Origin of the sequence: Bradyrhizobium sp. 157 (genome assembly GCF_023073815.1) — a bacterium.
Taxonomy (GTDB): Bacteria; Pseudomonadota; Alphaproteobacteria; order Rhizobiales; family Xanthobacteraceae; genus Bradyrhizobium.
This window is the reverse complement of sequence record NZ_JADPKF010000091.1, coordinates 456493-514163: the sequence shown is the minus strand read 5'-3', so window position 1 is coordinate 514163 and position 57671 is coordinate 456493. Positions and strand designations below refer to the sequence as shown.

Genomic DNA, 57671 nt, shown 5'->3' with positions numbered 1-57671 from the left:
CCATTCGCAACGGCGAATGCGAGGTTTGGGCTCCGTTGCAGTCTCCATTTGGCGCGCGCGACGCATTCGCGAAGCTGCTCGAGTTGCCGATTGAGAAGGTAAAAGTGAACATTACTCTTCTCGGCGGCGGCTTTGGCCGAAAGTGTCAATCGGACTTCGCACAAGAAGCCGTACTGCTCTCGAAGGCACTCGATGGCGCGCCTGTCAAACTCGCCTGGACGCGAGAGGACGACCTCCATCATGGCTTCTATCATACCGTCACCTATTCGCGTTTGGACGCAGGCGTTGACTCGTCGGGAAAGGTGATCGCATGGCGGCATCGTTCGGTCGCGCCGACCTTGTTTGCGAATTTCAAGCCTGATCCAAAGCGCGAGCAAGCTGTTGAACTGGGGTTGGGGCTTGCAGATGTCGCGCTGGACATCCCTAACGTGCGCTTCGAAACTGGCGAAGCGGCGGCCCTGACGAGAATTGGCTGGTTCCGGTCGGTCAACAACATACCTCATGCTTTTGCCGTACAGTCCTTCATTGGAGAGATCGCGCAGATTCTGGGGAAGGACCCCAAGGACTTCTTGCTCGAAGCCATCGGGCCCCCACGAAAGCTTGAGCTTGAGAAACTTGGGCTGACCGATCCGCTCTGGAATTACGGTGATCCGTACTCGACTTACCCGATCGATACCGGACGTCTTGCGAACGTGATCAACTTGGCGGCGTCGCGTGCCAACTGGGGGAGATCACTCCCGAAGGGGAGTGGGTACGGAATTGCAGCACACCGCAGTTTTCTGTCGTACGTGGCGACAGTCGTTGAAGTTGCTGTGGATTCTCAAGGAAAGCTCTTCATACCGCGCGTCGAAACCGCGATCGACTGCGGTTTTGCTGTCAACCCTGAACGGATTCGGTCCCAGATTGAGGGTGCAGCGGTCATGGGTCTCAGCAATTTCATCGGCGAGATTTCGTTCGTGAATGGCCGCGCCGAGCAGAGTAATTTTGACAGCTATCCGGTAGCGCGCATCGACAATGCACCGCTAAATGTGCGTGTTCACATCGTTCCCAACGATTCTGACGTGCCCGCGGGTGGTGTCGGAGAGCCAGGAGTGCCGCCTTTTCTGCCGGCGCTTTGCAACGCGATCTTCGCCGCGACGGGCAAGCGAATCCGTTCGCTTCCAGTAGGCGATCAGATTCGAGTCTAGATGACCAGGCATCAATGCTCGATCGCCTCGAACCGCGATTGAGCTCGAACACAATCACCAAAAAGAATTGGCTACTAGAGGAGTGAAAGGATGAAGGTAAGCAGGACTAAAGTTGGAGTTTGGGAAGCCGTCAGGACGATCGTCGGGATCGGCCTAATGGCAGGGGCTCTTGGGAGTGTGGCAGTTGCTTCTGACGAAACGACCGAAAAGCGTCTTCTCAATGCGACGCAGGAAACGAGCAACTGGCTGCATCATCACCGCGATTACACGGCCCAGCGCTATTCACCGCTGAACCAGATCAATCGCAGCACGGTCAAGGGGCTGCACGTCGCGTGGACGATGGCTCTGGGCGGTATCGAAGGTGGCGGTATTTGGAGTCACGGCGGTCTCGAAGGGACCCCGATTGTCGAGAACGGATTCATGTATGTCACCGACGGGTGGGGATCTGTCTACAAAATCGATCTCCACGGCGGGAACGGAAATCTGGTATGGAAAATGGATCCGAAGACCGACCACGACTGGGCCGGTGCCGTTGCTTGTTGCGGTGTTAACAATCGAGGCGCGGCGCTATGGGACAATTTTGTAATCTCTCATACCCTCGATGGGCGCTTGGTTGCGACCAATAAGAACGATGGCAAAGTCGCTTGGGAGCGCAAGGTGGCCGATCCCGACAAGGGCGAAGTAATCACTGGCGCGCCGTTGATCGTCAAGAACATGGCTATTACCGGAGTGGCGGGTGCCGAGTACGGCATCCGCGGCTGGATTGCTGCCACTGACTTGAAATCTCAAAAGGAAGTTTGGCGAACGTATACGATTCCAGCCAAGGGCGAGCCAGGGAACGAGACCTGGAAGGATGATCACGATGCGTGGAAGACGGGTGGGGGATCTACGTGGGTGACCGGATCGTATGATGCCCAAGCCAACTTGGTCTACTGGGGTGTCGGAAATCCTGGGCCGGATTGGGATACGGAATACCGTCCGGGCGACAACCTTTACACTGATAGTACCGTTGCGTTGGATCCGGACACCGGGAAGATCAAATGGCACTTTCAGCACACACCGAATGATCCATTCGACTATGATAGTGTTGCGGAGAGAGTGCTGGTTGACATCCCGTTCAAGGGAAGGCCACGCAAGGTGGCACTACAAGCTGATCGCAACGGCTTCGGTTACGCGCTCGACCGCACCGATGGCTCTTTCCTTTGGGCAACCCCCTTCGTGAAGAAGGTGACGTGGACCAAGGGCATCAACCCCGAGACCGGAAAGCCGATAGAGTATGATCCCAGCAAGTCGGTACAGACCTATGATCCGCAGGTGACGCCGAATCGGAAGAATACGCATATCACCACTTGTCCTGGAAATATGGGTGGCAAGAACTGGCCGCCTACTGCGTACAATCCAGACCTGAAGACCTGGTACATCCCCGTCATCGAGAGCTGCAACGAGGCGGATGTCAAGGAGACCAAACCTGGCGATTGGAAGGCGCGCGAATTCTTCACAGGCGGCGGTCCAGTCACGAAGCTGCCGATAACAGGAAGCGTAACCGCTATTGACGTTACCACCGGTAAGGTCACCGGCAAGCATGAGACCAGGTACCCGATGCTGGGAGGGCTGCTTGCGACGCCCGAGTTGGTGTTCGCTGGCCACCCATCCGGAGAGCTCTACGCTCTCGATGCTAAGACTCTAAACAAGCTATGGGAGTTCAATACGGGTGGCGGCGTCAACGCTCCCCCCATGACGTTCTCGGTCGATGGAAAGCAATATATTGCGATCCTCGTGGGACTGGGCGGCGCCTGGGACAAGTGGAACCTCGATTCCACAAAAGGCTTGGAGAAGATCCCCCCGGGCTCCATGCTGTACGTTTTCAAGCTGTGATCCGCTGTGCGGCGAAGCGCGGCGAAAGTGTCCTCGCCCCACTTTGCAAAATTAGTCCAAGAGGAAAGAATGGACTTGAAGATCGTGCGCCCGAACAAATGGGCAAACTGCGCGATACGCGTTGGCTTGATCAGCTTGATCGTGGGTGGTGGCTTAGCTCTTCTCGCGACACGAGACTTCGCTCGGGGCGAAGGTGGCACGCCCATACAAGGGCAGGTTATCAAGGGCGCGCACCGCACGCTTAATGAAGGGCAGCGCATCTACGAAAAGGCAAATTGCGTAGGCTGCCACAAATGGCATGGCGATGGGGGAGGCGGCTATGGTGGCGCAGCGCTCTCGTTGCGAACTACGCAGCTCACTCGCGATCAAATCGTTGAGGTTGTCCATTGCGGGCGGCCGGGAACGGGGATGCCGCATTTTAATCGCGACGCTTACAAGGACTACGGATGCTATTCGGGCGTCACGGCTCAGGATCTCGGCAAAGACCTGCCTCTGGATGCGCCTGCATTTCTCCGGCCGAAGGAAATCGAGACCGTCGTTGATTATGTTCTGAAGCACATCAAAGGTAAGGGGCAGACAAGCTATCAGGACTGCGTTGACTACTTTGGAGAGGGCTCAAGAGCCTGTGAAGTCTACAAGAACATCTCCATTCACTCGAAAGCAACCGGAACGGAAGAGAAGCGATGAGTCATCGACGATTGATCTGGGCGCTACCGCTGTTGCTTCTCTTGGTCTCTTGCGCTGATGCGAACGCACGCCAGGCCACCGACTTGCGCGACCTGAGTCTCGGGATGTCGGTCGCTGACATCTCTCCTGAGAAGTATATTAACCTTGCTTGTGCCGACAAGCAGGGGATCAAGCTGGCGGGCTGGAAGGACTTTCGGACATGTCCAGCTGATGAAATGGGTTTGCACGGTATCTCGTTTCGGTTCAATGACGAAGTAAATCCGCTGGCGGCCGTGAACGACAAGTATGAGGGTACGAAGGTCGGCGGCCATCCCGTGCTACTGACGGGACTCGTCGACGGCAGCGGTGCGTTGCAAGGTATTCGGATCGACACGGATCCGAACGCACGTTTCTTCTGGCGTAAGAAGGCCCATCTTTTGGCGCTCATAGTGAAAGCCCGATACGGCGAAACGGGGTGGACGTGCCGTGAGGCGAAGCCCCATGATGGAGAAACTCCGGTGGGCGGTCTCTTTATCAAGGAGCGCTGCGAGAAGCGTTCAGAACGGCGTCGCTTGGTTCTGGATCGAGAGATCTATCGCCGCGCCGGCCAACCACTCTCGGACTTTGTCAATGCCACACACCTCGTCATCGAGCAGACGACTGGCCACTGATCGAGCGATTGCGAAACGACGAGGCTGCATTTGACCTCTGACGCTCTGTGGTGCCTCAGACAAGAACATGTTGCGGTGCAATGGCGAGCGGCGCCGGTATTGATCTTGCTAATAACCCGCTGACCTATCTGGCCGACGTGCTGGAGCGCATCGTGTCCGATCGCGACGGATCCGCTGGCAGACCGGGCTCGTCTGCTTCCTCCCTCGACTTAAGCCGCTGTTGGACAGGTCCAGCAGCGGCCTCTTTTTTTGGCCTCCAGTGCCCTGGCGTGCGACGAACAAGGCTTCAGCTGCACGAACTGCTCGCCTAGAACTGGAAGGCGGCGCACCAGCGCACCGCACCGGCCGCCGCACGAGCCCGCCTCGCCATAAAGTAGCACCGTCAATGACTGCAGACGCGATGCCTCTTAAAGAGCCCGACCCATGACTTCATGCTCGCATCGATCGCGATCCTGCCGCCACCCGCCTCTCAACTCGATGGCTACGTCGCCGCGATTGTAGCCCAACCGGCGTCGATGAGCCCGCTCGACTGGATTTCGACCGCTGCTCGCCGTCGATGCCGATGCTTTCAACCATGGCGGCGCTCTGGAGCCGCGGCGATGTCGCCGTCGCGCTGCGCCATAACGAGATCAGTCAGACGCTTTCGACCACGCCTAACCCGTTCGCGCCGATGCACCAGCGCAAAGCCAGTGTCGACGTCGATGCGCGACCTGGTGCCAAGGTCTCTATGCCGCGACGCTGCTCAGGCTGTCGGCGTGGACGCCGTTGCTGGACGCCAGCAACGTCAATCACGGCCTGCTGCTGCCCATCCTGCTACACTGCCGCAACGAACAGGGCGGCCCAGTACTCCGGGGATCAACGCAACGTTGCAATCGACGCGCGCAAGCGTGCCGGCTGCGAACGCCGCCGACGCAACAGGTGCGTCATCAGCGCAATCGTGTCGCCACTGGAGCGCCACGAGGCGGTCGCCGGACACTTTCTGCGCGCGCGCTACGTAGCGCCTACGCCAATATCCCAGCGGCCGTCTAGGTCTTGCGCCAGTATTGAATGTCGATCCGCTACGCACGCGGCCGCTGATCACCGCGGGCGTGGGGGTCATGCCGGTTGCTGTTGCCCTTTCGGTATGTTGGTGATCAAGGAACCGACGCGCGAGACCGTCATGCGCGATCGCGCGGGGGCGGGCGATGCACTGGTTTCCGGCGTGCTGCACGGTCTGCTCTGCGACAACTTCGCACAGTTGATCATATTCGATCGGAGCGTTCCGCCTCTCCTTTGCGACGGAGCCAATCGTTGGAACCGTCAAATGCTGCTCGAGAGATTCTGCGCGGTGATGGTGAGAAACTGGACAGGGGCGCTGCTCACGTCAACGTCGATTAGCCCGAGACGGTGGAGCACTGTATCAAGCGAGCGGCGCGCATGGGTTTCCTGCGCCCCGTCGATGCAGATGTCCATCAAACCGGACCGGAGACATTTTGCAGTGTTGTGAGTAAGCGCGTGTCCGATCCAGAATACCTTGTCCGGATGAGCCTTCAAGGCCGACGCGACTCCCTCTCTTCCGGCGCCGACAGTGTACAGCCCGATAACGTGATTGTCGTGACGCAACGCTTCCGTCAGCCTCTCTGCTGAAAGCAAATTGTCGTCATGTCCAAAAATGACGAGGCAGAAATTGTGATCGCCATTCGTGTGCTGCGTCAAATAGTCGGAGAAGCCGCGTATGCGCTCCCTATGCGCCCGATAGGCTCCGCTGTGGCACATGGCGAGCAAAGTGCCGCTACGTCCCTGTAGCATACGCGACATATAGTAGGCCGCGGTCCTTCCAGCGGCGTAGTTGTCGATGCCGATATAAGGCACATCCTCGCCGGCGCTTCCCGTAAGCATCTGTACGACTTCCACACCCGACATGCGGGCTTGGCGGATGCTCTCGGTAATCTCCGGATGGTCCGGAGCCAGAACGATGAGACCGGCTCGGCGAAGAGGGGGCTTTGCAATATGTTGAACGACGCCGGCGATATCGTCCTCGCGAACGAACGTCCGGTGCACTAAAATAGTTGGGTCCAAGGAGGCCGAAATCCGCTGGAAAGTAGTGTTGAGTTCGGCATAGAAAACCTCGACCTCCGGCTGAACGAGAAGCACCTCGATCCGAATGATGCCGCGGTGAGGCCTGAATCGTCGGTCGCCATATTTTAGTTTCTTTGCGGCCTTGATGATTCTTTCAGCAAGCCCTGTCCTCACGCCACCGCGGTCGTTGAGAACCCGCTCGACGGTTGCGGTGCCGACATTCGCCTCGCGCGCAATGTCTCTGATCGTGGGCCCCCTCAAATGCCTGCCTCCGGCCAATTTTGATCAACACGGAACGGGACTGTAAGCAGCGGCTTCGATATCTCTATCCATCACGCGCATGCACCGACGTAGCTACAGATCATGGACTGGATTTCGGTTTGCGATACGGAAGATATCGCAAACGAGGACGTCATGCGGTTCGATTACGAAGGCCGGACGCTCGCGACATACCGTAGTCCAGATGATCGCTACTTCGCCGCGGAATAGACTCTGCACCACGAGAAGATTCACCTTGCAGACGGGTTAGCCATGAACGACTCCATTGAATGTTCCACGGCAAAATGGCTTGCTAAACTAACTTAAAGGCGCCCATCGATCTGCCTTTACCTCTGGAATTGCGAAATTCGTTTGGCCAAGCCGAGACGAACCACTTTCTAGGGTTCTCCAACTCTTCGGGCTTTGCTACTGGCAATCCCGGGCTCGCCCGAGGTGAATAGGCGCACTTATTCCCTCGATTTGGTCTTCTGCACGTAAGGACCGTTGCCGTCGAAGGTGTAGGCGGTCTTCACCGTGGTATAGAACTCCTGCGCGTAGCGGCCCTGTTCGCGCGGACCATAGCTGGAGCCTTTGCGGCCGCCGAATGGCACGTGGTAGTCCACGCCGGCTGTCGGCAGGTTCACCATCACCATGCCGGCTTCTGCATTGCGCTTGAAGTGACTGGCGTATTTCAGGCTCGTAGTGCAAATGCCCGATGACAGGCCGAACGGCGTGTCGTTCGCCAGTTCCAGCGCCCCGTCGTAGTCCTTCGCCCGGGTCACGGTGGCTATTGGCCCGAAAATCTCCTCGCGTGCCACGCGCATCCCGTTGCTCACCTCAGTGAGCAGCGCGGGCGCTAGATAGAAGCCGGGAGCCTCACGCTTTAGGAGGTCGCCGCCAGCAACAAGCTTGGCGCCTTCGGCCTGGCCGATGCGGATATACTTCAGGTCCTGGTCGAGTTGGCTCTGGTCGACGACCGGGCCGATATGAGTGCCGGCCTTCAAGGCATCATCAATGACGAGCCCCTGCATCCGCTCCTGCATGGCGGCTACGAATTGGTCGTGGATGCCATCCGTCACAATCAGGCGCGACGAGGCCGTGCAGCGCTGGCCGGTGGAGAAGAAGGCGCTGTTCACGGCGCATTCCACCGCCACCTTCAGGTCGGCATCGTCCAGTACCACCATGGGGTTCTTGCCGCCCATCTCGAGTTGAACCTTCTTCATGGGATCAGCCGTTATGCAGGTCTGGGCGACCTTGCGCCCCGTCGGCACCGAGCCCGTGAAGGAGATGGCGGAAACCTTGGGGCTATTCAGCATCGCCTCGCCCACTATCGAGCCCCGGCCCATTACCAGGTTGAACACGCCCACCGGCACGCCGGCGCGGACGATGATCTCGGAGAGCGCATGAGCCGAACCAGGCACGAGCTCGGCTGGCTTGAATACAACGGTGTTGCCGTAAGCAAGCGCTGGCGCGACCTTCCAGGCCGGAATCGCGATGGGAAAGTTCCAAGGGGTGATAAGTCCAACGACACCAAGCGGCTCACGGGTGATTTCCACATCGATGAGCGGCCGCACCGACGGTACCTTCTCGCCCGCCAGGCGAAGACACTCGCCAGCGAAGAAGTGGAAGATCTGTCCGGCACGCGTTACCTCGCCGATGCCCTCCAGCAAGGTCTTGCCCTCCTCGCGGGAGAGCAGGCGACCGAGTTCGTCCTTGCGGGCGTGAATCTCATCGCCCACGGTCTTGAGAATGTCGTGGCGAGCCTGGATGGTGGAGCGCGACCAATTCGGAAAGGCATCATAAGCAGCGTCAATCGCACGCTCAGTCTCGGCAGCTGAGGCACGGGCATATTCGCCCACGACATCGTTAGTGTTGGACGGGTTGATATTTGGGGACGTCTCCGCGGCAGGAAGCCACTCGCCAGCAATATAGTTATGTGTCATCGATAAGCTCTCAACACTCGGGTTGGATTTAGAAAGCGCATAAACTGTCGGCTCGCGCGCTAGACCGACGAGCAAGTAACTTCGCGTAGAATTATTCAGCGTCCCCAGTAGAGGGCCAAAGGATTGACTCCACGCGCAAGCTCAATCAATCCAGCTCTCGTTTTGGGATGAATTTGATCGAGCGGGTGCCGTACAGCCTCACATTTGATAACGTTGCCTTCCCTCATAACGCTCTTGGCAGCGCGTAGACCACATTGACGGTTCTCGTAATTGATGAGCGGCAGCACCTTTGCATATGCAGCGGCCGCTTGCGTGCTGTGCCCTGCCTTGTGATGATTGATCACTGGGCGCAACAGATCGGGACAGAGCGCGCTCGACATCGTCCCGGTCGCGCCAGCTTCAAGATCTGCCATCATGGTAATGGCTTCCTCTCCGTCAAACGGACCTGCGATGGCGTCGCCCCCTGCCTCGATCAAGTTGCGCAGCTTCGAGGCAGCAAACGGCACCTCAATCTTGAAGTAGCTAACGAGCGGCACCTCTTGGGCCAGGCGCGCGAGAAAGGGTACCGAGAGCGTCACGCCGCTGAGTGGCGCATCCTGAACCATGATCGGAATTCTTGCCGCATCGGCGACACGAGCGAAATGCTCGATCACGCTGGCTTCGTCCACTTTTAGACCTGTGCCGTGGTAAGGCGGCATCAGCATGAGAAGACTTGCGCCTCGCTCGGCCGCGTAGCGTGCGCGCTCCACCGCGATACGAGTGCTGAAATGGCTGCATGTCACCATGACCGGCTTGCGCCCACCCACATGCGATAGACAGAGATCAACTAGCAGCCTGCGTTCCTCGTCCGACAACAGGAACTGTTCGGAATAGTTGGCGAGGATGCAAATCCCGTCGACCTCCTGATCAATCATGCAATCCAAAACACGCCGCTGCCCCTCAGGGTCGAGATCTCCAGAATCGGTAAATGGCGTTGGCGCGACGGGGAACAGGCCGCTGTATGGCGCGCTTTTTTGGACTGGCATGGGTAATGATCCTTTCCCGGGTTTGGCATGAGGCGCAATGTGACGAGTGGTTGTATCGGGCGCCAATCTTTCGAACTCGATCCGGCATTGCGAACATTCAGAAGCTCGAACTGAATGTCAGATCTCGTCTCAGTCTAGGTGGCCAGGCCTGCAGCGGCCGCGAAGATCGACATCGACACAACGAGCCGCGAAGGGCCAATAACGACTATTTTTCGAGCCTTGAGTTTAGTCGTCAGACACTCCGATTGGTGAGGAGGAAATCAACCAGGCAACAACATGCGGACGCGTTATGTGGTCATTGCTGATTTTTCGCAGGGGCAGTTGAGTCTCGAACGATCAACCGCGTTTCGAACTCCACCCTGGAGTGTATGTCCAGCGAGGCTTCATCAGCCAAAAAGTATTTGGCTGCCTGCTCGCCCATCAATCGAGCCGGGACGTCAACCGTCGTAAGCCCAGGAGTGAGATATTCGGCGATATCGAGATTATCGAAACCAATCATCGATACATCTTGCGGTACGCTCAATCCAACATCCTTGCAGCCTCGTAGTGCTCCGACAGCAAGTACGTCGCTCGTGCAAAATATCGCAGTTACATTCCTATTTTGATTGAGAATGATTTTGACTGCCGCTCGGCCGCGACTGAACTCGTAGGGTGATTCGACGACGACTATACTGGAACGGTTTATTCCACGACGTTCAGCCATGGCTAAGAACCCCTCAAGGCGGCCAGACGCGCGGTCGTTGTCGCGCGTTATTCCAGCGATTACGGCAAGATTTTTATGACCGAGGTCTGCAAGATAGGTCGCTGCTAAAGCTCCGCCGTTCCGATTGTCGAAACCCATGCAGGGAATCGAAAGATCTTCCGAGAGGGCGTACGTTACAGCAAACCTTACCTTGCGTTCACGCAGCAGCTTCAGCGTTTCCTTTCGATGGCAAGAGCCCACGAGAACAATGCCGTCAACGCCTTTTTCAATAAGGTTGCGCACTTCCCGAAACTCTCGGTCCAGATCATACCCCGTCGCTGAGTGAACAAGCGACGCGCCTGTCGGCGCGAGTCGGCTGTCCAGACCTTCCAGCATTCGAGTGAAGATCGCGCTGTCCAATGTCGGGACTATCACGCCGATCAGCCGAGAGCGCGAGGATCGTAGCGCGCGCGCCGATCCGTTCGGAACGTAGCCGAGCTCCTCAACAACCTGGAGAATGCGCTCCCTCATATCGACCGCGACGCTCTCCGGTCGATTCAGCACGCGCGAAACTGTGGCGATAGAACATCCAGCGCGCTTAGCTACTTCGATTACAGTCGGAGATTGACTGCCGCGGTCACCGCGAACCATTTTAACTGATGCCATCGGCTGTTTCTGCCACACTGGGCCATGCTGAAAGTGAGAGCGCCATCTGTGAAAACGTTACCACATCGTGCAGGACTAAGAAAGAGCCAACTCAAGCGAGTTGTATAGTATGAAGCTGGACAGGCAGTCCCCGAGCAGCTTCGCGCGGACAACATCCTATGCAAGTGCCCGTTGCCTCGACATAGGACGCATTTCTGGCGAGATATAAGTCTCTGATTTATAAGGTATATGGCCCGCAAGATGCGTCCAAGACTAATTGGCGACGCCCGAAAGCGCGCGTCGGCAATCAAAAGCAAAATCTTTGCTGTTAATGTAAACCATTTCATCATTGAGCAAGAATGTCCTTGCAATACGAACGAATGGCGTGTAAACCTTTTCATAGATCGGCCTCCAACAGAAGGGCCGTGACTGGCGACCTCACTGAGGACCAGAGAAAATTAAAGCGCAGGCCTTCCGCGTCTAACGAAGGTCTCGGCTTTAAAATTAGCTGTCTCAGTCGAAGCCTGCGTTCACGTACAGGAGAACGACGTGCGAGCGAAAATTAAGCGAACTGGCGCGACCCCAATTATCACGGCTAGGGAAGCCGCATCGTTGATATCCAACGGTGATTGCGTCTATTTCGGCGGCTCCAGCGGAGGCCATGCGGTTCCCGAGTCGATCATTAACGCGCTTCGCGACGTCTATTCCGAGCAAGGCGCACCGAAGGACCTGATGGTTGTGGGTACAGTGCCGATTGGCGACTGGGACACGGCTGGGTTCAGTAAGTTGGCGGCCCCTGGCTTGGTCCGTCGAGTTGTGGCGAGCGGCTTGAGCAATTGCCCTGCACTTGGACGGCTGGCGCTGGCCAATAAGATCGAAGCGTACACCATTCCCCAGGGTGTCTTGGCGCAACTCGCTCGCGAAAATGCAGCCGGGCGGCCTGGCGTTATCACGAAGGTTGGACTCCATACATTCGCCGATCCGCGAATCAGCGGCTGCAGGCAGAGCGAGTGCAGCAAAGAGGATATGGTTGCTGTTGTTGACATCGAAGGCGATGAGTATCTGCTTTACAAGACCTTTCCTATCCAGGTTGCGATCCTGCGAGGAAGCGTTGCAGACGAAAAGGGCAATATCTCTCTCGAGGACGAAGCATACGTCGGTGAGAGCATGTCGCTCGCCGTTGCAGCGCGGCGCTCAGGCGGAATAGTCATTGTTCAAGTCAAGCAGGTCGCCGCAGCGAATACGCTCAACCAACGAGAAGTCAGGATACCTGGAGTTCTGGTCGATTACCTCGTCGTCGATCCCGGACAACGGCAGACGTACGCGACGGAATACAGTCCAGCCTATGCTGGAAAAATGCGGGTGCCGGACGGGACGATCGCGCCGTTACCATTCGATGAGAGAAAGATAATCGCGCGACGGGCGGCGCTTGAGTTGATGCCCGGCGCTACCGTCAACATCGGCTATGGTATCTCGAACGGAATTGCCGTCGTGGCTGCCGAAGAAGGAATATATCGGTCAGTCACGCTAACGGCGGAGCAGGGGGTGATCGGCGGCATTCCTGCGCCCGGACAGGATGCGGGCGCCGGTACGAACTACGACATGATAGCACCGCAACCGGATCAGTTCGATTTTTACGACGGCGGCGGGCTGGACATCGCATTCCTTTCTTCTGCCGAAGTGGATCGACACGGCAACGTGAATGTCAGCCGCTTCGGCAGCAAGATCATAGGACCTGGCGGCTTCATAAACATCAGTCAGGGCGCCCAGAAGGTCGTTTTCTCCGGCACGCTCACAGCATCCGGTCTGAAGGCAATGCCGGATGACGGCTCTCTCGTCATTGCTAGCGAGGGAAAGGTCAAAAAATGGGTGAAGGACGTCCACCAAATTACCTTTAGCGGCGCTTTTGCAAAAGAACGCGAGCAAGAGGTCGTCTTCGTTACCGAGCGTGCCGTATTCAAACTTACGCCGAACGGCCTCATGCTGACCGAAATAGCGCCTGGCGTCTCAGTCGAAGAGCATGTGCTGCCGAATATCGAATTCGATGTAATCGTGTCGCCCGACCTAAAGCTGATGGGTGCGAGGATATTCAAGGATGAGCCGATGAACCTGGCGGTGCGGTTTCACGATGGCGTCGGACAGGCGTAAAGGAGGCTGACGTGAAGTTCGTTACTAGAGAGTACTCCGACAAGGTCGAGATCCTGACGATGAATAGGCCGGAGCGACGCAACGCTCTTGGCGGAGACATTCTGAAAGATCTGCTGGAATCGGTGGATAGAGCTGCCAACGATAAAGACGTTAACGTGATACTGCTCGCTGGAAACGGTCCCGGTTTTTCAGCCGGTGCAGATCTCAAGGAATTCTCCGCAGGCGACATCAATGACAACTTCGATCTAAATCGCCGCCTGGGAGCATTTGTGCGCTCCATCGCTCTAATCAGAAAGCCGGTCGTCAGTGCTGTCGATGGGTTTGCCATGGGCGGTGGCTTTATGCTTGCAGCGTCGTGCGACGTCGTGGTGACGGCTCCGGCTACGCGCTGGCACTTGCCGGAGGTTTCGCTGGGTTGGCTGCCGGGCTTCGGACTCGACACAATAGCCGCACGCGTCGGTCCCTTTGCGGCTCGCTTCTTAAGCTGGAGTCCTATCGCTATCGATGGAGTGGAGGCTCATAGGCTGCGGCTGGCGGACATTTTGTCATCTCCAAACGAAACCGCTCGCGAGACCGCCTTCCGCTATGCCAAGGACCTTGCGGCGATGCCGCCTCACGCCGTGTTGACTACTAAACAATTCTTCTCCCCGTCGATCACCGCGGGAGCCGAAGTCATGGATGATTTGGCAAACCGCTACTTCGCTCAGGACGTTCTCCACGAGACGGCGCGAGCGAACATGCAGCGCTTCCTTCCGAAGAAGACCGCCGGCGTCCAGCCTCATCCTGGTCCCGCATGAAACTGAATCTCGCCGGCTGACAAGGCGAAAACATTGGAGGAAATAATGCGAACGTCATTCCTGATCGCCACATGCCTCTCATTTGCGCTCAATTGCTTTGCGGTCTCGAATAGCTGGGCTGCCGAAGTCCCGGCGGCGGGAAAGAGTCCTCGAATCGATGCGATCCGCAAATCGGGCGTACTTCGTGTTGCCGTTCTTCACAACATGCCGTGGCTGGTTGAAAATACGAGCGGCAAGGGCGCGAAATGGAGCGGACCCGCATGGCTGCTTGCGAACGCATTCGCCAAACAGCTTGGTGTTCGCCTTCAGGAGGTTGCGGTCAGTCACGAAACGAAGATACCGGTGCTTGCCGCCAACCAAGTCGATATTGCGATAACGCCTTTGGCCGAGTCCCCCGAGCGGCTTAAGGTCGTCGATTTCGTCCATTATTCGAACACAAGCGTTTGCGTGTTCGGCCTGAAAAGCAACCCCAAGTTCTCCAAGGCAAAGACTGTTGACGATCTCAACAGTGCAGACGTGACCATTGCGTTCTTGCTCGGCGCCGTCGAGGAGACCTGGGTCAAAGGGCGTTTCAACAAAGCTAAACACCGTGGAGTCATCACGTCGTCTGTCATTCCTATTGATGACATCATGTCCGGTCGGGCCGACGCCGCGCCCATCAACCGTGTTCAGTGGCCGGCGTTGCAGGCGAAGCTGTCAGTACTTGCCATCCTGCCTACGGAAAACAACTGCCAGGATAGTAAGGAAAAGTCTCAGCCAATCGGCATGGCTATCGACAAGGGTCAGGACGTCTTTCGCACTTGGCTGGAAGCGACCACGTCTGAGCTGTCGAAAGAAGCGCAAGCTGAAGAGGCGAGGGTAATCAAGGCGTCTGGAACTCCTTGAAAGCAAGCAGATGGAGTGTCGCTGGTGATCTCCTTTAGCCAGCGATGCTCCAGATTGCCCCGCGATGGGACGCGAAGGAGGTTGCGATGGACTTTGACTTGTCTCCCGTTTTGAACAACTGGCGATACCTGCTCGACGGGCTTCTGATAACCGTCTCTCTCTCTGCATTGACGATCATCGCTGCGACCCTGTTGGGAGGAGCTGTCGGGTTGCTGCGCGTATATGGTCCCAGATGGCTCGCGATCGTACTGGCCTTCTATGTAGACAGCGCTCGCTCGATTCCCGCGCTTGCTGTGCTCATCTGGATGTATTTCGCTTTCCCGCTCTTGATCGGCATAACGCTGCCGCCCTTCTGGTCAGCGTTTATTGCACTCAGTGCTTACATCGCCGCATACATTTCCGAAATCGTACGTGGCGGAGTGTTGTCCATTCGGCAAGGTCAATCACGAGCTGCTATGGCACTCGGTATGACGAAAGGTCAGATGATCAGAAAGATCATTTTGCCGCAGACGGTGGTGAGAATTCTTCCCTCATACGGAAACATGTTGTCGATTACGGTGAAGAGCTCCGCCATATGTTCGGTCATTGCTGTGCCAGACTACCTGCTCAAGACCGGCATCGTCGCTGCTCAAACATATCGACCACTTGAGCTCTACACCGTAGCAATACTCGTTTATATCGCGATGATCCTGCCGTTGACGCGTTCAGTCGACTGGATTTATTCGCGGCTAGCCCACCTAGGGCGCTCATGAATCTAGATTGGTCAATAGTCTGGCAATATCGCTGGGACTTTCTCATCGGTGTAGTCAACACGGTGCTGATGACGTTGGTCACCATGTTGATATCCGTCCCAGGGGGATTGCTGATCATGCTTCTTCGCAGCTCGCGCATGCGAGTTGTACGAGGCGCAGCAATTCTTTACGTCGAATTGTTCAGAGCCGTTCCGCTGATCCTGCTCGTATACTGGATCTTTTACGTCATGCCGCGGCTGGGTGCTCAATTGCCGCCGTTCCTGACCGGCGTAGTGGCACTCTCGTTGATCGTTTCTGCATATAATTCGGAGACGTTCCGCGCGGGTGTGAACTCGATACGAAAAGGTCAGACTGATGCTGGCCTGGCGCTTGGAATGTCACGGCTGCAAGTTCTCGCAGGAATCGTGCTCCCGCAAGCGATGCGGCGTGTGTTGCCGGCATTTAGCAATACGTGGGTGTCCTTGTTCAAAGATACATCTCTTGTATCCGTCATCGCGGTAAGTGAGCTGTCTTATGTTTCACTCCAAGCGCGCGCGCAGAGTTTTCGCATCATCGAGATTTTGACGGCCATGGCGGTGATCTATTGGTGCCTTGGTTATCCGCAGTCAAAGCTCGTCGACTGGATCAATAGAAAATACGAAATAAGAGAGTGACGCAAATGGCTCATCAGCGGAATGTCTCGGATAAGCGACCAATGGTGGTCTACGAAGACGTTGTCAAAAAATATGGAGGGTTCACGGCTCTCAACGGAGTATGTGCAAAGGTAAATGCCGGCGAGGTCGTTTGTCTGATCGGTCCCTCCGGCTCGGGAAAATCGACGCTACTGAGATGCACGAATGCGTTGGAGCCGATCGATGGAGGCAATGTAGTCTTTGATGGCTCACCACTTCCGACCGAAGAGCGGAATGTTAGGCTCGTTCGCAGGCGAATGGGGATGGTCTTTCAGGCCTTTGAGTTGTTCCCGCATATGACTGCGTTGCAGAATATTAGTTGCGGACCCATGACGGTACTCGGCACTCCCAAGCGAGACGCGACAGAGTTAGCTCATTCACTTCTCAAAAAAGTGGGGCTTTCCGATAAGGCTATGAGTTATCCATCAATGCTGAGCGGAGGCCAGCAGCAACGGATCGCAATTGCGCGTGCCTTGGCGATGAAGCCCGAGGTGATGCTATTTGATGAGCCAACTTCCGCACTCGACCCAGAAACCGTCGGCGAGGTTCTGAGCGTGATGGCAGATCTGGCAAGAGATGGAATGACGATGATCGTAGTCACACATGAAATGAGTTTCGCTCGACGCGTCAGTGACTGGATTATGGTCTTTGAGAAGGGCAGGATCGTAGAGGAAGGAAAGCCGGATCAGATATTTGAGCAACCCAAAGAAGACAGAACCAAGGAGTTTCTACGGCATGTTGGTGTAAATGTTTAATGCCTCATAGCCTTTCAGCGCTAGAGAGGTCCGAGATCGAGGCGACCATCAAAACGATGAAGTCGACGCGGTCCGCCGCCACGACGTCATGGGGACGAAGAATCCGCCCAGGCCGAGCCGGCGGCTTCGCAAACAATAAGCGACCAGGAGAAACGCTATGGCATTGCCGTATCGCGAGATGAAGACGGATGTGCTGATCGTCGGCAGTGGGGGAGCGGCTTTAAGGGCAGCACTCGCTGCAGTTGCCGAGGGCGCCAACGTTCTTGTCGTCATCAAGGGAGAGTTCCGTCGCAGCGGCGCAACATTCCACAGCGTGGCCGAGGTCGGGGCTTTCAATGTGCCCGATGACGCCGGAGGAACGGGCGACAGCCCTGAGATATTTTTGAATGATATCCTGACGGCTGGGCAAGGCATGTCCGACCCACGTCTCAGCCGGATATTAGCCGAAGAGGCCAAGGACGCGTTGGCCTTTCTGGAGAAGTACGGTGTCAAATTCGAGCGAGATGGCGACAACTATCTCGTCTTTCGTGCCTGCTTTTCTTCGCGGCCGCGCTCGCACGTCATAAAGGACCACTTCAAGCCCATCGTTAAAGCTCTGGGATCTGAGGCGAGCCGGCTTGGCGTGCAAGTGATGGACCGGACCATGGTGGTCAACCTCATCGTCCGCGACGGGGTGTGCTACGGCGTTCACGCACTCGACGGCGAGGGCAATCCTGTGGTCATCAGGGCCAAGGCCGTGGTGATGACCACCGGCGGGGCAAGTCAGCTGTTCGCGACCAACCTATATCCGTCCGACATCACCGGGGACGGCTACGCGATGGCGTGGCGCAGCGGTGCGCATCTGGTAAACATGGAGTTCATGCAGGCTGGCGTCAGCATCGTCTCACCTTTCGTGAATCTGTTTGGCAACTATTTGTGGAACGCGGGTCCTCGCCTGACCGATCGTGACGGCATTCCCTTCCTGAGCGACTATCTGCCGGGAGGGCTAACGGTTCAGGCAGTGATCGACGAGAAGCAGCGCCACTTCCCCTTCTCGTGCTCCGACATTTCGCGCTACGTGGAGATTGGCATCCAGAGTGCCATCAATGAGGGCCGGGCCACGGACGATGGCGGCGTCTACCTCGACTTCATCGACTGCGATTTCGACCGGATTCTGGCAGACCGCACGAGCAGTATCGCACGGATGTGGCCGCTGACGTACGAGTGGTACAAGGAGCGTGGGACCGATCTCTATCGGGATAAGGTCCAGATCGCCTGTTCAGCCCACGCCATCAACGGTGGCTTGCGCATCGACGCAGATGCGCAGTCCAACATCCGCGGTCTGTTCGCTGCCGGGGAGGTCGCGGCCGGCCCGCATGGTGCGGACCGACTGGGCGGCAACATGTCAGTCACGTGCCAAGTGTTCGGCGCACGCGCCGGACGGAAAGCCGCGGAATTGGCGCGTGAGCACGGACACCTTGATATTCCCGATTTGTTTGATGAACAGGCTGAGTTCCTTGCGCGGCTTCCGGAGCAAGGCAACGAGCCCCTGCCAGAACTGCGTCGTTCGCTACAGATGGCCGCGAACCGGCACCTGCTCATCCTGCGCAACGCGAAGGGTTTGGAGGCATTGCGCTCGTCGACTGCGGCTATTCGCGATACCGCCTTGTCCGCCGCACGCATTGAAACGGCACAGGATCGCGTCAACGCGTTCGAACTTCTTAACATGTGCGATGTGGCCGACATCATGGCGAGGGCTGCACTCGAACGGGCCGAAAGCCGTGGCAGTCACTATCGGATGGACCTGCCGGATTCGGATGCCGGCCAGGATTCGAACATCATCATCGATCGAACTGCGCCGCACAGCTTCTTTCGCGCCTGCCTGGGCGAAATTGGGTGACATATGCCGAGGATGTTAGGCATGCGAGCTATGCGGTCGGACGGCTTCGGGGCCGCCGTCGAGGTCGGATGGCAAGTTGGACATTGGCAGCAATCGGTGTGGCGATTTAGCGGGCGGCTTATCGCCCGCCGCCGAGGGGCGGGCAACGGCGTGGTGCCGGGTCTCAGGAGAGTTCGAAAGCTTCCTGCGGCGTCAAACGTCGGCGCCGCTGGAGTTACGATGAGAAGGTTCGCCTGGTCGAGGAAACCGTGCAGGCCGGCGAGACTGTTTGTGGGGTGGCGCGGCGGCATGGTGTGGCACCGAGCCTATTGTTCACATGGCCGGCACGCCAGGGCCGCCCGGGTGGTGATGCCGTGCCAGCTCTTGTTCCTGTCGAGATCACTCCAGCGCCGGGTCGGTATCGATCAGCGCGCCGCAACCGGTGTTTTCACCGCTTGCGCAGCGATACCGGTCGGCCTTGTCACTCAGTTCTACTTCGCACTGCTTGCGTGCATTGCGCAATGCTCGGGTGAAGTTCGTACACGAATGGTGAGAAGGAGGTTTGTAAAATGACAGGTCCGCTCGTCGGAGTAACTTCGTCTGCCTGGACTGGGCGATCGCATGTTATTGAGCGAATCGATGCTCGTCTCCTCGATCTTGTGCAACGCAACAATCGTCTGACCAGTGAGGAGCTCGGCGCGAAGGTCGGCTTATCTGCATCTGGAGTTCAGCGTCGGCTGAAGCGCTTACGATCGGACCGCGTCATAGAAGCAGACGTTTCAATCGTGTCTCCGAAAGCGATCGGACGAAACGTGACCGCCTTGGTTCACATTTCGTTTGAGCGCGATCGGACCGACATCCTTGATCGTTTCAAGCGGTCAATCCGCAAGATGACCGAGGTGATGAGCGCATTCTACGTTACCGGCCAAGTCGACTTCGTGCTGTTAGTGACAGCGAATGATATAGAAGACTACGCCCATTTCACTCAGTGCCTTACACACGAAAATCCAGACATAAAGCGCTTTGAAACTATGGTCGTCTTGGATCGAGTCAAAGCGGGCTTCACTTTGCCAATGGCGTCCATCGCATGTTGGTGAGCAAACTATCCATCGCATGTTGGTGAGCAAACTAGAGGTGACGCTGCGAGCTTATTTTTGAACAGGCATGAGCTTTCCGGGCTGTGCGAGCGGTGGGCGATTAAGCTCGCATCATTGGCGACCACCAGCGGGCGCGGTTCTGGACGAACGAGTGGCAAGGAGGCGGAACCCAGTACATAAGCCGCGGTAGAGTGGTCGTTGACATTAGGGCAAGCAAAAATCTCCGGGTTGCGTGCCGAGATCTCGTCGCGATCTTCCGCCGACCATTTTGGTCGACCATGTCCTCCCCACAAGAGGCACATGCGCCGAGCGATCCTCTCATCCGGTGTAAGAGCAAGAATAGACACGCGCGGCTTCAATTACCCATAATCTTGACTACTATCGGAGTGATCGTAAGCGGCGCGTTGTTCCGCACCTTGTCGGGCGTGAGCTGATCAGCAAGATGTGAGCCGTCATACACAGTTAGGTTCGCATATATAGTTGACCATATTGTTGACGCTTCGAAGCCACGGGCCGGGCGGATATTCTGGTCGGAGCGGGGCGTCGGTGGCGGTGGAGTGACGGAGTGAACGGACGGATCGTGGCGGAGTCGTATGCTCCGGGCGCTGTTGCGCCCGAGGTTGCGCGCCGGCACTGCCTCTCACCGCAACTCCTGTTCGCCTGGGCAAAGCGGCGCGTCAGGTTTGCTGAGCTTGCCGGCGGAGGATGCGCCACTCTTCGTTCCGGTAGCGTCGGAGCTGCGCTCCACTGGGACGGTTGTGGGAGCGGCAACACGGAACTCGATATCGATCAGCATCGAGTTTGGCAGTGCGGTGGTTCGCGCGACGGCCGGGGTTGATCCGGCCTGTCAGCGCGATGTCCTGCGGGCTGTGAGGGCGACCACATGATCGGGACTACGGCGGGTGTGAAGATCATGGTCGCGACGAGGCCGGTCGACTTCCGCAGAGGTGTAGTTCGGCAGTCGGCATAAACCTGCAAGATCAACGGCGTCGATCCTCTCGCCCATCTCACCGACGTCCTGACGAGGATCGTCAATTGACATCCAATCGCGATATCAACCAGCTACTGCCTTGGGCCTACCGCACTCAAGCCCTCAAGGCCGTGGCCTAAGAACGACGCTTATAGATTGGCTACGAGACGTTGCTGATAAAATGGAGATCGATGACGGAGCCATATGGGTCTATGGCGTGGGCGAAGACAGTGTTCAGGCGTTCACCGACTTCGGCATTGAACGCCTCATCGAACTCAGTCCAGATTTACAGGGAAAATGCCGAGTTGCTTAAACGCCGGTCGTCAGAACAATCCAACCGAGCCCGGGGCCTACGCCGGATGCGTACGGATCAGGAGGCCTGGCGCAGCTTAAATCGTCTTGCCCGCTCATGTGAGCGGACTCGTCGCATGCAAGCTTGAGCGCGAAGGCCTCCGTGGGACGATAAGACGACGACCAACAGTCAGAGCTTGGCTCATTTCGTACTAACGCGTCCCGCTTCAGACAACGTGTCGGGAATCCGACGCGAGATCATCAATGGCAGCCAAATGGCTAACTTTTCCGTCGCTCTGGCGGCGCGAGCCGAGGCATCTAAGGACTGGTATGGCGCTTGCTTAAAGAGAGGCGCAACCCCGTCTTCACCTTTGATGGTCCCGGGACATCGGTTCTTTGAAAAGAGGGGCTAATAGCATGTCCGGTGTCGCTGCTGCCTTTCTATGCTCTTCAAGCAATTCACGGGCGACGGTTTATGATCGGCTCAAGCACATGGTTCCGAAACTTGCGCTCCGGGGGCAGGCGGGGGTCAGCATTGCGGCTTTCATGCACAAAGAAGGTACTCGATATGCGAGAGCGCTTCAGTCATCACGCCATTCAGTGCGCATTGAGTACGATGTCCGAGATCCGAGCTTTAGGCCCCATGTTGCAATCGCCCATATCCGTAGCCGATGCCGTGGAATTAGGGATGGGGGCGACCTTCAGCCAATTCACAACAAAGCGGGCACCAGCCGCCATTTGGCAATTTCTCTGGATGGAGCTTTGGTCAATGCCCGTGAACTCAGGGAAGAATTGCTTGCCCAGGGTCATAGGTTAGGCGGCAACACAGATGCTGAGCTCTTGCTCAAGTGGATTGAACGCTCTTGTGAAAGAGACTATTGGCGGCACGGCCTGCCGGTCAATTACGAAAACGTCTTTCGCGACATTGATGACCGTATTGATGGCGCTATTAGCGCGCTTTTCCTGGACGGAGAAGGAAATCTAGTTGCATACCGTAATCGATGTGGTTTGCGACCACTGGAAACGATGCAAACACATGACGGGTTCTTGCTCTTTGCCTCGGAAAATTGTGCCTTTGCTGGTCTAGAGGGTAAGACACAGCAAATTCTTCCAGGCCACATCAAGTATGTAGACGGGAAAATGGGGTGCTGCGTTGATCGTCCAGTGAACAACGGACGATACAAAGGAAAACTCTGCGCTTACGAAACTCTCTACTTAGGAAATCCGAAGACATCGATCGAAGGTCAATCATATTTCGAAATCCGTTACAACATTGGGGTCGCTCTTGGTGGCCTTGTTGCGCGGGGACTGCAAGCAGAACCAGGCTCGACGCCCACAATCGTTTCCTCCATGCCGCATACTGGGGGCCCGTACGCCGATGGTCTGTTTGCATCTCTCGCCGAACACGGCGTGTTCGCCGAGCGTCGGGAAGTAGTCGCAACGCAATTTTCTCAGCGAACTCTCATCGGTACACCCAGCGAGCGAAAGTCTCGCATTGCTCAAAAGTACCGCGTATCGGGAACCAGCCTTGCTAAAGCCACGATAATTATTGTCGACGAGGCCCTCATTCGTGGCGATACCAGTCAGGCTATCACGAATATGCTGCTTGCCGCTGGGGCCAAAGCCGTGCATTGGGCGATCGGTTCGCCGCCTATAGTGGCTCCGAACTACTACGGCATGGGTATCGACACACTAGATGAGTTGGCATTCTGGCAGGCATGGAAACGATTGCCGCCCGAACAGCGCACGCAAATCCTTCGCTTCCACAAGATGGATTCCCAAGTTCTCAAAATCATCGAAACTAATATTGCGGCATCCATCAACGCAGCCACGATAACGTATCTGCCGTTTCCAGTTCTGGTATCGTTGCTGCCCTGCAGGCAAGACGAGTTCGATTTGTCACCGTTTACTTTGGAGATGCCAACCCCTGCGGGGCAGAAGCGCGCGAATAGGAACTTGCGCGAGTTGGTGGCCGATCTTACCTATTCGGAATCAATCCCTGCTTGAGGTCAGATCATGAAACCCGTTCTCGTCTTTGATTGGAATGGAACGCTGCTCGACGATGCGTACGCACTGCTCCAAGCGACCAATGCCATACTAGATCGCTTTGGCCATGCAACGATCGATATGAAAACCTTTCGGGAACATTGCGACGTTCCGCTATCTCTTCTTTATCGCAGTCTCGGAATGTCGCACGAAGAGATTGAGACGGTGGATCGCGATGGGAGTGCAATCTTTCACGACACCTACGAACCTCTTGCGGGTAAAGCCGATCTGCGCGAGGGCGCGCGCAGAGTATTGGAGTTAGCGTACCGAGAAGCAGCTTCGTCCATCATCGTGAGCAACCATATAGTCGACCCTCTGCGCTCGCAATTGAGAAGACTTGGAGTCAATGACTACATCAACGATGTGCTCGCCTTTGAAAGTCGCACCACTCAATACAAATCGATGAGCAAAGGAGAGCGGCTTCGTCTGTACATGCAGAAAAACAATCTGAAGCCAGCGTCAACCTTCATCATCGGCGATATGCCGGTCGAAACGGATATTGCACGCAATCTCGGACTCATAAGCATATCCATTACCGGAGGATTTGTTTCGGATTCGCGCTTGCGAGCGGCGCATCCAGACTACACGATTAGCAACCATCATGAGCTGTTGCCAATCTTACAAAGACACGGTTTTTTCGGAATGCATAAGTCATGATTGGCGAGGAATCGTCGCCCAACGTCGCTCCTAAAACGGCGAAGCAGAGAATAGGCCTTATCGGAGCTGGACGCATGGGAACCGGTATGGGTATCAGCCTGTTGCGTCACCAAATCGAGCTCCATATCAAAGCCAATAAAAATCGCTTCGGTGCGGATCGCTTGACTAATGCAGGTGCCCATGAACACCCCTCGATCGCTGAGTTGGCGCAGCATGTAAGTGCCGTGGTGTTATCCTTGCCTTCAAGCAACGAGGTTGAGGCAGTTTGCCTTGGTCAAGATGGGCTGTTTGTCCATATGCCCCCAGGAGGTTTGATAATTGACTGCTCGACGTCATATCCGACTTCGACGGTCGCACTGGCCGATGAGGCGCAAAGACGCGGCGTAAGCTTTATAGATGCTCCTGTAACACGGAGCCCCGAACAAGCAGAGCTAGGCCTTCTCAACGCGATCGTTGGATCGAATGAGAAGCTTTTTCCTGTGGCTGAAGGCATTCTTGCTGCATTCTGTGAGACGGTTCTTCATGTCGGAGATGTCGGACAAGGTCACAGACTCAAGCTTGTTTACAACAGCATGACAATGGGGATAGCGGCGGTAGTCGCGGAGGTCTGCCAATTCGCGCACGGTCTTGACATCGATCTCGTAACGCTGCGCTCTCTCGTCAGTCGCGGCTCCACTAACAGCGGAATATTTCAAGCCTTCGTGGCCTTTTTGTTGGGCGAGAAACCCGATGTTCTGGCAATCTCAATGGCGAATTCCGCCAAGGATATCGATTGCGCTGTGCGGCTGGCAGACGAGAGCGCGGTTTCGGTGCCGGTCCTAGTTGCCGTCGCGCACAAGTTGAATCTCTCAGTTATGGCGGGCAAAGGCGAACTGACACTACCTAATCTGTCTCGCCCATAAAGCCGTCGGCCTATTGATAGCGATCTAGAATGCGCTCTAACCGCGGAGCGAGTTCAGATCGATCGTGGTCGTGTCCCCATTGCGATGCCATCGAGGCCTGGTGTTGAAGGGTATGGAGGAAAACCTGGCTTCGCCCGGGCTGACCGCCGAGTACGTCCGCGACTATCCGCTACATCGCGATGGTGAAGACCTTTGATAATCAGTGAAATGCAACACAAGCTCGCGACATGGGCCGCAGCCGATCCCGCGGTGGCCAGTTGCACCCAGCTTGACCTCCGGACGTGGCGCCAGCCGCGACCGGATCGAACGGCTGATGCGCCGGCATGGCTTCCGCGCCATCATGGCGCCGTCCCGTCGGGTTCGCACCACCGACAGGCGACATATGAACGAGGGAAGACATGAGCGGTCGCTTGACCGGTGTCGGACAATAACTGCCGTCCAGCAGGGTCACGCGCAACCGATCCCAACGGCTGCGCATGGAACGCCGTGTAGGTGGAGGCGACATTTCAGCTGTCAGCTTCGCCTCGCAACGCTTGCGCGGAGAGACCGAAAATCGAGCAAAGCTGCAACCTTGGGTGAGGAACGCGCTGCGAACTCAGACGTGGATATTGCCCTTAACCCCGACCTTCTCCCGGCCAGGAGCGGGAGAGGGTGGATCACTTCACTGCCTGGGCCACGCCGTGCCCGGCCGCCTCGATCGCAACCGCAACCGACTGCACGATGGCGGCAAAGCGCACCGCGGTCTGGATCGCTGCCGAGCCGACGCCGGCTTCCTGCAGGCCTTCTCATGGGCATCAATGCAGGCACCGCAGCCGTTGATGGCGGAAACCGCCAGCGACCATAGCTCGAAAACGGCCTTGCCAACCCCAGGATTGGCGATCACGTTCATGCGCAGCCGCGCCGGCATGGTCTTGTATTCCGGATTGGAAGCGAGGTGAACGAAACGGTGGCTTCGGAATGCCGATGAACGAATTCATGATGACCCAGACCGTGCCGAACAGGCCGACGAACGGCGCGGTGGCGCCGATGGTCGCGAGCACGCCGGTGCCGCGCGCGATCTGCCTGGACATCGCCGCCTCGACCCGCTCCAGCCGCAGCGCCACCCGTTCCTTGAGGCCGTCGTCGAAATGACCGCCGGAGAGGCTGGCCTCGCGCGCGGCGGACTGGATGATCTGCGCCACGGCATCGTGACCGCCGCGGGTTTCCTGTTCGGCCTTGGCCAGCACGGTATCGATTTCCAGCATGTTGAGCCGGCGCCTGGCAGTCGCGGTTTTGCGACGGACCTCGACGGTTTTTGCCAGCCAGATCGTCCACGTCACCAGCGAGGCGAGGGCCAGCCCGACCATGACCGCCTTAACTACGATGTCCGCATTCACGAACATGTTCCAGGCGACAGGTTGCGCGGCAGCAGCGCAACGTCGGTGGAGGCGCGCGCCGCGCCCGGCAAGGCGGCCATGCCGGCCGCGCCACACAAACGGATCATAATTTCCAGCACTCGATGCTGCATGATCGTCTCCCGGGCTGACAATGCGGATCGGTTACACCGCACGGTCGGACGCGATCCTTTCGGCAAGCGCATGAAAGCGCTGCAACTGGTCGCCGCGCAGCGCCCGCGTCTCGTCGCGGCCGACGAACACCTTTGAACATGATGCCGCCGTCCACATTGATGAACGCGATGAACGCCGACGACTTGCCCATGAAGGGACGCTCGACGAAGGCGAGGCGCCGCAGCGCTCGTGGCGAAGATGGCCGTGCAGCCCCTTCGGCTGCATCAGGTTGAAGTAGCCGCGGCCGACCTCGCCCGCCGGCACGCCGCCGGTGAATTCGACGATCGCATCATCGGTGTGGACGATCAGCGTTACTTCGCCCCATTGCGCGACATCGTTCATCGCGGCGCCGAATTCAGCGCCGGGGCCGAAACGCACCATCGTCTCGGGCAGCTCCTCGAGTACGGCGCGCGGCGTAACCTTCCGCTCCCGCGCCACGTCCTCGATCACCGCGCCCGGATTTTGAGCCATATAGGTCTTGAGGCCGGCAAGGTCCGTGCTCAGCATGGCACCCTCCCTTACGCGGCGGCGCTGGATTTGCGCTCGCTCAGGATCACCTCGAAACCTTCGAACTTGGGATGGCCGAGAAGGCTTTCGCCGGTCTTGTTGTCGGCGCGGGCATGCGCGCGGCGGAACTCTTCCGATTTGGTCCAAGCTTCGAACGCTGCCTTGTCGACCCAGACCGCGTGCGACGAATACAGCGTGTGGTCTTCGAGGACTGGGCCCTTGAGCAGGTGAAACTCGACGAAGCCGGCCATGTTGCTGAGATAGGACTCGCGTGTGCGCCACACGGTCTCGAAGGCGGCTTCGGCGCCAATCTTCACCTGGAACCGGTTCATTGCGATAAACATTTGAAATCTCCTTGGCTTAGTTGCTGGGTGCGCCTGGCGTACCGTTTGAGTTGGTTGGAAACATGGATGCACCGAAGCCGCGCTGGAGCATCAGCGCGGCCCGGTGCAACTTTGTTGGCTTGTCAGCTCGTCGAACTACACTCCGCCAAAGTGAATCTTCAATCCGGCCTTGTAGACCCTGCCCGGTCCGGGGCTCGACCACAACACGTCGTTCTGGTTGGGTGCCATCGGTCGAACTGCCGGGAATGGCGTAAGGCCGGTAGTACTGGTTCAACAGATTGTCGATCGAGGCCGTGAACATGACGTCCTTGGTCGCATGCCAGGTCAGGTACAGATTGACCAGTTCATATCCGGTAGAGGGCAGATAGCCGGCGGGCACATCGTTGTTGGCGCCGAACGAGGAACATTGTGCAGCCAGGATCAGCCTGCGGTCGAGCAGTCGCACGCCGCCGGTCGTGGTGATCTTGCGCGGCGTGATGGTCGCCAACCCGATATTGGTCGCGACGTTCTTGCCGCGGATCAGATGGCCGGCGACACCAAAATACCACAGGCCCGCATCGTACATCGTCTCGGCCTCGAAACCCTCGATACGGGCCTGCGCCATGTTCTGGTACTGATAGAATCTCGGGAACGTGCCGAACGGCGGTACCGCCGTCAGTCCGAACGGAACGAGGTCAATATAATCGCTGACGTCGTTGCGGAACAAATTGAACTTGCCGCGGAAGCTGTCATTGGCGGCAAAGATGCCGTCATACTTCACGTTGAGGCCGAGTTCCTTGTTCTTGCCGACTTCCGGCCGCAGGCCAGCATTGGGCAGGAAGCAGAACAGACCGGCGGTGCCGTCCGGGCAGTTGAAGAACGCCCGGCCACCGCCGGTGGCGTGTGCGCCGGAGATCAGCGTCTCCGTGATCGAGGGCGAGCGGTAGCCTTCGGCATAGCTGACATAGGGCGTAAGGCCCGCCACCGGCGTCACGCCGATGGTCATCTTGGGCGAGAAGCGGTCGCCGCCGCCGGTAGTCGCTACCAACGGCAAATGCAGGTCGTAGCGATCGTAGCGGATCGCGCTGATAACCTCGAGCCAGGTCGAGTAGTTCTGCTTCAACTGCGCAAAACCGCCGGAAACGGTGCGCAAGCCGCTGGGCGTGGTGATGTTGGAATTGCCGCGGCTGTCGAAGGTGCTCACGTCATCCTGAAACGCATCGACTCCGAACGTAACCGCGTTGCGCCAGTCGCCGACATTGAACCTTGTCGTGTTGTTGACGTCGATCCCGAGCGTATTGAGCACGTAGCCGCGCTTGTCGCCGACACAGCCGGAGATTTTGTTTCCGACGTTGCCGGGGCCGCAAAAGGCCGCGCCGCTTGCGCTGTTATGATGTGTCTTGAAGTGGTCGTTGTCGGTACGGTTGCCGTACAGCGACATGCTCCAGTCCCAGAGATTGTCGTCCGGCCTGCTGTATTTCCAGGTCAGTGTACCCATGTAGTTCTTCGCGTCCGACGCGTAGACCGACGAGCCCTGGAACAGCGCGCGTTGCGCCGCCGTCAGCACCGGTCCGCGATTGAACTGGCCGATGCTGTATTGGTAATCCTGGAACACACCGCCGAGCTTGATCTCATGGCCTTCGGCAGGACGCACCGTGACCTTCATCAATCCGGCAGCAAGCTCGTTGCCGCTATTGCCGATCTCGGTGCCGTTGCCGTCCTTGTAGTTGCCTGATGTGCGATAGACCGCGCCACCGAACATGTCGACATTGGGATCGGCGCGCACGCCGCCGAAGACGAGCCGAGGCCGCGAGCATTGTTGGTGCCGCCGGAGCCGGTCATGTCGACGCCCCAGCGCTCGCCCGGGCGCACGACGTCGTTGATGTCCCTGGTGCGGAACGAGACCACGCCCGCCGATCGCGCCTGAGCCGTAAATATTCGCGGTTGGACCACGCACCACGTCGACGCCGCCGACCAGTTCGGGATCGAGGAAGAACGAGCCGTTAGCGTTGTGTCCGGTACGCTGGTAGTTCTGCCGCGCGCCGTCGACGACAACAGCGACTCGGCCGAAATCCTGCAGGCCGCGGATGTTGATGACAGTCGAGGGATCGTCGCCGCATAGACGTTGTTCATCGCCGCCACCGAAGCTGCGGATTTCGCCGCCGAAAGCGCCGCGGGTGACAGCACTCGTCCAATACGCGCAGCGTGTCTTTTGGACTGCGGCCGACATTCAGGTTGGTCGCATAGACATGCTGGATGATATTGTCGGGATCGACGATGATGTATAACGATAGGCGACGCCGTCGGGGGAGCGTACGTCCAGGTCATCGATCAGCGCGCCCTTGGTGTCGGCAAATTGCCAGATCGGCAGATGGTGCAGATCCTTGTGCTCGCGCCGCCAGGCGAGCTTGCAGAACTCGTTGTCGGTCGAGCCACCCAGCACGACCGCATCACGGTCGGCGAAATCCTTGGACAGGCGCGCGAACTCGGCGATCTCGGTCGGACAGACGAAGGTGAAATCTTTGGGGTAAAAGAAAATGATTTTCCATTTTCCGGAGAAGCTGTCTTCAGTCAACGTCTCGAATGCGCTCAGCCCTTCTCTTCCTGCACGTGGAAGCCGGGCTTCACGCCTATGATTTCGAACGACGGCAACTTATTTCCAATTCCAAGCATATTGTCCTCACAAGTTTACTTCGCGCGTGGAGTGACGAGACCCCCATCAGCGAAGCAAGCCATATGCCGTCTCAAGATCTTAAATTGCCGGAACACAAAACAATCGGATGCTTGGCATGCAAGCATCCGAAGGCCATCGTTTCTGCTGATTGCTTCCACTGCTTTCTCTCAATAGATCATGCCGTGCATGCGGCAGGGTTCGCATGTTGAGCGACTAGCCAAGCCGCGTGTTCGGCTAAGTCGACGCCGAAGCAATTTGGGGGACTTCACAAAGTGAACTCATCGCAGGCGGCAGTCAGCCGTCACACGACCAATCATGTGCAGGTGGAGGGGGTACCGGGACTGACGGTATTTCCTCCGATCACCATGAGGCGGTGGACGATCTCGGCTCAAGGTCGGCGATGCCTTCTCGGCCGCGATCAAGCCGTCGGATGTGATGGTCGGTAGATAGCCGTAGCCGCTGCCGCGATGCAACGCGCGCGGACGCCTGCCAGGCGCTCAGCGATGTCGCGCCACCATCCCACCACGACTTTGCGCTCGCACAGCAGCATCGTGCCGACATCCCCGGTGAAAGTCCGTCAATCGGAAAGGCATTTTTCGGGACGGCGGTGAGGAGCGGCACGCCACTGATGATCGCATCAATACATTCGTGACGCAGGCCCTGGCCGAACGCCTCCTGATTGGAGAATTTGTTGATCACGAGGAGATCGACCTCCTCGTTGATCGCGCGGGCGACAACTACGGCGTCGGCAAGCCCATTAGTATCGAGCTTGCAGGACATGGCGCCGATGCCGAGTGGCTGGTATATCGAAATCTCGTGCCCCCTCGCAACGTCGAGCGCGAGCATGGTCCTCTGCCTTTTGCGTCTCTAAAGTGTCGTTGGATGATGCCGCCGACTCGCACGCCTTGCTGCGCGAGATCCTGGGTGAAGTCGGCGAGCAGCGTATCCACATCGCGTTCCGGCCGATAAAGGATTGCTGCGACGCGGTTGGGATCGATCTCGGCGAAGTTGGCGATCATGGCCTTGATCCACTTGTTAAGGTTCAGGGGACCGCGCTTGGCTGTCCGGCATCTCCCGCTTTTGTGGAAGCCACTATGGTCCGCAGTGGCGGTTCAGAGGCCGCGACCAGCGAGACGCCCTCGACCTGAGCGAATACGTCCATTCCATCCTTGAGCCCTAGCGAGTCAAAGGAGAAACGCGTAATGCGCGCCAAAATCTCCGTGCCCGAGCCCCCGAGTGCAAGCACCAGCGTAATCTCACCCGCGCCAAGCGGAAGAGGCCTTTATCCGCCCGGAAAAACATTGACGATGGAGTTTGCGCGCGGCGGCTCGCATGCGACGCTGACGTCGCTGGCTGCGACGCGCAGCCGTTGGCGCACGCCCGGTGGAAGCGGCGCCGCCGGCACCAACACGCGCGCACCTTTGACGCGAAGGATGAGTAGCCCATAGCGTCCGTCATAACGCCTACCACGGCATCAAGACTAACAGCGGCTTCGCGGCTTGCCGCAAGCGGCAGCGCAGGATCGGTCTGCAAGACATGCAACGGCCCGGCCGCGGTCACCGTGCCATGCTCCATGATGACGAGATGATTAGCAAGGCGTTCGATCTCAACCATGACATGGGTTATATAGATCATCGGCAGCGCGACCTTCTCATGCAGGCGCTCGAGGAACGGTAGAATCTCGCTCTTGGCGCAGCGATCAAGCGCCGCGAGCGGCTCGTCCATCACAAGCAATCTGGGCTGGGACAACAGCGCCCGGCCGATGGCGATGCGCTGCCGCTCGCCTCCCGAGAGATGCGCTGGCGAGCGGTCGAGCAGCGGCGCGATGCCCATCAATTCGATAACCTCCTCAAAGGCGTTCGGCGTCGGTTCGGCTTTGCGCGCGCCGTAAAGCAGGTTGCGCTTGACCGACAAATGCGGAAAAAGGCTCGCCTGTTGGAACACATAACCGATGGGGCGCATATGCGGTGGGCGGAACGTGGTCTCATCCTGCCACACCTCGCCATCGATGGCGCAAAAACCGCTCGGCAAGTGCTCGAGGCCGGCGATGCAGCGGGCTACCGCGGCTTTACCGCAGCCTGTCGGCCCGAAGATTGCCGTCACACCTTTGGTCGGTACGCTGAAGTGCGCATCGAGCGGAGAGCTGCCCGGCTGGCCCTTGAAGGCGATTTCGATCCGGCCCGGTGTGGCTGTCCTCACGTGGTCCTCCTTGCGATGTATTTCTCGATCAAGGTTAAGGTGAGGATTGCCGCAAAGGCGAACATCACCATGCCGCCGGCAAGACTGCTCGCTTCGCGCCAGCGCGAGGCTTGGACATAGTCGAGGAGAAAGGCCGATAGCACTTTGGTGCGCCCAGGAACGTTGCCGCCGATCATCAGCACAACGCCGAACGCGCCAGTTGTATGCGCAAAGCCGAGCACGACGGCTGTGAGAAGTCCTGGTCGTGCCAAGGGCAAGGCCAGCGTGAAGAAGGCATATAGCGGAGAGGCGCGCAGAGTGGCTGCTACTTCCAGCGGGCGGTCGCCCATCGTAGCGAAGGCATTGCGGATGGGCTGCACCACTAAAGGCAGCGCGCACAAAACCGATCCAACCACTAGCCCTGCAAAGGTGAAGGCGAGCGTACGCCCGCCCCAGATAGAGGCGAGAAAGCCGCCGGGGCCGTTCGGGCCGAGCATGAACAGCAGATAGAAGCCGAGTACCGTTTGCGGCAGCACCAGCGGCAGCGCGATGATCGTGCCCACCGCCTCAGTCCAAAGGCTCTTCGAGCGTGCTAGCCACCACGCGAGCGGCGTACCAACGATTAGCAGGACCACGGTCGTCAGGCTCGCGAGCTCGATCGTGAGCGCGAGCGACTGCCAGATCTCGGCGGAAAAGAGTTCCATGCGCGTCAACTCTGCTCGCCGCGCACGTAGCCTTCGCGCGCGTTGACCGCGTAGGCTTGCGGCCTTCTGAGAAAATCGAGGGAGGCGCGTCTGGTATTGCCATCGACGCAAATCAAGACCAGCACGGGACCCGCGGGGATGGGGAGATGAAGCTCCCGCGGAATCATACAACGCCAACTGCCGATGGTAACTATGAGCTGTGACGGCGCGACAGAGAGCTCGGCTGAGGCGGTCTCGGTGAATTGATAGGCTTGCGTCGTAGTTGCGCCCTCGACCAGTTTCGGCTGCATTGCCTCATAGAGGCCGAGCACGCTTATTGCCTGGACAGCGGCTGCGCCATCAGGCGCCGGGGCCGGATTGCAGATCGACAGGTTTGCGAAACCCGCCGTCTTGAGCGTCTTCGCACCATTCACAAACTTCGCAATCGAATTCCACAGCACGAGCTTGCCGATCGCATAGCTGAAGCGGATTTCCTGAACCGGGAGACTGTGCTCAACTTGGTTCTTCGGGCGGGAGCCGCGTGCCGAGAGAAACACGTGAAATTGCGCTCCTTGGGTGATCTGGCTGCAAAGCTGATCGCGCGCGCCAAAGCTAAACAGATCCTCGTGCCAGGTCTTCCACTTGAACGAGGCTGCAATCTTCGCCGGCTCGGTGAAGTTCGCAGCGGCCGCGACATTGATATTCGCCGCCTCCGCATTTCCGAGCATAACCAGCATCAGAGTTGCGTTGATCAGGATAAATCGGGCAAGTCTCATCGGGAACGTCCTGGAATGAAGCCGGGCGACACCTTTTTGCCCCCGGCCGCTCTTTGCTACTCTTCCCAGCAAACGGCGTGCCGCTCGCGCATGTTGCGCGCCTTGCTTGACAGGAGTGAAACACGCATGGGGGGCTAGCGTGCCCTGTGGAATGGCGGGCTCGCATGTCGGGGCTCCGACATGGCCGTCTTCAACCGGACACAGCTGCCGCGACAAGATGGATGCATCATGTGATGCCGGTCGCCTCTCGTGCGAGCGTGGCCGACTGCTTGACAATGATGAAGGCGGCGTCCGGACCAATCGCGTCACCTCCAACGCGCGCCCCTTTCGGCGAGATCCGCGACGCACTTCAACGAAGAAGCGCGGGATACAAGTAGACGAGCGCTGCCATCCTTTGCGGTCCCCTGTTGTCCGAAGAGAAACTACGGGAGGCGACGGACGGCTCATCCTCGAAGGTGACCTACTAACCGCAGCCGAGCCCGCCGGCCTTCGCTCCCGCGACAGATCGTTTCTCGATCTCGTCATAGAGTTGGGACTTTATGCGGCCGCAGCCATCTCGGCTCATTGGCAGACAATTACGCCAGATGTCGACAATCGGCGCAATGATCCGGCTCGTTAACTGGAGCCTATACGACTAGCTGCGCATCCAATGACTAGGTCTCGGGCGCCTCCCGTGCGAACCAAAGCCTTTCGCGCCACGAACCGTTTTGTCGGTGACCGAGCGCCAGTCGATGTTGCCATGGTCAATTCCGCGCAACTTCACCAGGCGCCCGCCATATTAATTTTTCATCAGCCTGCGCCGCTCGAGGAGAGACATTGGCACGTCCTCGTATGCGGCGCGGAATGCCATCCGCGAGAATCCTGCCAAGCCAAAGTCGTCTTCGCTATCCGTATGAAAGTAGGGATCAGCTGTATCTAGATGACGATGACAAGCTCCAGCGTCGCTCGGGCCTTGCGGATGGAGATGTCGTGAGCAATCTGCCAATGCGGCGAGCTGCCGCGAAAAATAAGCGCATATACCGGGACACTGACACACCATCCTGATTGTAGCGCTCCCCATACAGATCGCCGCGCTTATGCCGGCGCTTCTCGACGACAGCGCTCTCATAGCCTGCAGCCGGTCAGCAAGCTCCGCCGCATTCGCTGACCAGCCTAACCGGTGGCAGGAATTTCGCAAAGCCGTTTCCGGGAATCTATCGTGCATTGAAACGACTTCCCGAAAGATCGTGTGGTACAGCTAAAGGCTCATAATTTCATTGCACGGTTGCGAGGAGACTGGACCAAGAGACGAACCATTCGCAAAAAGAGCGGTCACCTATACAATCCGCCGGAAATGCCGAGCAGCATGCGCTTTGTGTCCGACATCAAACCCGCGCTTGTTTCAAAATCCGCTGGTCTTGTTGCGAAGACGACATCGCGATCAATAAATCGCAGAGATGCGCATCGCGTCAGCTGGCCTGGATCCTGCACACCACAAGCGGCGTGGAGGCGGCCAACAACGTCGGCCATTCGGCCTTCGTTGCAACATGGCGCGCGCGTATGGGTTCGAGAGGTGATATGCGATCTGAACTTCTTTATTGGGGTGCCGCAACAGCGGCGCTCGTTGCAAGCGGTGCCGTCAAGTCGGCGGATCTCCAGCCGGCAGTAAAGGTCCCACCGGCACTGTGGAGCTGGACCGGAGGATATATTGGCGGGCACGTCGGCGGGGGCAGCGGCCGGACATCGTTCAGTGATCCCTATGGTCCGTCGATTTACGGCGATGTCGTCGATACCCCTGTGTTCCTGGCGGGAGGTCAGATCGGCTACAATTGGCAGAGGGACCGCTGGGCTTTCGGCCTCGAACTGGATGCCAGTAGCGCGGTCGCGGAAGGTACAAACACCTGTCTTGCCGTCTCTGGCATTGTCGTGAGCGCAAACTGCAAGGCGGGGCCAGACGTCTTCGTCACGGGGACCGGCCGCCTGGGATATGCGTTTGGACCGCACGGCCACACGCTGGCCTACCTCAAGGCGGGCGTGGCATGGCAACACAATCGCGGCGATGTCGTCAATAACAACGAATTCTTTGGCCGGGCGCCACAGAATGCCACCCATTTCGACTATGGTCATGTCGGTGGCGTCATCGGCGTAGGCGTCGAGCAAGCGCTCACGCCGGCATGGTCCGTCAAACTCGAGTACGACTATCTGAGGTTCGGCGGACCAAGCGTGGCGACCCCTCCGACCATACAGTTTCCGCCATTGGCAACGATCCCAGCCAACATCACTAGCCTGTCCAGCAGCTATCACATCGGCAAAATTGGTCTGAACTACCATTTTGACGCCGACCCACGCACGCCGGGATGGCCCGGTGCGTCGCTATACGCCACAGAGCCGACTGTCAGCGCACCGCCGATTGCCTTCACTCAAGGGTGGTCGCTGGAAAGCGGCACACGGCTCTGGCTGAGCCGAGGAAGATTTCAATGGGACCATGGTCTGAGCGATCTTGTATCAAGGCTCACCTATCACAAGATGGATGGGATTTCCGGAGAGTTGTTCGAACGGCTTGACAGCCCCTGGGGGATCTTCCTGAAGGGCAATATCGGATTCGGGCGCTTCAACAATGGAAATGAGAACGATGAAGATTGGGGCCTAAAAGATTGGCGCCTAGAAGGCTTCCCCAAGGGTTCTCTGGCCTATACCAATACGAGTTCGGGCCAAGCTAACGGAAGGTTTATGTACTACACGGCCGATGCCGGGTACGATTTCCTGCGTGGCATGACCTACAAGATCGGTGGATTTATCGGCTGGAGCTATTACGGCCAGAAGTCTGACACTAAAGGATGCGTGCAGATCGCCTCGCTTCCATGTCTTGCGCCGCGTGAAAGAACAGTCGGCAGCCAAGACACCGACTGGAATGCGGTGCGTATCGGCGTCAGCGCTGAGACCATGTTGCTCGACCGTTGGCGCGTTAGTGCCGACGTTGCTTACCTGCCCTGGACGGATTTCCAGGGACGCGACAGCCATCTCATGCGCGATACCACGACCTTCGCCGATCAGCGCGGGAGTGGTGGCGGTGGTGTGCAGGTGGAAGGAGTCCTATCGTACTTCGTCAACGACAATTTCAGCATCGGCGTCGGGGGCCGCTATTGGGCGATGTGGACTCCAAGAGACAGCGAGTCAATCTGCACCGGCTGCACTGGATCCGGCATCGTTACTTTGCCTGCGCCTGCGAAGTACAGCATGGAACGATGGGGCACGTTCCTGCAAGCCTCCTACAAGTTTGACTGAAACTGCTCGCTCGTCACCCTAACCTTCGGGCGGTCGTGACTAAAATGACTAAAGCCTGGGTCCTGTGGCTCTAGTCAAGCGGAGGTCGGGAACAAAGCTGCAAGCTTTTGGGCCACCAAGCCCGAAAGCTTGCATTCATCAACCCTGGAAAACGCTTCCTATCTTGTTTGAAGTTGCGCAGGCAGCTCTACCAGCTAGGAACTATCAAGGTACTTTCTGACGCCGACCACTAACAGCGTCGTTGGCGAGGATTTGCCGTGCCAGGGCAAATCGAAGCCGTTCGATCCACTGATGCCGGGCGTTGAGATCCTTTCCACCGCGATCACGCATTTGATAGCCCTCGGCTCCGTAATGGTATCTCTTCTTGCGGGAGTGCCTGCCGGCTACGGCCTGGCTAAAAGGAATATATCCTTAGAGAGGACATTGCCGTCTTCATCGTTGGATTCCGCTTCATGCCGGTGGTGCTGGTCGTCATCCCACTGTTCAACTTCTTCAGTGCGCTTCGGCACATATTGTGTCCAACAATCTTTGAAGCGCTTGCGCGCCATGCCTTTGTGTTGAATGGCAAACAGCGCCACCAAGACCGTCTATGGCAAGGGATTCGGTGCATGTGTGCGGGCTCGTGTCGATCGTCTTCGACACGACTAAGCCGCCCGCGAAACCAATAAGACCCAGAGTTGTGACGAAGAATGCGATATCCGCGGCTGATCTGTAGAGAAAACCGACAATTCTCGAGAATCGGGTTCCGGAAGGCTGCCAGCTGAAGGGCTGAATCTGGGGCATGGTCGACTCCGAAGGCAACCCAATTATCGACGCAGCGGGGCGCGGAAGAAAGCCTATATCAAGCGCTCAAACACTTGAAGGCGTGCTTGACTTCCTCGCTAAGAGGAGAATGAGTTTATCTTGAGCGCGGAGTCGTCCGGACTTGTTCGTGAGATTTGACTACTCGATGACGCAGAAACCGGTCGCCGAGGCTCGAGGCCGGCAATGCAGCGCGCCACAGCGGTCTTGCAGCAGGGCCGAAAATCGCCGCGCACCTTTGGCCAGTACGCTTTACTGCGCGTCGAGCGGAAAGCGACCAGCTCAGGGTGAGGAGCACCGCGGCGAAGACGACCATGCCCGCGGCAAGCCAGCTTGCCTCGCACCGGTGCGACGCTTTCACACAGTCGAAGATTGCAAACGACAGCACGCTGGCCGGTCCGGGAATTGCCGCCGATCATTAGCACCAGGCAGAATTCGTCGATCGTGTGCGCTAAGCCGAGCACGGCGGCGATGAGAAAGGCCGCGCCGGGAGCAGCCCGTCAAGAAGGCATGCAAAGGAGAGGCACACGGTGGCCGCGACTTCCAGTGAGCGCTGGCCCACGGGCTTCGAAGGCGTTGCGGATCAGCTGCACCACAAGATAGCCCAACATCTACCGGCACTAAAACGCTGCGCAATTTGAACACGCAAGGTCGGAGTGGAGCCTTGTGTGAGGACGGCCGGACGAAGAGGTAAAGCCAACAGAGGTGATCGCTTCATGAATTGAAGTCGGAAAGCCCAGACGTTGTGCAACTTGATACTGGGTATTTGTCGTCACTCATCCATGCCGTAAGTTGCGCCAGTTCACTGGCCTTGCGTCGCGCGCGCGGCATGACTGTCTTCACTGCAGTGACTCCCGCAATCTTGGCGGGATCGACGCAAGCTGTCCGTGCGGCGGCCGCCGCTTGGCAAAGCGTCCACACACTGTCGATGCCATATCAAACGGAGTTCTGGTCGACATCTTCGTTTCTCGAAACTTCGCCAGCGGGGTGAAAACTCGCGACGGATAGCCCTTTTGTCGCGACTGATAGCTCCATTTGTAATCGAGCAGACGAACGCGAACGTCTGGTCCGGGGACGCGCAACAATCTCGCAGAATTCACTCAACTGCTCGACCAGTTTGAGGCGGCTTACTTTCACGTCGCCACTTCTCATTAGGTTCAAGCACCTGTTGGTAGTGCCGGTAGTTTTCACGCTCAAGCGAAACGGCAGGGCTTTAGAGCGGATCTCCTCGCATCGAGCCAGACAGCCTTTGTCAACGAGCTAGCAATTTCCGTTTCGCCAGCTGCAGCGCCAATCACCGCAAAACGGAGCCGTTTCGCGCCAAGACCGCTGATGCTTGTCTGGTTTGTGACAGCGGCACTAAGCTCGTCAGGTTCAAAACACCGCCGTCTTAGGCGTGGAGGCGTTTTCAAAAGAGTAATCAAACGCGTAGTGCGCGGACGGCATTGGCACGGTCATTGCTCTTGAGATCACGCGGGAGAGCAAGACGAGCGATGCTCTCCTTCCCGTGAATCCGTGCCCGGCTTCTTACGGGGAGACAAGCTCGCGCATAAGCCCGCAACTTGGCAACGGCTTTGGAGAGCAACATAGTGCTGCGCATCGGATCTCAGGCTCCTCCGATCAAAGTGGAGAGTTGGCTGCGTGGCCAGCCCCTCACGAACTTCCAGCCCGGAAAAGTCTACATCGTCGAATTTTGGGCAACTTGGTGCGAATCATGTGTGGCGGCGATGCCCCATCTGGTGCAGCTGCAAGAGAAATATAGAGACAGCGGACTTGAGGTTGTCGGAGTCGCAGCTCGCGAAGAAGCTCCAACGGCGGACGAGGCCCGAATCAGGTTGGACGCGTGGCTGACCGAAAAGTTCGCCAACCTGAACTTTCGGATCGCGATCGACCACACAGGTGAAATGAACAAGCTTTGGATGGAGCCCAGTTCTTATTTGGGGATTCCCAGCTCCTTCGTCGTCGACTGTAATGGCCACATCGCCTTTATCGGTCATCCGATGCTACTCGATGACGTTTTGCCGAAAGTGTTCAAGCGCATCTGGCGTCCCAGCGATGAAGCTAAGGCCACTAGTACGAAGCGGATCGCCGGAAATCAGGGCGTAGCGCGTGAACGAGCGCTGACCAAGCCGATCTACGCCAAACTTCGGCCGGCGATGGAGGCAGGGGATTGGAAAGCAGCGCTCTCGGCCGTCGAAGAGGGCCTCGCTTTGATGCCGGACAAAATCGAGTTCCGCGTGACTCATATGAATCTATTGCTTCACAAAATGCGCAACACGCGGACCGGCTTACCGGTCATGCGACAATTGGTTCGCGACGCGACCGACAAGAGGGACGAGGGGTGGATGGCTATGGCTATAAGGCAACTCTTCGATCCGGCGAAGGACACCTCCCACCTCCCGCCTGCCGAGCGCTTTGCGATGGGGAAGGATTTGTCCGAACACATCCTGGCCCTAAATCCCCCGAAAGGCGACAGCCATAAGTTCCTGTCGTATGGGGCGGTGGCTCAGTATTATTATGAGAGCGGCAATAAGGGATGCGCCATCCAGTTGATCGAACTGGCACTGAGATCGCTGGACCATCCGAAGCCTATGCAGGAGGAGGCGAAACAGTACTTGGTTCCGCCATTGCTGCAGGCGCTGGCCAACTACAAGGGTGAGAAGGCTTGTTACGGAGATCTTTGTTCGGCTCCGCAAAGCCAGTATCCTGAGACTGTCAAAGCGCGGCCGCCGGAGGAAAAGTGAAGAAGGAGTGACAAGAACAATTTGTTTACCCGCCAATTAGCCCATTTTCTTTGGCGAGCCAGGGGCAAGTAGAATCCATCCAGCCAGTGGTGGATCGTTTGCAGCAGGCTGAAGGTTCGAATCGTGGGATGAACCGGGCCGGCTCGCGGCGGAAGCGCTTGACATAATGGAGTCGCGCCGCGATCTCGTAAGGGGGGAATAATCTCGCGTTCTACAATAACCTACTGAAAGACTCACTCGTCATCATCAAGGATTTCCAAATCCAAGCACATGGCGGCACTGATGCATGCCCAGTCCTTCTCACCAATCCGCCCCGCTCGTCTCCAAGGCAGCATTGCCATGCGGAGCGCTTCCGCAAGCAAACCATGCTCCGATGCTTACCCTCAGGAAATTTCCGCGATCGCGAGAAGTTTTCCAGCAACGTGTTTACTTGTTAGGTACGTATCAATTCCGGGTGGAGCTGTCCGCCATACGTTCGTTGATGCGATGGGAGAGGGCCATGATCTCGCCGTCCTCCGAGCGCGCTGTCATCACGAGATGCGGCGCATGACTCGTCGATCTTAACAAACGAGGGAAGGGCAGCCCCGACGCCAAGTGGGACACTGACCTTTAAATGAGAAAAGCAATTTCGTTCCGCTTGCGGCCGCGACAATCGCCGCGAAACAGCGGCCTTTCGCACGCCAATACCGGTGATGCTTGTCAGCTTTCTGACAGCGATACACGGTGTTGGGTTCAAAGCACCGCCGGACGTTTGCCGGGCGCGGATCGTCAAAGCGAATCCAGAAGTCTAACTTTTTGAACGCATGGCACGGCAGTTGCTTTTGAGAGGCCGCAACACTGAGTGAGACGAGTGCATCCAGACGCGCAAGACGAGCGATGCTCTCCTTTCCATAAGCACGTGTGTCCGTTATGACAGACAGCAACGAGCGCGCGCACGAGCTAGGCTCATGGAGTACAGCATTACGGTTGAGGCCGAAGAGTCCACCATTGGCAGACAGCCGCCGAAATCCCCGCTTGATGGAGAGTTAAATGACGTCCCCGGTAGGCGTATTCCGGCCACCATTGAAATGAGGCACGTCCGCATTGTTTGAGAGCCCACGGCTCAGATGTCGTGCCAAATCCCTTCGCGTGCTCATCGCTGGATCGGTGTTTGCGGCTGCTCTTTCAGCCATTCTGCGATTTCACTTAATGTATGGGTGCCCACGCCGAATGAAACTGGGATCTCCTGCCGTTGTGTCGAGCGACGGCGTGAACACGACGAACGCCGGCGCGCGATCGCACGATAGTGTCATCCGATTGGAGAGTCTGGCTGATCCGCGCGCTGAGCTCGCGAGGGATTTTCACACCAATCCATCGGCGTCCATTCGTCTGAAGTGCTGCGTAATAGTTTCAAAATCGCTGGATCTCTGCGCTATTTCGCCGTCTGCTTCGCAACTTTGCGCTGCTCTGCGATTATGAAAGGCTGCCAAGTAAGGAGATTGCGAATGAAGGTCGGTATTCTCAAGGAAATTAAGGCGCACAAATACCGTGCGAGCCTTACGCTTGGAGTCGTCCGCGAATATGTAGTGGCTGGCGACGGGGTGATAGTCAAGATGGATGCCGGCGCCGGGATTTGGCGCAACGGACAACAATCATCGTCAGGCCGGAAGGGGCGCAACTGCGAGAAAACCAGATCCAATTCAGTTAGCTTTCATCTGGCGCCGGACCCGAAACATGTGCGTGGCTCAAGCAGGATTAGCGCAGAGTGCCTTTGAAGGATCCAGACGCCGTAGCGGCAATCGTCTCAACTTTGCGTCGCGTTCACGGCGACAACATTGCACGTGTGTTACTCGCAGACGGCGTGAGCTTGGCGGCTCTTATCGATGCAGCGTTCTCCTTGCCAATAAGCAACAGTGATGCTGTCCGAATGATCGCGAGAGCGCTTGACTCTGGCGATTTCAGTTTCACACCGGACATAAGGCCGCTCTGGCGCGTGCGGTACATTTATGATGATCGACGTGCATCGATGCGCGTCCTAGATATGGAGATATTAACGCCCGATAGGACCTTCGCGAGCACTGAGATTTCGTTACGGCTGTCTGTATGATACAAATCCAAGTCCCTCTCACGTTTTGAGCTTGGCCCGCTAGCGTCACCACTTCCGTCCGAACGGATCCTTCAAGGCTGCATTGTCAGGATGCGTCGGCCAGAAGCCGGTTAAGCCGCGTGTTTTCTCCTCCCAACGTTCAGCCGGTGACCTCCGAGACTTCAGCTTTCCGAACACGGCTTTCCATTTGTAGATGCCCGCGCCGTTAACGCCGCTTCGGGCATAAGTCGGGAACCGATACGTCGGCCTCGTGTTGCTCCTTGAAACCCGATGATCTGCTCACCCGAAGCGGGCGCGCACGCTTCCGAGCCGGCGCAATGTGCCTGAGCAGTTTTCGATGTTACGCCCACATTTATCTAACCACGATCAATGAGCAACTACTGACCATGAGCAGGGCACCGCCCAATGAAAGAACGACACTGCTTTCTTCTCATGATCAGTTGTTTCGTGCTCCGTGCGCCGTTCACGGGACCAATGCGTGCCCAGAGAACTGCGTGAAAAGGATCTTCCTTCGCTCAGCCAAGGAGGGGGCGATACTACAGGTCCGAACGCTGTCCTAGTTCGATGCGCAGCTTCCAAATCGCTCTATTTGCAAGATGCAATATGTCCTGCTCGCCGTTTCTCAGTGAGAGTTCCAGATAAGCTCTTAGCCGACTGCGCAGCAATTCCTTAGCATTATGCCTCAGCAATGGATCCGTCTCGACAAAGCGCCATGACTTGTCAAATGCGGTGCTCACGAGGCTATCAGAGGCTTGGCGCCGCTCGGGTGAAGTCTGGTCCATGATTAAGAACTCCAGCGTGACTTCCTTAGATCAAAAGTCGGTATGACGATCGGCCGGCCCGCTTTCTGGCAAAAACGAAAGCACAGCCTCATTAAATCCACCATACAAGTACTCTTGCCAGACAGATGCCACGGGTTGCAAATCAGATGGTCATAAGGGGTTAGAATGCGCCTGGAGTCTTAAGTCTGTTGAGAGCACTCTCGATGGACCGAGGAAGCTAATAGAGACGGTTGGTGAAGCTGAGATGACTGCTGTCGCTTTCAAGTCCATTTAGTGCTCGCGCAATTTGGCAGTGTTGTAGGCTCGTCGCCAAGCATGCGTTTCGGTGGCACCACTCTGCGGCTCAGTCACTCCGCGACGGGACAGTCGTGTCCTTCGCTCAGCAAGAATGGTGATTAAACGTCAGCACGTGCTAGCGTCTGGATCTTCGTGTTTGGAACGTGAGGTGCCGGGAGACATGCATCGCTTTGACAGGTTCAATCCACGGCAGCGCGCGCGCGTGCATCAGGCTGTCAGTCACCGACAATCCGCGTGTGGGAGGAACGTTCCGATTATGGTCCCCACCTCGACGACAGCGACGTTTGTGACGCCAGATTGCTGGTATTGTCTGCAAACTAACAAATCGCCGCTTCTGATGTCGTACGCCTGACGAGATCGGCTTCGCATGTGTAAGGCCAGATGCAAAGCACAAGAGTAAATGCGCTCGACAAGCGTGCAAGAGCCTCGAATCGTTTACCGAAGGCCGGACTGCGATGTGATCGACAGCTTTCCGTTAACGAATAGCGCTAAGACCTGCCCGTCATTCCAAGCAAGCACGTGAAACTTGATCCCTTGGACGATCTTACTTGAAGTGATAGTGCCAGCGCAGCCGAACACGTAGACGACGTCCGCGTAGTTCGAGCTCAACTTAACAGTGCTGAGCTCCGCGTCCTTGACGCGACAATGCCCGGCCGGGAGTGAGCGAGCGTCAACCGACTTATAATCCGCATCCAGGTCATCAGGGGCAGCCGGATTGACGAGGGCTCCCACTTGGCGGAGCGCTGGCTTGTGCGGTCGAGGGCCCGCTCGATATTTGGGCTAGCTGCACGAATAGCCACGCGGAGGCCAGAATCGTTGTGCTCGCAGGGCGGCTCGCCAGTTGATGGAACGGCCTGTCACGGCGAATGCTTGAGAGGTCTTCATTAAATGCCAGATGTTTGTAGACGTCAATACTTATGGCTCAAGTAAAAGAGGCGCCAGAGGTCGCCTGCGATTCACGATCAAACGCTGTATGCGAGATATGAGTCGTCTTTGTAATAAAACATGTGGGCTTCATCTGGCGTTACTTTCACTGAGAAGTAGGATGACGTGTCGTGGTCAAAGCCGCCTGTACACTCCCGAGCCATTCAGTGCGAGTACTAGGTGTGACGCTTCACCGTGGTGGTAAAAGTTCGGTAACTCGCCCAGGATGTGGAAGTGGCTGACATAGTCCTATCCGCCAACTACACCGCCGCGTGCGAACACGCCGAAATAGACACACCCTTTCGGATTCATACACTCCGACGACAAGACTAGGGGGCAACGCGACCGCAGCCGCCCGAACGCGCGGTTTCATACCGCACCTCTGCCGATTGGCCGCAGAGAGTTGGGCGGAGCGGATCCGACGGTGGCCGAGAACGCCGAGCCCCTATATGACGGGCGCATTGGTGATGCTGCCTGAATAAGCAGGCAATGTGCGGACCCGATAAACGTCAGCTTCTGCAGGCGCTTCGCACTGAATCTGTTCAAGTGGCTTGAACCTTACGTAGCGTCAGGGTGTAGAGATCTGACCAAGCTAACGAACCAGGCTGCCGGTGTCCGACAGGAAATCTGACGAGATCCGCGTTCCGCAAACAAACAAAATGTGTCGCCGATGGTCCTTTTAATTTTGCTGTCGATCTTCTTCGCTGTGTTCGGCACAGTTTACGCCGTGAGCGCACGGCTCTGTGATCGGCAGCGCGAGCGCGAGCGCGCCGCGCCTTGCATTCGCCCCACCCAAAAACCCACGCGGCGAGCATTCTAATCTGAAACCCGAGAGCGCCTTACCCGATGGGCCGCACGCTTTAGCGCGGCTCCCGCGGCCTCTAAATCTATCTGGAGCAAAACCGCAGTGGCAGGTTACATCAATTTGGTGGATGGCCGCCTGTATTGAATTCTCTCGAATGCCTTTGGATATCACGAGCCAGAACTATGAGGAGATAGCCGCTTGCCGACATCCTTTCCATTCACGGAGGCAATCAAAGTAGAGGTGGTGCTCCTTACCCTGCTGCGTCAATGATTGCACCTAGACCGCTCGTCCTAGCTTTGGGAAGCACTCACGCGACAAGCCCTCGAAGGTGGCGTCAAGTTGTACGTACCAGGCGAAGAATCCATCCGCGAAGGCATAGCCCAAAATGACAAAGCCCTCTCTCGCTACTGCACTATGTTCCGCTCTCGGTTCGATTTGGATCAGCGGGGTTACCCTCGCTGACACAATCGGGCGCTACGACTGTACAGCCATAGTCGCTGCTCGAGAGCCAATAGGTGATCGGAATGAACACGACATTGTCAGCTTTCAATATACCTGTCGCGGCGTGGATGGTCTCTTGAAGGAAGCCCTTGTTACAGCAGTATCGGTAAGTGAATGGCATGGTCAGAAAGGAACGTATTTGGCTTCTCTCGACCTTCACCACGCGCCTGACGGATTTGCGGTTGGGCAGGTCTTGGAGGGCACCGGCTCTACTGTCATGGAGGACGGTAAAGCTGTTGGCTTCAACGCTTCCGGTAAGACGGTGTTTAACTTCGCATCCGGCACATTGGCGGCCCTCTCAGGAAAGACCGTCAAATTCACAATCAAGCCCGCGGGTTTTGGTCGATTCGAGCTGGAGTTCACAGATTGGCGTGAAGCTGCACAACTGAAGTGAGACGCGTGCTCACTTACAACTAGGATTACTGAAGACAAGGCCTCGCTGACCGTGCCCGCGGGCTTAACCGGTTTGAAGTTCGTTCTCGCCCAAGACAACGATCAGAGCATGAAGCGCAATCGCTTTTCGGAAGGACAGATCACCGACATTTTGAAGGACCATGAGGCCGGCGTTTCGGAGCCCGATCGTTGCCACAAGCATGTTGTCAGCGACAATAGCATCTACATGGCCAAGCGCCCAACCCGAAGCCGTCGGTGTTTCGCCAGAGCGGCTCTCCCGAATTCGCGCGGTGCTGCAACAGGAAGTCGATGCGGAACGCATGCCAGGCGCCGTCGTTATGATCACCCGGCGAGGCAATCTGATCTATTCACAAGCTGTCGGTTTCCTCGATAAGGCGGCGGGTAAGCCGATGACCGAGGACGCGATCTTCGCCTCTGTTCCATGACAAAGCCACTCGCTTCAGTTGGCGCCATGATGCTGGTCGAGGAAGGCAAGGTCCAGCTCAACGATCACGTTTCCAAGTTCCTGCCGGAGTTGGCCAAAATGGACGTCCTGGCCACGGACGAAGACGGCAAGACGACCCGCGAGCCCGCCAAACGTCGGATGACCATCCATGATCTCTTCCGGCATACGGCTGGGCTTACTTACGGAAAGTTCTCAAAAATTCCGGAGATCAAAGTGGCCTACATTGAAGCAAACCGTCTTATTGAGCCGTGACGCTTGATCACGCCTGAACTATTCACGGTCGGGATTGCCAAAGTGCCTCTGGTCCGTGAGCCGGGCGCCACCTTTGAGTACGGCTTGGCTGTAGATGTGCTCGGCCGCGTGGTCGAGACGATCTCGGGCCAGCGCCTATCGGCGTTTCGTGATGAGCGGCTATTCCGCCCCCTGAAGATGGCTGACACTGGTTTTAGGGTTCCTCAGGCAAATTGGAGTCGAATTGCCGAGCCGCTGCGCAAGGAGGAACAATTTCTCGACATGAAGATCGATCCGTCGAATGACCTTGCCGAAGAAGGCGGCGTATCGACAGCGGCCGACCTGCGCTTCTGTCAAATGATGCTGAATGGCGGAACTCTGGACGGCCGTCGGTATCTCAGCCCAACCACGGTTAAACTGATGACTTCAGATCACCTCGCAATCGTCCCGGGGTACCAGCATCACCCGGCATCTCTCTGATGGGTTTGGATGGTTATACGTTCGCACTTGGCTTTTTGGTCCGGCAAGGGCCAGGACTCGCAGGCGTGCCGGGTTCCGAAGGCGAGTACATGTTGGCAGGCTAGGGTGGAACGTTCTTCTGGATCGATCCAACGGAGAAACTTTTCATGGCGCCAGATCCCAGGATCTACTCGCACCTACTACTACCGCATGATTAAGGCGCTGGTCGCGCAGGCACTTGGCAACTGATCCCGAAGCATTGTTGCCGCCTTCGTCGAGAGCAGAACGAGGCAAGCGAGACTTTGCGCCAACATTTCGTGTGTCGCCGATTATCGCATTGGACCATTCGCGTGTCATGGCCGTATCCGGCCGCTCTGTACCCGCGTACGGAGAGCACTGATTCTATCATACCCACGGGTTTCACGTTCGTAAACGCTGAGGACATCACGGCGGAGACCGTCAGCGAATGCGACGGCAGCCGCCCGCAAGTGCGGTTTCATATCCCCTCACAAACACACACGCAGCCAATCGCCGCCGAAGCTGGGCGGAGCGAACCCGACCCGCTGTCAAGCGCCGGAGGCTGCCCCTACGTCACCGCGATGGCTATTGGCGATGCTGCCTTGAACAATGCAAGCAGCGTAATGAACGGAAAATGGCAGCGTCTGCAGGCACTTCGCGCTGGCTGTGTTCTAAGGCTCGAACCGCACGTAACGTCAAATTGTTGGGATTGTCTTCAGGCTAACAAATCGGCGCTTCTGGTATCTTACGCCTTGCGAGATCAGCACATGTGTAAGGCGGCGATGCAAAAAAGGATAAGAGCAAATGCGCTCGCCAGGCTTACGAGAGCCTCGAATCTTCTACCGAAGGCCGGACTGCGATGCGATCGAGAGCTTTCCGTTTACGAATAGTACTAAGATCTGCCCGTCATTCCAAGCAAGCACGTGAAACTTGAATCCATCAACGGTCTCACGTGAAGTGATAGTGCCTGCGCAGCCGAACACGTAAACAACGTCTGCGTAGTTTGAGCCCAACTGAACGTTGCTGACCTCCGAATCCTTGACGCGACAATGCCCCGCCGGGAGTGAGCGAGCGTTAACTGACTTGTAATCCGCATCTAGGTTATCGGGCGGGGCCGGATTGACGGGAGCTCCGCTTGGCGGAGCGCCGGCTTGTGCCGATCGAGGGCCGCTCGAGATCTGTGCGAGCTGCACGAATAGCCACGCGGAGGCCAGAACCGTTGTGCTCCGCAGGGCGACTCTCCAGTTGATGGAACGGCCCATCAGGGCGAATGCTTGATAGCTTTTCATCGAACGCCAGATGCTTGTAAACTCAGCCACTCACGTAGGAAGGCGGCAAGCCACCTACAACGATCAAACACTATAATACGAACATGTGGGCTGCACCTCGCATTACTCACTGAGAAGTCGGATGACGTGTCGTGGTCAAAGCCCCTGTACTCCCAAGCCATTCGGTGTGAGTATTAGGTCCCGACTTTCACCGTGGTGGTACAAGTTAGGTTACTCGCCAGCGACGTAGCGGTGGCTGACATAATCGTATGCGCCAACCACGCCGCCGTGGAACAAGCCGACCCCGCTACATGCACATCTTTCGCGGTCATACACTCCGACTACAAGACGACCCAGGGATTATGAGCCAACGCGAACGCAGCCACAACTGCCCGAACGTGCAGTGTCATATCGCACCTCCTGCCGATTGGCCGCAGAGAGTTGGCGGAGCAGACCCGAAACGGTGCCGAGGACGCTCGGAGCCCCCTATCAATGATGTCTGATACTGCTTGAACAAGCAAGCGACGTGCCGAACTGAAAAACTGCTGCTTCTGTACGCTTCGTACTGAATCTGTTCCAGTGGCTTGAACCTTACGTAGCGTCAGGGTGTAGAGATTCTCAGCAAGCTGATTAACCGGAGTCCGACAGGAAATCTGACGAGACCCGCGTTCCGCAAACAAAACTAAGTGTGTCGCAGATGCTATTCTTCACTTTGCTGTCGATCTTCTTCGCTGTGTTCGGCACAGCTTACGCCGTGAGCGCATGGCTCCTCCAGCGCGAGCGCGACGCGCCTTGCGTTCGCCCCACCCAAAAACCCAAGCGGCGAGCATTCTAACCTGAAATCAGGAGAGCGCCTTACTCGATGGGCGGCGGCTTTAGCGCGGCTCGGCGCGGCTTCTAAATCCATCTGGAGGAAATACGCAGTGGCAGGTTACATCGATTTGTTGGATGGCCGTCTCCATTGAATCTCTCGAAAGCCTTTGGATATCACGAGCCAGAACTGTGAGGAGATAGTCGCTTGCCGACATCAGAAACCAGCGATTCACTGACTGGCATTTGACAATGCCGGTTTCGAACAATTCAGTGCCTCGTTACTTTAGCTGTCCAGCGTGACTCTAACCAGCATGGTAGTGTTGGGGCCTGAATGGGCTCAGGTCAAGCAACGCCCTGATATCCAGTGGTATATCTTTCTCCAGCGCGCGCTGCCAGCGCGCGGTCGCGATGTTGGATAATCCATTCGATTCGATCCGCGCGTCGGTGCTGAGCTCGGCGCTGGGGTGTCATTCCGATGGAATCCTGCATGATGCTGCTAATAATCGGTGAATTTAGACGATACTCGGCTGCAGGCGTCGCAGGTTTGTACCGCTCTTTCGATTATAAAAGCGTTTGTCCAAGTTAGGAGATTGCAATTGAAGGTCGGCGTTCCCAAGGAAATCAAGACGCACGAATACCGCGTGGGCCTGACCCCTGGAGCGGTCCGGGAGTATGTGGCCGCAGGCCACAGTGTACTGCTCGAGACCAATGCCGGTGCTGGTATAGGCGCTACAGATGACAATTATCGCAAGGCTGGCGCAACGATTCTAGACTCCGCTCGCGAGGTTTTTGCATCGAGCGACATGATCGTAAAAGTCAAGGAGCCCCAGCCTTCCGAATGGAGCCAGCTGCGAGAGAACCAGATTCTCTTCACTTATCTGCATCTGGCCCCGGACCCGGAGCAGGCCAAGGGCCTGATCAAGTCTGGGTGCACCGCAATCGCCTACGAAACCGTAACTGACGCGCATGGCGGACTGCCGCTGCTTGCGCCGATGAGCGAGGTCGCGGGAAGGCTTGCGATCGAAGCGGCCGGAGCGGCCCTGAAGCGGTATACAGGTGGTCGGGGGCTGTTGATTGGTGGCGTACCGGGTGTCCAGCCGGCCCGTATCGTGGTGATCGGAGGCGGGGTTGTCGGTACGCATGCGGCACGCATGGCGGCGGGCTTGGGTGCCGAAATCACAATCCTCGACCGTTCGATACCCCGGCTTCGCGAGCTGGATGAACTGTTCGAAGGCCGCGTTCGTACCAGGTTCTCGACGATAGACTCCGTTGAGGAGGAGGTATTTGCGGCAGACGTCGTCATTGGCGCGGTGCTCGTTCCCGGCGCGAGCGCGCCGAAACTTGTCAGCCGCGGCATGTTGAGCTCGATGCGCAAGGGCTCCGTGATCGTGGATGTAGCTATCGATCAGGGCGGATGCTTCGAGACATCCCGTCCAACGACGCACGCTGATCCAACCTACGAGATTGACGACGTCATTCATTACTGCGTCGCCAATATGCCGGGAGCTGTCCCGCTGACCTCAAGCCAGGCGCTGAATAACGCTACGCTGCCATTCGGCTTGGCGCTCGCCAGCAAGGGATTTGCAGCCGTCCTCGAAAATCCGCACCTGCGCGCAGGCCTCAACGTCTATAGGGGCCGGCTAACTTACAAGGCTGTGGCCGAGAGTCTCGGCCTACCATTCTCACCGATCGAACAGGCTGCGGCCTGATCCCAGAGGCCCTGAAGGGCGTTTCCTCCCTTACTTGGGCCACTCCTTCGGAGTGGCCCTTTTTTTGGGAGACAAGTGGCGTTTTCTTCGGAGACAACGAGTCCACTAACGCAGTTCGACTTGTCTTGTAACTCGCAGATCAAGTCGGGCAGCACTCCCAGAGAATAACCGCTCGGCGTTTTCGGCTCCCGGCGATACGAAAACGTGCTTCTGCAACAAGGGGTGTAGCGGCGTTGCCACGTGGGCTTTCCGAGCTGGTGGAGATAGCGCGGTCGATCAGCGTGTTCGCTTTTGGTCAAGTTCGTGTCGGACTGTCCAAGGTCCCCGATGTAGCCGCGACTTTCGTAAATTAGCTCATGAGGCCATGACAAGCGTTAGGAAACGGCTGCCAAGCCAGAGAAGTTGCTGAAGCAGTTTTTTTGTTGGTTTTTCCAAACGCGCCTAGAAATCGTTGGATAATCAAGCTGATTCCTTTTTCCGCTGCCTTCACGCGCTTGGCCACGCACGGATCATCGCGCCGTAGATGTATTGTCGCACTTGGTGCCCATCCCGCGATGATGCGCGGGCGCCGTCCGCATCATCAAGCCGCTACGGGTCGGAGATGTCGATGAGTTAGCGCTAGACGCCTGCAACCGGGAGGACGCCTGAAAACTGCGTCGGGACGCGCAAAATGAAGGCTTTTTCGATTGGGTCTTGTGGCATGCTCCCATTTTTTCGTTCCCCGCGTTCAATCGGCAGCATCGATTCCAAGCGCCGGCCACACACAAAAGGTCCAATAATGAAGAATAGCGAGAAGAAGCCAGGAAATGATCACGGCGCGGATTTCGTTGAAATCACAATGGTCGTGAACGGTCAGCCTGTCGTGATTAAGGCCGTAGCGCAGCAGCCGCTGCATGTGGCCCGCCAAAAAGCGCTGGAGAAGACGAAGAACCTGGCTCAACCGCCCGAGAATTGGGAGATCAAGAACGAGGCGGGCGAGCTGTTGGACCCGGACAAGAAGGTGGGAGAGTTTGGATTCGGCAAGGAAGTGACGCTGTTCCTGAGTCTCAAGGCTGGCGTGGCCGGTGTCTGATCTCCAAACGGTCGATCCCGAAGTCTCACGCGCAAAGTTCGAGCGGGAGCTTGCCAAGTATCGGAACATGGAATCGACCTATCGTAAGAGAGGCTGGATCCTGCTTGACGCGGAGTTTCCGGAGATCTTCGTGGTTTTCGCGGCGACTAAGCCTAGACCGCCTCCGATCGTCGCTGCCATCGTGCTGAACTTTACAGATTACGATCTGCGGCCTCCCTCAGTCATGTTCGTGGATCCTTTCACGCGCGAACCAATACCTGCCAAATTGCTCCAGGTGCAAATGCTTCGCCGCGCGGCAATCCCCGGCGCAACTCCCGAAACCATTCTGGCGCTGGCCCAGCAGGGGGGAGTGCAACTGGCAAACATGATTCAGTCCAACAGCCCTGATGATCGACCATTTATTTGTCTTCCCGGCATTCGCGAATATCACGACAATCCCGCTCATACTGGTGATTCATGGCTGATGCATCGAAGCTCTGGCGAAGGATCGTTAGTCTTTATCCTCGAAAAGATTTGGGAGCACGGGGTAAAGCCGATCGAGCATTACCAGGTGCAAGTGCAGGTGCAGGTCCCGGCGGTGAGCGCGCTGCCCTCATTACTGGCGGTACCGGAATGAATCAGATCGCGGACGTTGCCGCCATCTCGGTACCAAGTAGCTGCATGGACGAACTCCATACCCATTTACGGAAAGTGGGGCGTGAGGGGCATGAAGGTCTTGGCCTTTGGGTAGGCCGTCAGACGGGGCACCATTTTCAAGTACATAGGACACTCATTCCTGCCCAGCGTCACATACGCACTCCCGACGGGGTGTGCGTCGTGACAGGACCAGAAGAGCTGCATCGGATAAATGTATGGCTTTACCGAGAGAAACTTGCGCTCATCGCCCAGATACACAGTCATCCCGGCCGAGCCTATCATTCCAGCACGGACGACGAGTACGCGATCGCCACGACGGTGGGATGCTTATCTTTGGTCGTGCCGGACTTCGCGCGAGCGGCCTTCGATCTCAGGAACGTCGCATCGTACCGGCTTGATGGGACCGGAGTGTGGCGACCCCTGTCCGCTGGCCAGCTTACGCGGATGATTTCAGTCAAGGATTGAACGAATGGCCATGGCCAACTTCATGGACCGTGCAGCGTCGGCGGCGTCACGGGTCCTGACCAATTTCAAGATGTCGGCGTTCGAGGATAGAGTTTCGACGCAGGTGATCGGGGTATCTTTCGACGGCACAGCCGTGAAGACCTTTGAAGGCAGGGCTAGCCTGGACTTGATTATCAGGCTGCTGTCGCGTTTTTATCCAACGATCGCGCTGCGGCCGCTCGATCCAGAGGCGAAGCGTTACGTTCCCACCCTGGAGCTCCTAGCGAAGTCCATCAATCCGCAAATCGAACTCGCCAAGACCAGGAAGGCTATCACTGTTTGCGTGGTTATTGGATGCAGTCCGTCGCAGACTAAGTGTCCGACTTTCTTCATCGGTTCGGACGGATGGAGAGCCAAACTTTCGAGCAACGGCCCAGTTGGTTCGGGCGAGTCGATGAATCCGTTCGGTGCAGGGGCTGCGTCATGCTTCGCCGCCGCCAACGTCTTTCGCACGGTGTTTGCCGAACAGCTGGAGCAGGGCGACGCCGACGACCATATCGACCTATCGATGCTGACCTATGACCATGACACCGCTGGTTCTGGTCCGAGCTTTGAGGGAACGGATATCGGCGACACCCACCTCGTAGGCCTCGGCGCTATCGGGAATGGCGCCATTTGGGCCTTGGCTCGTGCAGTGGGCCTTAAGGGATCGCTCCGTCTGGTTGACCATGAGGAGGTCGACCTCTCGAATCTGCAGCGCTACGTGCTGACCAGCCAATCTGATGTTGGTTCACCAAAAGTGGATCTGGCGCGTGCCGCGCTCGCGGAGGCGGCGCTGGAAGTGTCGGCGTATTGTGCCAAATGGGACGTGTATTTGAGTGATCGGAACGATTGGATGTTCGAAAGAATCGCTGTCGCATTGGACAACGCTCCGGATCGCATTGCCGTGCAAGGAGTGTTGCCGAAATGGATCGTAAACGCCTGGACGCAGGAACTCGATCTCGGGGTATCGCGCCATGGCTTTGATGACGGCCGGGCTTGTCTGGCCTGCCTTTACTTGCCTCACGGGAAGATAAAGGACGAGGACGAGAAGATGGCTGAGGAGCTGAAGATGCCGGAGGCCCGACAGGAGATCCGGCATCTTCTTCAGACAAACAGGCCGGTGGATACCGGTTTCGTCGAGCGCGTCGCTAAGGCCTTCGACATCCCGTCCGAAGCCCTTAGAGAGTTCATCGGACTGTCCGTCCGATCCTTTCACCAGCGGGCAATCTGCGGCGGGATTGTCATGCGCCTGACGGATGGAGCGCAGCCCGTGAGAGCGGTCGTACCGATGTCGTTTCAGTCGGCTCTTGCTGGCATAATGTTGGCGGCAGATCTCGTGAAGCACGCTTCGGGGCTTCTGAACATGCGGACTACAAGCACACGAATTAACCTGCTTCGTCCACTCGCATCGCATCTTCACGATCCCAAGGCGAAAGATACGTCGGGACGGTGCATCTGCGCTGACGAAGACTTTTTAGCTGCGTACCGGCGGAAGTACACAGGCTGCGCAGCTCGTGAAATTCGATCTAATCAATAATGGAACGCTTCGCCTCACAGTAGGCGCCGCGCACGCGCGCTCCACCAAGACGCGTAGTTTCGAAGGTCGACATCAGGCGCATCATCGCTTCGGGAACCCTGCCGCGAGCGTTTCAGCCGGTTCGCGTCAATGGCGAGCTTTACTGGGACGGCGGCATCCTCTCCAACGCGCCTACAGAATGGTATTGGACGACAACCGAGGCTGGGCTCGCTGATCTTCTCGGTCCACCTGTGGAATCGAACAGCGTGACCTCGGTATCGCTACAGCGACGTTCGTCTTCTTGCGATCACTAGGGCTGGTCGTTGGTCTCGGAGGCCTGAGCACCATCGTGCGCACGACCGGTATCGCCTTGCACATCGGCTCGGGAATCTCCGTCCTTGACGGTAGTACGCGCGCGCAGATCGCTGATGGCTTCCGCTGTTCTATGCAGCCGCTCTCAGGTCATGGCGCCGCTGCCTTGACGCGCAGGGAGGAAAAGCCGTTGCGCGGGCACGCGCCGCCGGTATCTATTGAGGAAGATTAAGCGCAAATGTGAATTGCTGTTGCTGTCCGAAACGGGAATCGGGCGTGTAGACGCGTTCCAAGAAGTCGGCACAAGGCACCCGCTACCTTCGTCAGTGATATCTTGTCAGTTCACGAAGCTCTAAGTCCTGCGGGCTCATTAAATCCATCCATTGCAAGAGCGGCGGCCAGGCAGACGAAGCCAGATGCGCGCCAGTTTGTCGTAACGTGTTGCAATACGGTGTCTCTCAATATACTGGAAAAAATGGCGTTCTCGTATTCTTCTGCAAGGATCCTCTACAAATATGCCAAGTCGAAGAGTTTATCTTCTCATCCTGATAGGCTGGGCCGACTTCACACATGCTTGAACTCTACTTGCACGACACAAACTTGAAATGAATCGTTGCTACTATTAGTTGCGTTAGGGCGTGTCTGAGGCAGGCAGTTTCTTAAGGTTGAGAAAGATGGAAAATTGTTTCGAAGCTTCGGCCGCAACATGGTGCCACTTTTTCAGCTGTGGAATGGACAGTTGCGAAGTTCTTGGCCGCACAGCATGAGAGGCGACACGCTCGTACATTTTTGGCACCCCGCTGGATCCGATGCGGTCGAGCAGGCCGTGAAGCCATCAAGATCTAATGATGGCGGTACTGACAGCATTAGTTTTCAGGGTCCGTAGCATGGGAGCTCCCAGAAACTCTAAGTACCACCTTAGGTGCCATGTGAGGCAGCGCGTACTGCCAAGTAACCGACGCGCAAGCGATCCTGAAGTTTTCCTGGACCTTCAACTGAGATGCAATCCACTCGAACGGAGAAATCAAGCCATGTCGAATGCTGTTGCGCCTAGTCTCATTCAGGATGAGAATTTTCACGCGGTAACTGCGCGCCTGCTTTCGGAACAGTATCCCCTTGACGGTGGACCACGTAACAACCCCAAAGCGAGCCGCAACCCCTTTGACTACGTGGAATACGGTCTCGGCATTGCGCCGGAGCAGGGCGAACTGATCTATCTGCTCTGTCGATGGCTGCGTACGAAGCGCGTTGCGGAATTTGGGACGTCTACCGGAATGTCGACGCTCTATCTCGCCGCCGCAATGCGTGACAATGGCGGTGGGATCGTGATTGGATCAGAACTCGTCTCGGCGAAGGCAGCAGCAGCGCGTCGCAACCTGCGCCATGTAGGTCTCTCGGTCTACGCCGAGATTAGGGAAGGGGACGCCCGGCGGACTCTGCGTGATCTCGGTGGACCAGTAGATTTTGTTCTGATGGACGGCTGGCTTCTGAATGAGGGTCCCTCGTTGGCCCGACAAGTTATAGAGATTGTCGCACCGCAAGTGCGGATTGGGGGCTATGTGATGAGCGAGAATGCTGAGCCGGACTTTCTCGAGTTTGTCCGGGACCCAGCAAACGGGTTTCTGCGTTTAATGTTGCCAATCAAAGTTGGCGCGGAGCTCTGCGTGAAGGTAGTCTAAGCCTACCACCTCGTTTTCTCGACCTCGTCTTGCGCAACGTGATCTGTCGGGAGGTCTTCGGATCCACTTCAGAAGCGGCATAAAGCAAATGAGATGATCCAACCATGAGAGTGCATCAACCTCCTCGCATAAAGTCACGTTCTTTCGCAGCGGAGTTCTCTTCGAATTGAGTGCGGTTACCGCGCTTCTGCTGGCATCTTGGATCGAGTTTCGTTTGCTGAGGAGGAGCTGAGGAGGGAGCCAGCTCACTCTCACGTTGCGCAGCACGCTTCTTACGGACGTCAGACGGACGCCATAGTATTCGATTCTCAGGCGAACGAAGTTTCTGCTATTCGCAAGAAGTTTGAAAGAAGTAGGTGCCCTTGTTGGGTAAGTATCGATTCGGGATGGAACTGTACGCCATAAGTTAGTTGATACCGATGTGCGAGGGCCATGATCTCGCCTTCCTCGGAACGCGCGGTCACCTTGAGATGCCGGGCGCATGTCTCATCGAGCTCAACAACAAGAGAATGGTAGCGGCCAACGCAAAGCGGCGATGAGAGTCCAGTGAATAGCCCCCGGCCGTCATGGGCAATATGCGAAGACCGCCCGTGCATGGGGCGACGTGCACGCACTACGCGTCCGCCGAACACGCTCCCAATACACTGATGTCCGAGACAGATGCCGAGAACGGGGAGGCGACCTGAAAGTTCGCGGACGATGGCCGTAGATATTCCGGCCTCGAGTGGAGTGCAGGGGCCGGGCGAGATAACCACTGCGCGCGGCTTGAGGCCGACAAGATCGCTGACTGTTAGCGCATCGTTCCGGATCACCTCCGTTGCTTCACCAAGCTTACGGAAATAGCGGGCAATGTTGAACACGAAGGAGTCGTAGTTGTCGATG

39 protein-coding genes and 10 pseudogenes (2 of these 49 only partly in view) are annotated in these 57671 nt (G+C 57.3%); 32 read left to right on the top strand and 17 right to left on the bottom strand.

Going from position 1 to position 57671, the window contains the following annotated elements:
* The 4 genes from IVA95_RS29175 to IVA95_RS29160 form a co-directional block, all read left to right on the top strand.
* Window positions 1–1187, top strand: the 3' portion of a protein-coding gene (locus IVA95_RS29175) for a molybdopterin cofactor-binding domain-containing protein (RefSeq protein ID WP_247513601.1). It extends 1132 nt beyond the left edge of the window; the window shows 1187 of its 2319 coding nt (coding positions 1133–2319); the start codon falls outside the window, past its left edge; it ends in the stop codon at window positions 1185–1187.
* 90 nt (window positions 1188–1277) lie between these two features.
* Window positions 1278–3062, top strand: coding sequence for a PQQ-dependent dehydrogenase, methanol/ethanol family (locus IVA95_RS29170; RefSeq protein WP_346658066.1), 1785 nt, complete (start codon window positions 1278–1280; stop codon window positions 3060–3062).
* 69 nt (window positions 3063–3131) lie between these two features.
* The gene (locus IVA95_RS29165) at window positions 3132–3749 is read left to right on the top strand and encodes a c-type cytochrome (protein ID WP_247513600.1); all 618 of its coding nucleotides are present in this window, start codon (window positions 3132–3134) and stop codon (window positions 3747–3749) included.
* On the top strand, window positions 3746–4399 hold the full coding sequence (locus IVA95_RS29160; RefSeq protein WP_247513599.1) for a hypothetical protein: 654 nt from the start codon (window positions 3746–3748) through the stop codon (window positions 4397–4399). Before IVA95_RS29165 ends, IVA95_RS29160 begins: the two co-directional genes overlap by 4 nt.
* Before the next feature lie 1299 nt (window positions 4400–5698).
* On the opposite strand, the gene IVA95_RS29155 is transcribed toward IVA95_RS29160, so the two are convergent.
* The gene (locus IVA95_RS29155) at window positions 5699–6736 is read right to left on the bottom strand and encodes a LacI family DNA-binding transcriptional regulator (RefSeq protein ID WP_247513598.1); all 1038 of its coding nucleotides are present in this window, start codon (window positions 6734–6736) and stop codon (window positions 5699–5701) included.
* 84 nt (window positions 6737–6820) lie between these two features.
* On the opposite strand from IVA95_RS29155, the pseudogene IVA95_RS29150 reads away from it, so the two are divergent.
* Window positions 6821–7025: pseudogene (locus tag IVA95_RS29150) on the top strand (Rieske 2Fe-2S domain-containing protein); the annotation flags it as partial.
* Between the two features lie 157 nt (window positions 7026–7182).
* Here the strand turns inward: IVA95_RS29150 and IVA95_RS29145 are convergent.
* The 3 genes from IVA95_RS29145 to IVA95_RS29135 all read right to left on the bottom strand — a co-directional run bounded on the left by IVA95_RS29145 (window position 7183) and on the right by IVA95_RS29135 (window position 11031).
* Entirely contained in the window at window positions 7183–8658 is a 1476-nt protein-coding gene (locus tag IVA95_RS29145; RefSeq protein ID WP_247513687.1) for an aldehyde dehydrogenase family protein, read from the bottom strand.
* A 95-nt stretch (window positions 8659–8753) separates the two neighbouring features.
* Window positions 8754–9683, bottom strand: a complete 930-nt coding sequence (locus IVA95_RS29140) for a dihydrodipicolinate synthase family protein (protein WP_247513597.1) — start codon at window positions 9681–9683, stop codon at window positions 8754–8756.
* A 295-nt stretch (window positions 9684–9978) separates the two neighbouring features.
* Window positions 9979–11031: a LacI family DNA-binding transcriptional regulator gene (locus IVA95_RS29135; RefSeq protein WP_247513596.1), complete on the bottom strand. Its 1053-nt coding sequence runs from the start codon at window positions 11029–11031 to the stop codon at window positions 9979–9981.
* Window positions 11032–11559: 528 nt separating this feature from the next.
* Here IVA95_RS29135 and IVA95_RS29130 point away from each other — a divergent pair.
* The 13 genes and pseudogenes from IVA95_RS29130 to IVA95_RS29070 all read left to right on the top strand — a co-directional run bounded on the left by IVA95_RS29130 (window position 11560) and on the right by IVA95_RS29070 (window position 24839).
* Window positions 11560–13158 carry a CoA-transferase gene (locus tag IVA95_RS29130; RefSeq protein WP_247513595.1) on the top strand — a complete coding sequence of 533 codons (1599 nt, stop codon included), beginning with the start codon at window positions 11560–11562 and terminating at the stop codon, window positions 13156–13158.
* Between the two features lie 11 nt (window positions 13159–13169).
* Window positions 13170–13955, top strand: coding sequence for an enoyl-CoA hydratase/isomerase family protein (locus IVA95_RS29125; protein WP_247513594.1), 786 nt, complete (start codon window positions 13170–13172; stop codon window positions 13953–13955).
* Between the two features lie 45 nt (window positions 13956–14000).
* The gene (locus IVA95_RS29120) at window positions 14001–14840 is read left to right on the top strand and encodes a transporter substrate-binding domain-containing protein (protein WP_247513593.1); all 840 of its coding nucleotides are present in this window, start codon (window positions 14001–14003) and stop codon (window positions 14838–14840) included.
* A gap of 86 nt (window positions 14841–14926) precedes the next feature.
* Complete coding sequence (locus IVA95_RS29115) at window positions 14927–15592, top strand: amino acid ABC transporter permease (protein WP_247513592.1); 666 nt, start codon at window positions 14927–14929, stop codon at window positions 15590–15592.
* Entirely contained in the window at window positions 15589–16245 is a 657-nt protein-coding gene (locus tag IVA95_RS29110; protein ID WP_247513591.1) for an amino acid ABC transporter permease, read from the top strand. Before IVA95_RS29115 ends, IVA95_RS29110 begins: the two co-directional genes overlap by 4 nt.
* A 41-nt stretch (window positions 16246–16286) precedes the next feature.
* Window positions 16287–17018 (top strand): amino acid ABC transporter ATP-binding protein, encoded by a 732-nt coding sequence (locus IVA95_RS29105; RefSeq protein WP_247513590.1) that lies wholly within the window; start codon window positions 16287–16289, stop codon window positions 17016–17018.
* Window positions 17019–17175: 157 nt separating this feature from the next.
* The gene (locus IVA95_RS29100; RefSeq protein WP_247513589.1) at window positions 17176–18897 is read left to right on the top strand and encodes an FAD-binding protein; all 1722 of its coding nucleotides are present in this window, start codon (window positions 17176–17178) and stop codon (window positions 18895–18897) included.
* Window positions 18898–19085: 188 nt separating this feature from the next.
* Window positions 19086–19217 (top strand): annotated as a pseudogene (locus IVA95_RS39165) (transposase); the annotation flags it as partial.
* Window positions 19218–19445: 228 nt separating this feature from the next.
* Window positions 19446–19973: an Lrp/AsnC family transcriptional regulator gene (locus IVA95_RS29090; RefSeq protein ID WP_247513588.1), complete on the top strand. Its 528-nt coding sequence runs from the start codon at window positions 19446–19448 to the stop codon at window positions 19971–19973.
* A gap of 1151 nt (window positions 19974–21124) precedes the next feature.
* Entirely contained in the window at window positions 21125–21256 is a 132-nt protein-coding gene (locus tag IVA95_RS38870; protein WP_256470307.1) for a hypothetical protein, read from the top strand.
* Window positions 21257–21651: 395 nt separating this feature from the next.
* Window positions 21652–23241: a hypothetical protein gene (locus IVA95_RS29080; protein WP_247513587.1), complete on the top strand. Its 1590-nt coding sequence runs from the start codon at window positions 21652–21654 to the stop codon at window positions 23239–23241.
* A 9-nt stretch (window positions 23242–23250) separates the two neighbouring features.
* Window positions 23251–23937: an HAD hydrolase-like protein gene (locus tag IVA95_RS29075; RefSeq protein WP_247513586.1), complete on the top strand. Its 687-nt coding sequence runs from the start codon at window positions 23251–23253 to the stop codon at window positions 23935–23937.
* Window positions 23934–24839, top strand: a complete 906-nt coding sequence (locus IVA95_RS29070; RefSeq protein ID WP_256470306.1) for an NAD(P)-dependent oxidoreductase — start codon at window positions 23934–23936, stop codon at window positions 24837–24839. The genes IVA95_RS29075 and IVA95_RS29070 overlap by 4 nt, the downstream gene beginning before the upstream one ends.
* A gap of 656 nt (window positions 24840–25495) precedes the next feature.
* Here the strand turns inward: IVA95_RS29070 and IVA95_RS29065 are convergent.
* The 7 genes and pseudogenes from IVA95_RS29065 to IVA95_RS29035 form a co-directional block, all read right to left on the bottom strand.
* Window positions 25496–25788: pseudogene (locus IVA95_RS29065) on the bottom strand (carboxymuconolactone decarboxylase family protein); the annotation flags it as partial.
* A gap of 7 nt (window positions 25789–25795) precedes the next feature.
* Window positions 25796–26295 (bottom strand): annotated as a pseudogene (locus IVA95_RS29060) (MotA/TolQ/ExbB proton channel family protein); the annotation flags it as partial.
* A gap of 82 nt (window positions 26296–26377) precedes the next feature.
* Window positions 26378–26893 carry a heme utilization cystosolic carrier protein HutX gene (hutX, locus tag IVA95_RS29055; RefSeq protein ID WP_247513584.1) on the bottom strand — a complete coding sequence of 172 codons (516 nt, stop codon included), beginning with the start codon at window positions 26891–26893 and terminating at the stop codon, window positions 26378–26380.
* 11 nt (window positions 26894–26904) lie between these two features.
* Window positions 26905–27237, bottom strand: a complete 333-nt coding sequence (locus IVA95_RS29050; RefSeq protein WP_247513583.1) for an antibiotic biosynthesis monooxygenase — start codon at window positions 27235–27237, stop codon at window positions 26905–26907.
* Between the two features lie 16 nt (window positions 27238–27253).
* Window positions 27254–29446 (bottom strand): TonB-dependent hemoglobin/transferrin/lactoferrin family receptor, encoded by a 2193-nt coding sequence (locus IVA95_RS29045; RefSeq protein WP_247513582.1) that lies wholly within the window; start codon window positions 29444–29446, stop codon window positions 27254–27256.
* A pseudogene (locus IVA95_RS29040) lies at window positions 29346–29889 on the bottom strand (peroxiredoxin). The gene IVA95_RS29045 and the pseudogene IVA95_RS29040 overlap by 101 nt, the downstream one beginning before the upstream one ends.
* Window positions 29890–30250: 361 nt before the next feature.
* A pseudogene (locus tag IVA95_RS29035) lies at window positions 30251–30840 on the bottom strand (DUF2478 domain-containing protein).
* Between IVA95_RS29035 and IVA95_RS29030 the strand changes: the two are divergent.
* Window positions 30769–31038, top strand: a complete 270-nt coding sequence (locus tag IVA95_RS29030) for a hypothetical protein (RefSeq protein ID WP_247513695.1) — start codon at window positions 30769–30771, stop codon at window positions 31036–31038. The pseudogene IVA95_RS29035 and the gene IVA95_RS29030 sit on opposite strands and share 72 nt — an antisense overlap.
* On the opposite strand, the pseudogene modC reads toward IVA95_RS29030, so the two are convergent.
* From modC to modA, 3 genes and pseudogenes are all read right to left on the bottom strand, one after another.
* Window positions 30933–32065: pseudogene (gene modC, locus IVA95_RS29025) on the bottom strand (molybdenum ABC transporter ATP-binding protein). The gene IVA95_RS29030 and the pseudogene modC overlap by 106 nt on opposite strands.
* Window positions 32066–32085: 20 nt before the next feature.
* A complete protein-coding gene (gene modB / locus IVA95_RS29020; protein ID WP_247513581.1) occupies window positions 32086–32772 on the bottom strand; it encodes a molybdate ABC transporter permease subunit in 687 nt (228 codons plus the stop codon).
* Between the two features lie 5 nt (window positions 32773–32777).
* A complete protein-coding gene (modA, locus tag IVA95_RS29015) occupies window positions 32778–33827 on the bottom strand; it encodes a molybdate ABC transporter substrate-binding protein (RefSeq protein ID WP_247513580.1) in 1050 nt (349 codons plus the stop codon).
* A gap of 1257 nt (window positions 33828–35084) precedes the next feature.
* Between modA and IVA95_RS29010 the strand changes: the two genes are divergently transcribed.
* Window positions 35085–36791: an outer membrane beta-barrel protein gene (locus tag IVA95_RS29010; protein ID WP_247513579.1), complete on the top strand. Its 1707-nt coding sequence runs from the start codon at window positions 35085–35087 to the stop codon at window positions 36789–36791.
* Window positions 36792–37174: 383 nt separating this feature from the next.
* Here the strand turns inward: IVA95_RS29010 and IVA95_RS29005 are convergent, their stop codons facing one another.
* Window positions 37175–37369, bottom strand: coding sequence for a hypothetical protein (locus IVA95_RS29005; RefSeq protein ID WP_247513578.1), 195 nt, complete (start codon window positions 37367–37369; stop codon window positions 37175–37177).
* A 1809-nt stretch (window positions 37370–39178) separates the two neighbouring features.
* On the opposite strand from IVA95_RS29005, the gene IVA95_RS29000 reads away from it, so the two are divergent.
* Together IVA95_RS29000 and IVA95_RS28995 are read left to right on the top strand one after the other, a co-directional pair.
* Window positions 39179–40336, top strand: coding sequence for a TlpA disulfide reductase family protein (locus IVA95_RS29000; protein ID WP_247513685.1), 1158 nt, complete (start codon window positions 39179–39181; stop codon window positions 40334–40336).
* 1484 nt (window positions 40337–41820) lie between these two features.
* Window positions 41821–41949 (top strand): annotated as a pseudogene (locus IVA95_RS28995) (alanine dehydrogenase); the annotation flags it as partial.
* A gap of 1009 nt (window positions 41950–42958) precedes the next feature.
* On the opposite strand, the gene IVA95_RS28990 reads toward IVA95_RS28995, so the two are convergent.
* Window positions 42959–43204: a hypothetical protein gene (locus IVA95_RS28990; RefSeq protein ID WP_247513577.1), complete on the bottom strand. Its 246-nt coding sequence runs from the start codon at window positions 43202–43204 to the stop codon at window positions 42959–42961.
* 2603 nt (window positions 43205–45807) lie between these two features.
* Here IVA95_RS28990 and IVA95_RS28985 point away from each other — a divergent pair.
* The 10 genes and pseudogenes from IVA95_RS28985 to IVA95_RS28940 all read left to right on the top strand — a co-directional run bounded on the left by IVA95_RS28985 (window position 45808) and on the right by IVA95_RS28940 (window position 56789).
* Window positions 45808–46125, top strand: a complete 318-nt coding sequence (locus IVA95_RS28985) for a hypothetical protein (protein WP_247513576.1) — start codon at window positions 45808–45810, stop codon at window positions 46123–46125.
* Between the two features lie 289 nt (window positions 46126–46414).
* Window positions 46415–46570: a beta-lactamase family protein gene (locus tag IVA95_RS28980; RefSeq protein ID WP_247513575.1), complete on the top strand. Its 156-nt coding sequence runs from the start codon at window positions 46415–46417 to the stop codon at window positions 46568–46570.
* A pseudogene (locus IVA95_RS28975) lies at window positions 46567–47301 on the top strand (serine hydrolase domain-containing protein). The gene IVA95_RS28980 and the pseudogene IVA95_RS28975 overlap by 4 nt, the downstream one beginning before the upstream one ends.
* Window positions 47302–49975: 2674 nt before the next feature.
* The gene (gene ald / locus IVA95_RS28970) at window positions 49976–51088 is read left to right on the top strand and encodes an alanine dehydrogenase (protein WP_247513574.1); all 1113 of its coding nucleotides are present in this window, start codon (window positions 49976–49978) and stop codon (window positions 51086–51088) included.
* Window positions 51089–51866: 778 nt separating this feature from the next.
* Window positions 51867–52160, top strand: coding sequence for a DUF2604 domain-containing protein (locus IVA95_RS28965; RefSeq protein WP_247513573.1), 294 nt, complete (start codon window positions 51867–51869; stop codon window positions 52158–52160).
* Window positions 52153–52776, top strand: a complete 624-nt coding sequence (locus IVA95_RS28960) for a putative metal-binding protein (protein ID WP_247513572.1) — start codon at window positions 52153–52155, stop codon at window positions 52774–52776. The genes IVA95_RS28965 and IVA95_RS28960 overlap by 8 nt, the downstream gene beginning before the upstream one ends.
* Complete coding sequence (locus IVA95_RS28955) at window positions 52773–53261, top strand: Mov34/MPN/PAD-1 family protein (protein WP_346658065.1); 489 nt, start codon at window positions 52773–52775, stop codon at window positions 53259–53261. The genes IVA95_RS28960 and IVA95_RS28955 overlap by 4 nt, the downstream gene beginning before the upstream one ends.
* Before the next feature lie 4 nt (window positions 53262–53265).
* Window positions 53266–54819 carry an E2 ligase fold family C protein gene (locus IVA95_RS28950; protein WP_247513571.1) on the top strand — a complete coding sequence of 518 codons (1554 nt, stop codon included), beginning with the start codon at window positions 53266–53268 and terminating at the stop codon, window positions 54817–54819.
* A pseudogene (locus IVA95_RS28945) lies at window positions 54791–55056 on the top strand (patatin-like phospholipase family protein); the annotation flags it as partial. The gene IVA95_RS28950 and the pseudogene IVA95_RS28945, both read left to right, overlap by 29 nt.
* A 1085-nt stretch (window positions 55057–56141) precedes the next feature.
* On the top strand, window positions 56142–56789 hold the full coding sequence (locus IVA95_RS28940; protein WP_247513570.1) for a class I SAM-dependent methyltransferase: 648 nt from the start codon (window positions 56142–56144) through the stop codon (window positions 56787–56789).
* A 308-nt stretch (window positions 56790–57097) separates the two neighbouring features.
* Here the strand turns inward: IVA95_RS28940 and IVA95_RS28935 are convergent, their stop codons facing one another.
* On the bottom strand, window positions 57098–57671 hold the 3' portion of the coding sequence (locus IVA95_RS28935) for an aminodeoxychorismate/anthranilate synthase component II (protein WP_247513569.1). Its footprint extends 11 nt past the window's final position; only the last 574 of its 585 coding nucleotides appear in the window; its start codon lies beyond the right edge, outside the window; the stop codon is at window positions 57098–57100.

What these genes read in the sequence shown, in the direction of transcription:
- IVA95_RS29105 (WP_247513590.1), top strand. Translation starts at nt 16,287, where the DNA reads ATGGTGGTCTACGAAGACGTTGTCAAAAAATATGGAGGGTTCACGGCT.
- IVA95_RS29050 (WP_247513583.1), bottom strand. Translation starts at nt 27,237, where the DNA reads ATGTTTATCGCAATGAACCGGTTCCAGGTGAAGATTGGCGCCGAAGCC.
- IVA95_RS29080 (WP_247513587.1), top strand. Translation starts at nt 21,652, where the DNA reads ATGTCCGGTGTCGCTGCTGCCTTTCTATGCTCTTCAAGCAATTCACGG.
- IVA95_RS29115 (WP_247513592.1), top strand. Translation starts at nt 14,927, where the DNA reads ATGGACTTTGACTTGTCTCCCGTTTTGAACAACTGGCGATACCTGCTC.
- hutX (WP_247513584.1), bottom strand. Translation starts at nt 26,893, where the DNA reads ATGCTGAGCACGGACCTTGCCGGCCTCAAGACCTATATGGCTCAAAAT.
- IVA95_RS29160 (WP_247513599.1), top strand. Translation starts at nt 3,746, where the DNA reads ATGAGTCATCGACGATTGATCTGGGCGCTACCGCTGTTGCTTCTCTTG.
- IVA95_RS29070 (WP_256470306.1), top strand. Translation starts at nt 23,934, where the DNA reads ATGATTGGCGAGGAATCGTCGCCCAACGTCGCTCCTAAAACGGCGAAG.
- IVA95_RS29100 (WP_247513589.1), top strand. Translation starts at nt 17,176, where the DNA reads ATGGCATTGCCGTATCGCGAGATGAAGACGGATGTGCTGATCGTCGGC.
- IVA95_RS29135 (WP_247513596.1), bottom strand. Translation starts at nt 11,031, where the DNA reads ATGGCATCAGTTAAAATGGTTCGCGGTGACCGCGGCAGTCAATCTCCG.
- IVA95_RS29110 (WP_247513591.1), top strand. Translation starts at nt 15,589, where the DNA reads ATGAATCTAGATTGGTCAATAGTCTGGCAATATCGCTGGGACTTTCTC.
- IVA95_RS29010 (WP_247513579.1), top strand. Translation starts at nt 35,085, where the DNA reads ATGCGATCTGAACTTCTTTATTGGGGTGCCGCAACAGCGGCGCTCGTT.
- IVA95_RS29045 (WP_247513582.1), bottom strand. Translation starts at nt 29,446, where the DNA reads ATGTCGGCCGCAGTCCAAAAGACACGCTGCGCGTATTGGACGAGTGCT.
- IVA95_RS29120 (WP_247513593.1), top strand. Translation starts at nt 14,001, where the DNA reads ATGCGAACGTCATTCCTGATCGCCACATGCCTCTCATTTGCGCTCAAT.
- IVA95_RS28965 (WP_247513573.1), top strand. Translation starts at nt 51,867, where the DNA reads ATGAAGAATAGCGAGAAGAAGCCAGGAAATGATCACGGCGCGGATTTC.
- IVA95_RS28990 (WP_247513577.1), bottom strand. Translation starts at nt 43,204, where the DNA reads ATGGACCAGACTTCACCCGAGCGGCGCCAAGCCTCTGATAGCCTCGTG.
- IVA95_RS29170 (WP_346658066.1), top strand. Translation starts at nt 1,278, where the DNA reads ATGAAGGTAAGCAGGACTAAAGTTGGAGTTTGGGAAGCCGTCAGGACG.
- modB (WP_247513581.1), bottom strand. Translation starts at nt 32,772, where the DNA reads ATGGAACTCTTTTCCGCCGAGATCTGGCAGTCGCTCGCGCTCACGATC.
- IVA95_RS29145 (WP_247513687.1), bottom strand. Translation starts at nt 8,658, where the DNA reads ATGACACATAACTATATTGCTGGCGAGTGGCTTCCTGCCGCGGAGACG.
- IVA95_RS38870 (WP_256470307.1), top strand. Translation starts at nt 21,125, where the DNA reads ATGGAGATCGATGACGGAGCCATATGGGTCTATGGCGTGGGCGAAGAC.
- IVA95_RS28955 (WP_346658065.1), top strand. Translation starts at nt 52,773, where the DNA reads ATGAATCAGATCGCGGACGTTGCCGCCATCTCGGTACCAAGTAGCTGC.
- IVA95_RS28940 (WP_247513570.1), top strand. Translation starts at nt 56,142, where the DNA reads ATGTCGAATGCTGTTGCGCCTAGTCTCATTCAGGATGAGAATTTTCAC.
- IVA95_RS28950 (WP_247513571.1), top strand. Translation starts at nt 53,266, where the DNA reads ATGGCCATGGCCAACTTCATGGACCGTGCAGCGTCGGCGGCGTCACGG.
- IVA95_RS29165 (WP_247513600.1), top strand. Translation starts at nt 3,132, where the DNA reads ATGGACTTGAAGATCGTGCGCCCGAACAAATGGGCAAACTGCGCGATA.
- IVA95_RS29075 (WP_247513586.1), top strand. Translation starts at nt 23,251, where the DNA reads ATGAAACCCGTTCTCGTCTTTGATTGGAATGGAACGCTGCTCGACGAT.
- IVA95_RS29090 (WP_247513588.1), top strand. Translation starts at nt 19,446, where the DNA reads ATGACAGGTCCGCTCGTCGGAGTAACTTCGTCTGCCTGGACTGGGCGA.
- IVA95_RS29140 (WP_247513597.1), bottom strand. Translation starts at nt 9,683, where the DNA reads ATGCCAGTCCAAAAAAGCGCGCCATACAGCGGCCTGTTCCCCGTCGCG.